49 protein-coding genes (1 of these 49 running past the window's edge) are annotated in these 57,671 nt (G+C 48.3%); 28 read left to right on the forward strand and 21 right to left on the reverse strand.

Annotated features, from left to right (window positions below; all coding sequences use genetic code 11):
- Window positions 1-307 precede the first annotated feature (307 nt).
- The 3 genes from OXH39_05305 to dgoD all read right to left on the reverse strand — a co-directional run bounded on the left by OXH39_05305 (window position 308) and on the right by dgoD (window position 3,134).
- On the reverse strand, window positions 308-1,120 hold the full coding sequence (locus tag OXH39_05305) for a sugar phosphate isomerase/epimerase (protein MCY3549858.1): 813 nt from the start codon (window positions 1,118-1,120) through the stop codon (window positions 308-310).
- 1 nt (window position 1,121) lies between these two features.
- Window positions 1,122-1,913, reverse strand: a complete 792-nt coding sequence (locus OXH39_05310) for a TIM barrel protein (GenBank protein MCY3549859.1) — start codon at window positions 1,911-1,913, stop codon at window positions 1,122-1,124.
- 117 nt (window positions 1,914-2,030) lie between these two features.
- The gene (dgoD, locus tag OXH39_05315) at window positions 2,031-3,134 is read right to left on the reverse strand and encodes a galactonate dehydratase (protein MCY3549860.1); all 1,104 of its coding nucleotides are present in this window, start codon (window positions 3,132-3,134) and stop codon (window positions 2,031-2,033) included.
- 425 nt (window positions 3,135-3,559) lie between these two features.
- On the opposite strand from dgoD, the gene OXH39_05320 reads away from it, so the two are divergent.
- The 7 genes from OXH39_05320 (at window position 3,560) to OXH39_05350 (ending at window position 12,622) form a co-directional block, all read left to right on the forward strand.
- The gene (locus tag OXH39_05320) at window positions 3,560-4,840 is read left to right on the forward strand and encodes a lectin-like protein (protein ID MCY3549861.1); all 1,281 of its coding nucleotides are present in this window, start codon (window positions 3,560-3,562) and stop codon (window positions 4,838-4,840) included.
- A gap of 28 nt (window positions 4,841-4,868) precedes the next feature.
- Window positions 4,869-6,164 (forward strand): lectin-like protein, encoded by a 1,296-nt coding sequence (locus tag OXH39_05325; GenBank protein ID MCY3549862.1) that lies wholly within the window; start codon window positions 4,869-4,871, stop codon window positions 6,162-6,164.
- 75 nt (window positions 6,165-6,239) lie between these two features.
- On the forward strand, window positions 6,240-7,499 hold the full coding sequence (locus OXH39_05330) for a lectin-like protein (GenBank protein MCY3549863.1): 1,260 nt from the start codon (window positions 6,240-6,242) through the stop codon (window positions 7,497-7,499).
- A gap of 18 nt (window positions 7,500-7,517) precedes the next feature.
- Window positions 7,518-8,942: a lectin-like protein gene (locus tag OXH39_05335; GenBank protein ID MCY3549864.1), complete on the forward strand. Its 1,425-nt coding sequence runs from the start codon at window positions 7,518-7,520 to the stop codon at window positions 8,940-8,942.
- A gap of 92 nt (window positions 8,943-9,034) precedes the next feature.
- Complete coding sequence (locus OXH39_05340; protein ID MCY3549865.1) at window positions 9,035-10,258, forward strand: lectin-like protein; 1,224 nt, start codon at window positions 9,035-9,037, stop codon at window positions 10,256-10,258.
- Between the two features lie 61 nt (window positions 10,259-10,319).
- Window positions 10,320-11,672, forward strand: a complete 1,353-nt coding sequence (locus OXH39_05345; GenBank protein MCY3549866.1) for a lectin-like protein — start codon at window positions 10,320-10,322, stop codon at window positions 11,670-11,672.
- 188 nt (window positions 11,673-11,860) lie between these two features.
- On the forward strand, window positions 11,861-12,622 hold the full coding sequence (locus OXH39_05350) for a carboxypeptidase-like regulatory domain-containing protein (GenBank protein ID MCY3549867.1): 762 nt from the start codon (window positions 11,861-11,863) through the stop codon (window positions 12,620-12,622).
- 31 nt (window positions 12,623-12,653) lie between these two features.
- Here the strand turns inward: OXH39_05350 and pyrB are convergent, their stop codons facing one another.
- The 4 genes from pyrB to OXH39_05370 form a co-directional block, all read right to left on the reverse strand.
- Window positions 12,654-13,748 (reverse strand): aspartate carbamoyltransferase, encoded by a 1,095-nt coding sequence (gene pyrB / locus OXH39_05355; protein ID MCY3549868.1) that lies wholly within the window; start codon window positions 13,746-13,748, stop codon window positions 12,654-12,656.
- Window positions 13,749-13,784: 36 nt separating this feature from the next.
- Complete coding sequence (locus tag OXH39_05360) at window positions 13,785-14,714, reverse strand: dihydroorotate dehydrogenase (GenBank protein ID MCY3549869.1); 930 nt, start codon at window positions 14,712-14,714, stop codon at window positions 13,785-13,787.
- Window positions 14,715-15,125: 411 nt separating this feature from the next.
- Entirely contained in the window at window positions 15,126-17,069 is a 1,944-nt protein-coding gene (locus tag OXH39_05365; GenBank protein MCY3549870.1) for a hypothetical protein, read from the reverse strand.
- A gap of 566 nt (window positions 17,070-17,635) precedes the next feature.
- A complete protein-coding gene (locus OXH39_05370; protein MCY3549871.1) occupies window positions 17,636-18,343 on the reverse strand; it encodes a M50 family metallopeptidase in 708 nt (235 codons plus the stop codon).
- 225 nt (window positions 18,344-18,568) lie between these two features.
- Between OXH39_05370 and aroC the strand changes: the two genes are divergently transcribed.
- The 9 genes from aroC (at window position 18,569) to OXH39_05415 (ending at window position 27,600) form a co-directional block, all read left to right on the forward strand.
- Window positions 18,569-19,654: a chorismate synthase gene (aroC, locus tag OXH39_05375; GenBank protein ID MCY3549872.1), complete on the forward strand. Its 1,086-nt coding sequence runs from the start codon at window positions 18,569-18,571 to the stop codon at window positions 19,652-19,654.
- Window positions 19,655-19,768: 114 nt separating this feature from the next.
- On the forward strand, window positions 19,769-20,245 hold the full coding sequence (locus OXH39_05380; GenBank protein MCY3549873.1) for a CHAD domain-containing protein: 477 nt from the start codon (window positions 19,769-19,771) through the stop codon (window positions 20,243-20,245).
- A gap of 120 nt (window positions 20,246-20,365) precedes the next feature.
- Window positions 20,366-20,863 carry a CHAD domain-containing protein gene (locus tag OXH39_05385; GenBank protein ID MCY3549874.1) on the forward strand — a complete coding sequence of 166 codons (498 nt, stop codon included), beginning with the start codon at window positions 20,366-20,368 and terminating at the stop codon, window positions 20,861-20,863.
- Window positions 20,864-20,916: 53 nt separating this feature from the next.
- Window positions 20,917-21,891: an ROK family protein gene (locus OXH39_05390; protein MCY3549875.1), complete on the forward strand. Its 975-nt coding sequence runs from the start codon at window positions 20,917-20,919 to the stop codon at window positions 21,889-21,891.
- 50 nt (window positions 21,892-21,941) lie between these two features.
- Window positions 21,942-23,627 carry a hypothetical protein gene (locus OXH39_05395; protein MCY3549876.1) on the forward strand — a complete coding sequence of 562 codons (1,686 nt, stop codon included), beginning with the start codon at window positions 21,942-21,944 and terminating at the stop codon, window positions 23,625-23,627.
- 105 nt (window positions 23,628-23,732) lie between these two features.
- The gene (locus OXH39_05400; GenBank protein ID MCY3549877.1) at window positions 23,733-24,914 is read left to right on the forward strand and encodes an AAA family ATPase; all 1,182 of its coding nucleotides are present in this window, start codon (window positions 23,733-23,735) and stop codon (window positions 24,912-24,914) included.
- Window positions 24,914-25,699 carry a DUF4435 domain-containing protein gene (locus OXH39_05405; protein ID MCY3549878.1) on the forward strand — a complete coding sequence of 262 codons (786 nt, stop codon included), beginning with the start codon at window positions 24,914-24,916 and terminating at the stop codon, window positions 25,697-25,699. The genes OXH39_05400 and OXH39_05405 overlap by 1 nt, the downstream gene beginning before the upstream one ends.
- A 23-nt stretch (window positions 25,700-25,722) precedes the next feature.
- Window positions 25,723-26,550, forward strand: a complete 828-nt coding sequence (locus tag OXH39_05410) for an NAD(P)-dependent oxidoreductase (GenBank protein MCY3549879.1) — start codon at window positions 25,723-25,725, stop codon at window positions 26,548-26,550.
- Between the two features lie 24 nt (window positions 26,551-26,574).
- Window positions 26,575-27,600 (forward strand): Ldh family oxidoreductase, encoded by a 1,026-nt coding sequence (locus OXH39_05415; protein ID MCY3549880.1) that lies wholly within the window; start codon window positions 26,575-26,577, stop codon window positions 27,598-27,600.
- A gap of 45 nt (window positions 27,601-27,645) precedes the next feature.
- Here OXH39_05415 and ugpC read toward each other — a convergent pair whose 3' ends face one another.
- The 3 genes from ugpC to OXH39_05430 all read right to left on the reverse strand — a co-directional run bounded on the left by ugpC (window position 27,646) and on the right by OXH39_05430 (window position 31,855).
- Window positions 27,646-28,740, reverse strand: coding sequence for a sn-glycerol-3-phosphate ABC transporter ATP-binding protein UgpC (ugpC, locus tag OXH39_05420; GenBank protein ID MCY3549881.1), 1,095 nt, complete (start codon window positions 28,738-28,740; stop codon window positions 27,646-27,648).
- Between the two features lie 89 nt (window positions 28,741-28,829).
- A complete protein-coding gene (locus tag OXH39_05425) occupies window positions 28,830-31,115 on the reverse strand; it encodes a redoxin domain-containing protein (GenBank protein ID MCY3549882.1) in 2,286 nt (761 codons plus the stop codon).
- Window positions 31,116-31,264: 149 nt separating this feature from the next.
- Entirely contained in the window at window positions 31,265-31,855 is a 591-nt protein-coding gene (locus OXH39_05430; protein MCY3549883.1) for a hypothetical protein, read from the reverse strand.
- A gap of 261 nt (window positions 31,856-32,116) precedes the next feature.
- Here OXH39_05430 and OXH39_05435 point away from each other — a divergent pair, with 261 nt between their 5' ends.
- Complete coding sequence (locus OXH39_05435) at window positions 32,117-33,013, forward strand: NAD(P)-dependent oxidoreductase (GenBank protein MCY3549884.1); 897 nt, start codon at window positions 32,117-32,119, stop codon at window positions 33,011-33,013.
- Between the two features lie 125 nt (window positions 33,014-33,138).
- Entirely contained in the window at window positions 33,139-33,990 is an 852-nt protein-coding gene (locus OXH39_05440) for a sugar phosphate isomerase/epimerase (protein MCY3549885.1), read from the forward strand.
- A gap of 83 nt (window positions 33,991-34,073) precedes the next feature.
- Here the strand turns inward: OXH39_05440 and OXH39_05445 are convergent, their stop codons facing one another.
- From OXH39_05445 to OXH39_05460, 4 genes are all read right to left on the reverse strand, one after another.
- Window positions 34,074-35,300 (reverse strand): hypothetical protein, encoded by a 1,227-nt coding sequence (locus OXH39_05445; protein ID MCY3549886.1) that lies wholly within the window; start codon window positions 35,298-35,300, stop codon window positions 34,074-34,076.
- Window positions 35,301-35,564: 264 nt separating this feature from the next.
- Window positions 35,565-36,257 carry a hypothetical protein gene (locus OXH39_05450; protein MCY3549887.1) on the reverse strand — a complete coding sequence of 231 codons (693 nt, stop codon included), beginning with the start codon at window positions 36,255-36,257 and terminating at the stop codon, window positions 35,565-35,567.
- Window positions 36,258-36,360: 103 nt separating this feature from the next.
- The gene (locus OXH39_05455; protein ID MCY3549888.1) at window positions 36,361-36,666 is read right to left on the reverse strand and encodes an MTH1187 family thiamine-binding protein; all 306 of its coding nucleotides are present in this window, start codon (window positions 36,664-36,666) and stop codon (window positions 36,361-36,363) included.
- Window positions 36,667-36,675: 9 nt separating this feature from the next.
- Window positions 36,676-37,614: an aldo/keto reductase gene (locus OXH39_05460; GenBank protein ID MCY3549889.1), complete on the reverse strand. Its 939-nt coding sequence runs from the start codon at window positions 37,612-37,614 to the stop codon at window positions 36,676-36,678.
- Window positions 37,615-37,844: 230 nt separating this feature from the next.
- Between OXH39_05460 and rfbB the strand changes: the two genes are divergently transcribed.
- From rfbB to OXH39_05495, 7 genes are all read left to right on the forward strand, one after another.
- Window positions 37,845-38,879 carry a dTDP-glucose 4,6-dehydratase gene (gene rfbB, locus OXH39_05465; GenBank protein MCY3549890.1) on the forward strand — a complete coding sequence of 345 codons (1,035 nt, stop codon included), beginning with the start codon at window positions 37,845-37,847 and terminating at the stop codon, window positions 38,877-38,879.
- A gap of 5 nt (window positions 38,880-38,884) precedes the next feature.
- Window positions 38,885-39,850, forward strand: coding sequence for a phytanoyl-CoA dioxygenase family protein (locus OXH39_05470; protein ID MCY3549891.1), 966 nt, complete (start codon window positions 38,885-38,887; stop codon window positions 39,848-39,850).
- A complete protein-coding gene (locus OXH39_05475) occupies window positions 39,851-41,230 on the forward strand; it encodes a DNA methyltransferase (GenBank protein ID MCY3549892.1) in 1,380 nt (459 codons plus the stop codon). It begins immediately after the preceding gene.
- Between the two features lie 23 nt (window positions 41,231-41,253).
- Window positions 41,254-42,300, forward strand: coding sequence for a zinc-binding alcohol dehydrogenase (locus tag OXH39_05480; protein ID MCY3549893.1), 1,047 nt, complete (start codon window positions 41,254-41,256; stop codon window positions 42,298-42,300).
- Between the two features lie 125 nt (window positions 42,301-42,425).
- Window positions 42,426-43,643, forward strand: a complete 1,218-nt coding sequence (locus OXH39_05485) for a GNAT family N-acetyltransferase (GenBank protein MCY3549894.1) — start codon at window positions 42,426-42,428, stop codon at window positions 43,641-43,643.
- Window positions 43,644-43,658: 15 nt separating this feature from the next.
- Window positions 43,659-44,042, forward strand: coding sequence for a cupin domain-containing protein (locus OXH39_05490; GenBank protein MCY3549895.1), 384 nt, complete (start codon window positions 43,659-43,661; stop codon window positions 44,040-44,042).
- Window positions 44,043-44,097: 55 nt separating this feature from the next.
- The gene (locus OXH39_05495) at window positions 44,098-45,024 is read left to right on the forward strand and encodes a site-specific DNA-methyltransferase (GenBank protein ID MCY3549896.1); all 927 of its coding nucleotides are present in this window, start codon (window positions 44,098-44,100) and stop codon (window positions 45,022-45,024) included.
- A gap of 112 nt (window positions 45,025-45,136) precedes the next feature.
- Here OXH39_05495 and OXH39_05500 read toward each other — a convergent pair whose 3' ends face one another.
- The 7 genes from OXH39_05500 to OXH39_05530 all read right to left on the reverse strand — a co-directional run bounded on the left by OXH39_05500 (window position 45,137) and on the right by OXH39_05530 (window position 53,903).
- Window positions 45,137-47,470: a glycoside hydrolase family 95 protein gene (locus tag OXH39_05500; GenBank protein ID MCY3549897.1), complete on the reverse strand. Its 2,334-nt coding sequence runs from the start codon at window positions 47,468-47,470 to the stop codon at window positions 45,137-45,139.
- Window positions 47,471-47,555: 85 nt separating this feature from the next.
- Window positions 47,556-48,494: an ankyrin repeat domain-containing protein gene (locus OXH39_05505; protein MCY3549898.1), complete on the reverse strand. Its 939-nt coding sequence runs from the start codon at window positions 48,492-48,494 to the stop codon at window positions 47,556-47,558.
- 127 nt (window positions 48,495-48,621) lie between these two features.
- Entirely contained in the window at window positions 48,622-49,902 is a 1,281-nt protein-coding gene (locus tag OXH39_05510) for a sulfatase-like hydrolase/transferase (protein MCY3549899.1), read from the reverse strand.
- Window positions 49,903-49,958: 56 nt separating this feature from the next.
- Entirely contained in the window at window positions 49,959-51,107 is a 1,149-nt protein-coding gene (locus OXH39_05515; protein ID MCY3549900.1) for a tetratricopeptide repeat protein, read from the reverse strand.
- A gap of 85 nt (window positions 51,108-51,192) precedes the next feature.
- Window positions 51,193-51,975, reverse strand: coding sequence for a LamG domain-containing protein (locus OXH39_05520; protein ID MCY3549901.1), 783 nt, complete (start codon window positions 51,973-51,975; stop codon window positions 51,193-51,195).
- Between the two features lie 67 nt (window positions 51,976-52,042).
- Complete coding sequence (locus OXH39_05525) at window positions 52,043-52,825, reverse strand: LamG domain-containing protein (GenBank protein MCY3549902.1); 783 nt, start codon at window positions 52,823-52,825, stop codon at window positions 52,043-52,045.
- Between the two features lie 79 nt (window positions 52,826-52,904).
- Window positions 52,905-53,903 (reverse strand): mannonate dehydratase, encoded by a 999-nt coding sequence (locus tag OXH39_05530; protein MCY3549903.1) that lies wholly within the window; start codon window positions 53,901-53,903, stop codon window positions 52,905-52,907.
- Window positions 53,904-54,091: 188 nt separating this feature from the next.
- On the opposite strand from OXH39_05530, the gene OXH39_05535 reads away from it, so the two are divergent.
- The 3 genes in view from OXH39_05535 to OXH39_05545 are tightly spaced (at most 13 nt apart) and all read left to right on the forward strand, a layout consistent with a single transcriptional unit that may run on beyond the window.
- Entirely contained in the window at window positions 54,092-55,648 is a 1,557-nt protein-coding gene (locus OXH39_05535; protein ID MCY3549904.1) for a glycoside hydrolase family 32 protein, read from the forward strand.
- Window positions 55,641-56,339 carry a hypothetical protein gene (locus OXH39_05540; protein ID MCY3549905.1) on the forward strand — a complete coding sequence of 233 codons (699 nt, stop codon included), beginning with the start codon at window positions 55,641-55,643 and terminating at the stop codon, window positions 56,337-56,339. The genes OXH39_05535 and OXH39_05540 overlap by 8 nt, the downstream gene beginning before the upstream one ends.
- Window positions 56,340-56,352: 13 nt before the next feature.
- On the forward strand, window positions 56,353-57,671 hold the 5' portion of the coding sequence (locus tag OXH39_05545) for a glycoside hydrolase family 32 protein (GenBank protein MCY3549906.1). 304 nt of this gene lie beyond the right edge of the window; only the first 1,319 of its 1,623 coding nucleotides appear in the window; its start codon is at window positions 56,353-56,355; its stop codon lies off the right edge, out of view.

Here is a 57,671-nt window from a genome sequence, read left to right on the forward strand (position 1 = left end):
CGTCCCTTAAATCGCTATGGGCAGTAACTATGCCTGATATAAGTTCTGAAGTTTCATTATTGATTTCAGGTTCAACAATAAACAGCCACTGGTCGGGATACTTTTCTACCATTTCATCGCGTGTCAGACGTTCACTTGTCTTTATAGACATTTCACTTCCCCCTTAATCATTACAAGTGTTGAAAGTAGCCTCAGCTGCAAATCAGATAAAAATGGTGGTTAAACCAAGAACTATATCAGGACTACTGTATCACAAAGTACAACAGAAATGCTACAAAAGCAAATGGCGATTAAACCAAAAACTATATCAGGACTGTAGTATAACCTGCATCTTTTCCAATCCGATGCGTGCGACTTCTGCGGGGTCTTCCTCCCAATAACTTGGATTGAACAATTCCAGCGAGATGACACCTGCATATCCTGCATCTTCCAGAATAGAGATCATCTGTCCGAGATCAAGGATACCGTCGCCCGGATACACCCTGTCTGCATCCGATTGCTCCGCACGCGCAGGTTCAGCAGGCGCGTCGTTGAAGTGGAAGACAGCAATTTTTTCGCCGGGGATACCCTTCATATCTTCTATCTCTCCGCCGCCACGATAGATATGGAACGGATCAAGCACAATCGTGCTATCTGGGTGATCTGCCACTTCCATCACTTCCCAAGCATGCTTGACTTGGTTGACACCATCGACGAAACCGAGGAACTCCATGGCGGGTTTAACACCGAATTCACGTCCGAGTTCGAGCAATTCGCGGTAGTTCTCGCCGCCTAATTGGAGATCAGCAACTTCGCGGGGTGGGCTGGAGATGATATAAGTTGATCCGATAGCAGCGGCTTGCGCCATGCGCCGTTTTGCTTCTTCAATCGCTTCCTGATGTTCAGGTCCTGTTGTGTTGAGCCAACCGTGTAAAGCGATAACGGTAGGCACCGAAAGCCCGTAATCATCGAGTGCTTTTTTGACATCAGCGAGCGAGCCGCCCTGTTCCTCGTGAGCCGTTAAGTCGTCGTTCCACAACTCGATCGCTGAATAGCCGGTTTCGGCAGCGATCCGAATCTTGTCCATTAACCCAGCAGGACGGATTGTGCTTGTATTTAAACCTAACTGAAATTGTGCCATTCTATTCTTTCCCCAATAAATCGTTAATGAAGCGGACATCTATACGAGCGAGATCGATGACAGAGTCCACAGGTTCTCCGCTGTATTCGCTATGGAAACTCACGGGACCTGAGAATTCGATTGTTTGTAGTGTGTTCACTGCCGTTTTCCAATCGACGAAACCTTTTCCCATTCGGACAACACTGCCACCACGTGCACCGGGGGAACGCGCCAAATCCTTAAACGCCATAACTGCGAGATGCGATTTGACGATATCGAGTGCCATGTTGATGGGTTCACCGACAATCGACAGATGCCCTGTATCAGCGAAAACGCCGACGTGTTGCGGATCGAACCCCTTTACAAGGTTCATCACTGCACATGAGTTCAACCCCATAGAGGTTCCAGAATGGTTATGGATACATGTCCGGGGTCCATAGTGATCGGAGAGTTTTGCGAACCCCTCCAATTGCTTACGGATGAAATCGACTTGTGCCCAGTAACCGCCGTCTTCTGCGTGCCAGTGCCAGTATCCGAGTTTGATATTTTCGACACCTGCTTCACCTGCAGCGGCGAAAACGCGGCGCGTCTCTTCCTGTGCTGGGTCAAGAAAATCACCCGGTGTTGTGACGAGTGGGATGGACAAGCCTTCAGCGGCGAACTGCTTTGCGGCAGCAGGTAGTGCGTCCGTCGCGTTTTCTGGGTTCACCGGATAACCCGGACGAACACACAGGTCAGCACCGCTGACCCCTACCGATTGTAAGGCAGTGATAATCTCTGGAATTTCTAAACCTTCCAGATGTTTGGTAAACATTATAAATTTCATAGTTTTATTAGTTTTCAGTTTTAGGTTTGCAGTATAAGAGGAGGCTTGAAATGTCAACACCCCTCTTTAACCGATGGCTGATAGCCGACAGCCGATAGCCATTTCTTACCAATCAACAACGGAGCCGTCGTCGGGATGGTATGACGTTGGATTCTGCCAATCGTGGTCGATCTTATCTTCGAGTGCGTCTTCATCCAGTTCTATGCCAAGTCCGGGACCGGTTGGGAGCTCAACGAACCCATCTTTAAAAACGAAGGGGTTCTTAAGATACCCTTCACCCAGCGTTGTATGTTCCTGCATCACGAAGTTTGGAATTGACGCATCTAATTGGATACACGCCGCTAAGGAGATGGGACCGAGAGGATTATGCGGTGCGATACCGCCGTAGTAGGCTTCTGCCATACCTGCAATGATACGCACTTCGTTGATGCCTCCGGCGTGACAAAGGTCGGGCTGGAGGATGGATGCCGCCTGTTTCTCTAAAATTTCACGGAACCCCCACTTCGTGAAGATGCGTTCGCCGGTTGCAATCGGGAGGTGCGTGCTCCGCGCGATTTCCGCAAGGACATCCACGTTTTGACACTGAATCGGCTCTTCAATGAACATCGGTTGGTAAGGTTCCAACGCTTTAATCAGAACTTTGGCAGTTTGCGGACTGACGGCACCGTGAAAATCGATTGCGAGGTCAACTTCTGTGCCTGCTGCTTCGCGCAACGCTGCGAAATGATCTACAGCTCTATCGATGAAAGCCTTGTTTTCGATGATACGTGCAGGTCTACCGCCTGCGGGACCTGTTTTGAATGCGGTAAACCCTTTATCGATCCACTCTTTGATCCCTTCTGGGTCGCCACCGCCTTTGTAGAGTCTGATGCGGTCACGTGTCGGTCCGCCGAAGAGTTGATAGACAGGCACGCCGAGCGACTTTCCGGCGAGGTCCCAGAGTGCTTGTTCCACACCGCTTAATGCGCTGGTCAGAATGGGACCGCCGCGATAAAACGCGTGGCGATACATCGCCTGCCAGTGATGGACAACGCGTCTTGGGTCTTCACCGATGAGGTAAGGCGCAAGTTCGTCAACGGCTTGTGCACACGTTTTTGCACGTCCCTCTAAAATCGGCTCACCGAGACCGACTAATCCTTCATCTGTGTGGATTTTAAGAAAAAGCCAACGCGGTTGTACCAGAAAAGTTTCCAGTTTTGTTATCTTCATCGAGACTCCTCAAATTAGATAGGGGCTTGCAAGCAGCATCCGGCTGCTTAAAACGGATTGTCTTGTGGACTTTAATGTTATGCTACCTTTTCCCGATAATTTTGTCAACAATTAATATCTAATATCGGTGGCGTATAGGTATTCAGTTTTCTTGTAGGAGCGACTTCCTGGTCGCGATATGCACTCATTATGTTTCGGTTTTATGCACCGGTTCTGCTCCAAAATTGCGTCTATAAATAAATGGTAAGGCGAGGATTTAAATTTGATCCTCTATCAGACCTATATTGTGGTAAACAAGTTCTTTTAAGATTACGTTAAGTGTTGTATAATTCTTGAACCTAAAGAATATCCCCAAGATTGACGTAATCCCCCAAACGTGGTATTATTTTTTGCAACTAACAAATTTCAAAGAGGAGGGCTTCACAATGACCCGTTCTTACTATACCTCTCTTGTGATTTTCGTGCTTCTGTTTACAACGTCCGTCCAGAGTGTCGCGACGACATTTTCAGGAAAAGTTGTAGATGAAACCGGGAAACCCGCTTCTGGGATCAAGTTAGCACTTCCCGCATTCAGAGTCACTACACCCCAAGACCAAGATGAGCCTGTGTTTATCCTTTCTCAACAGGACGAAACGAATGAGGTAGGTGATTTCCTTATTAGCGATATTAATTCTCCTTCAGTTCAATTGACATTACTTCCTGTCCATAATTCGGCGTATGAAATTCGCATTGTCGAAATTGAGGGTGTATCTTTCTATCTCGATGAACGCCAACGCTATTCTGGAAGGCTCACGTTTGCTATTGCACCGGGAGCGGATGTTAAAGGCGTAAAGGTAATTGTCCGTCCTCGGATGCGGATTCGTGGACGTGTTCTCACTGCAGACGGGACTCCGCTTCAAAATGTACGGGTTGGCATCTCAATAAGAAGTCGTGATGTGGATGGCAGCGGTAGAGGTGGGAGTGCAGGCACCAGAGAGCTTGACCACGATGGTTACTTTGTGGAGTATGTGAATGACCCTGCCTATTATACTGTTTATGTTAGATATGAGGGACAGTCCGCTGAATCTGAGAGGATATTGCTTGAAGACGGGCAACGCCATGATGACCTCGTTCTGACCCTGGACGGTGCACTGCCTCCCAAGCCGTTACCGGCAGTGGCTCGCATCCCTGACCCTGTGAGAGTACACTTTAAGGATGACGAGAAGATTGCCAGGGAACGCTTTAACGCCGCAGAGGAACGCAATCGACAAGGTGTATGGGCGATTAATCCTGAAAATCGGCATGCCTACAAAAGGATTTATTGTGAAACCCCTGAAGATGCGCGCGCCCAAGCTGCTGCCGAAGGGGCGCATCTCGTTGCCATCAACGATGAAGCAGAAGAGGAATGGCTCCTTGAAGTTTTTGGGAAAGAATACTTTTGGATCGGGCTGGCCGACGCTTCAAAAGAGGATACTCCGCACTGGGATAACGGCGAGCCGGTCACCTACACCAATTGGGCTTTTCCAGAGAAAATTGCTGGCGGTGAAAAGTCCGGTCAAGATGACGGGGGACATCAGAATTATACCGTCCTCGTCGGATTGACTGGGAAGTGGCAGGAGACACGTCAGGATAGTTCCCTCGCACGTATAACTGGACAAGCCATTCTGGAAAAAGAACGTTTCACCGTTGGATTACCGGAATTAGACGAGGATGTTGAAAAACGTTAAGTGCCCTAAAACGCAAAGAGGTGTTGACATGAACCGGACCTATACTACACCAAAGTTAATAGGAATTACACTGATACTTTTATCTGTCGTAACTGGTATTGAAGCAGGGGAAGAGCCACTGAGTGGGTTTTCGGGAGAAGTTGTTGATCTGGAGGGGAAGGGTGTTGCTAACTTTACATTCGCCATTCAACCTATGCGATTATACAGTGGTTCTCTGGTGCCAGATGCTGAATTTCTGCCGTGGCGAGCTGATACAACCGGTGCTTTCACTGTCAGTGACATCCAGCTAAGTCTGATTCAATTAAGCGCGCTTCCCGACATCCCTCTGGATGTGTTTGATCCGGAGAAAGGTAAGATTCCGTTGGAATTTAGGCATCGCAGAATTGAGTCGGATAAAAAAATCATCTCTATTCAAATAGGGGCGGTTACCCTCTATAATATGGGTGATCCGGACTTTTATGAGGGACTTACGTTCGCTCTCAAACCTGGTGAGAATATTAAAAACGTTAAGGTTATTGTCAAACCGAGGCTTCGGATTCGTGGGCGAGTTGTTTATGCCGACGGTGCGCCTCTCGCCAACGCCAAAGTAGACCTCGACATGGAACAGCGTCATGAGACCCGTCCGAATCATATCAGTAGCCGTGGATCCCACCTTGTTACGGATGCCGACGGGCACTTTATCCAATATGTAGATGAACCGGGGTTTTACACACTGTCTGTGGAATATAGGGACCTTTCCGCGGGAGCAGGTCCCTTTTTGCTCAAAGATGGCGTGCAGCGTGAAGAGATTGTCTTCACACTTGAAGGTAAGCCGAAAGTCGTCAAACCAGTCGAACTGCCCGCCGATAATGTTCCGGTTCCTGGGGACATTAAATTCCAAGAACCACCCACACCGCCAGCGAAAGGCGTGTGGGTAATTAATCCCGCGAATGGACACGCTTACAAAAGGATTCAGTGTGAAGACTGGCACGATGCCCAGCGCAGAGCAGTTGAGGAAGGGGCTCACCTTGTCTCAATCAACGACGAATCGGAACAACACTGGGTTCAGGTGATTTTCGGAGGTCAACCTTTTTGGATCGGACTTACCGATGCGGAAAAAGAGGGTGAGTGGCAGTGGGATAGCGGTGAACCCGTCACTTACACTAACTGGGTGGTCCATCCGATTCTCCGTGATAAGTCTCCGGATACTGAGAAAGATTACGTTGTGTTCACTTTTATCAGAGGAGAGTGGCAAGCTATCAGTCCCAAAAGCCTGTTATGGGCGGAAATAGCAAAACAGGCGGTCATCGAAAAGGACGGATTGGTTTCTACTATCAATGAATAGGTCCTAATACTGTTGAAAAAGGAAACCTTGCCTTGTAGGCGCGCATAGTGAGCTCAAACCAGAGAGGATAGAAAAATGACATGTCTGTATTTCGGAAGGAGAATCCTCACATTTTTTATTGGGATTGTCGCACTTTTCCTTTTAAGTGCGTCGGAGGGCGGTGCACAGAACGGTGCATTGACCACACTCTCCGGTCGCGTTATTGATGCAGCAGGACAGCCAATTGCTGGACTTACAGTGGTACTTGTCCCTGTTGAAGATGGCAACGGCGCATGGTTCCCAATTGAGGTGGAGGGACATGATTGGCCAGACGATCCGATGGCGTTCCAAGGGGAAACCGATGCGAAAGGACGTTTCGTTATTACGGATGCCATTGGTGGTCCCGTGTTGTTGGGGTTATTTCCCTATTATAAGCCGGAGGCGCAGATTTTAAAGGTCCAAATCGACGACATGTTTCTCTATCCACCTGGAGAGCCGTGGGGACGTGGTATCGTGTTTTCTGTGGAACCGGGTGAATACATTGAAAACGTTGAAATTACGGTACAGCAGTTTCTGCAACTCCGAGCGAAAGTTCTAAAGATGGACGGGAATCCACTCGCTAATGCCCAACGTATCAAGTTCAGGGTAAAACAGCTCGGTTTGGGTGAGAAGGAGGGCGATAGTAGTAGCATGTCGTGGAGCGTTGAGACAGATGACGAAGGAAACTTTGTACAATATATGACGAAATATATGAATAGTCCCGCATTTTACTTCATGTCTGTGACATATCAGGAGCATCAAGTGCAATTGGATCCGATTGTGGTTAAACCTGAGGATTTAATGCATGAGGCAGTTTTCACGTTTGAGATCCCACTACTCCCTGATATGCCTCGGAACGCTCCCCCTCGTTTCCATGCGGGTGCGTCAGCGCGAGTGGGTGGTGGACTGGACGCGAAAGGTGTATGGGTTGTCAATCCAGGGAATGGTCACGCCTACAAAAAAATCCGGTTTAGTGGTGTGGAAGATGCCATCGCGCAAGCCACCAAAGAAGGTGCTTACCTCATCACAATCAACGATGAAGCAGAACAAAACTGGATAGACTGGGTTTTTGTCACGCATCGCACCTTAATTGGACTCAACGATACCGAAAAAGAAGGGCGGTGGCAATGGCACAGCGAGGAACCCGTCACATATACGAATTGGGCAGAATTTGAACCGGATGATACTGATAAAGGTGATGAAGATTACGTCATTCTGATGGGTGGTAAATGGATGGACATCGGTCCTGGAGACATCCGATGGAGGTTTATTCAGACGGTGCTCCTTGAAAAAGAAGGAGCGTCTCTAAAGAAGTAAACCCTGAAGGAGAAAACCATGAAATTTTCAGATGCTAAAAGGCACGTTTTGCTATTACTGATGGTGATAGTCGCACTGTTCATTAGTTTCGTTTCACGCGCTTTTGATAAGGAAGATACGGGCACCGTTACCGGACGCGTTGTTGATTTGGATGGGAACCCAGTTGCCGAGTTACCGATATTTATTGCGCCACTTGACCTTGATCCAGATGGGCACATGTGGACAGTATTTTTACCGGATGAGCACGCGCAGTTGCGCCGCGCACACACAAATGCAGAAGGTCAGTTTTCCATAACCGGTGTTCCTTCGGGTCCCGTGTACATCGGTGCCCTTCCGGACGATATAGATAAACGCCTGCCCGAAGACTTTGAACAGATTGTAGATGAGTTCACGTCAAGGGATTGGACGAAGATCACAGAAGACGATATAGATGCATTCTATTCCAGTAACTTCGGTATGCACTTAGATGATTTTGAGCCGGATGTTGAAATTTTGTTCATTCGCGTCCAAGGATTCACCTTATACCCGCGCACTGATTACGATCAAATCGCGTTCGGTGTCAAACCCGGCGCGCTTATGAAGAATGTGGAAGTCACAGTGCAGCCGCGGATGCGAGTTCGCGGACGTGTCCTTTTCAAGGATGGAACACCGCTTACCAATACGCGCGTTGATCTCCGCGCTCGTTCTCGTGATGTGGATGGCTCCGGTTCGGGCGGTGCCGGTGCAAACTTGTGGGTAGACCCTGAAGGTTATTTTGTCATTTATATAGATGAGAAGAATGATCCTGCGTTCTACACGTTTTCGGCGGAATATCAAGACCTTTCTACAGAGGTTGAACCAATTCGTCTTGATCCAGGGGACCGATTCGATGGATTGACGTTGACGTTTGATAGCGAACCGATTCCACCGAAGCAACCGCCTGAAAAAACGGAAGCAGACGATCCTGAACCATCGCCGCCCGTACCAGAACCACCGTCGAGGCCGATGTCTCGTGATGTATGGGTTGTCAATCCCGAAAATGGGCACGCTTATAAACGGGTTCACTGCGAAACTCGCGACGACGCGATTGACCAAGCTACCGAAGAAAAGGCGCATCTCGTCGCGATTAATGACGCTGCGGAGCAGGCATGGTTGGAAGCGGTTTTTGGACACACATTCTATTGGATCGGACTCAGCCGCGTTCCTACAACAGGGACACTTTCTAAGCGGGCAAAAAAATGGTGGCAGTGGGATAACAGCGACCCTATCACCTATGCCAACTGGTTACCCAATGAGTTCTTTTCTGAATCTTTGGATGCCAATAAAAGAGACTATGCCATCATGACGCTCTCTGATGGGAAATGGTATGCGGTGAGTCCTGATAGTGTTATCTGGGATATGACAGAGATGGCGATCCTTGAAAAAACAGACGTGTTCGACGGTGCCTCTGCTAAAGAGAAATGATAGTTGTAAAAGGTATCCCTGTCCGAATAAACGTTTACATTAGCGCAATTTACTACCCTAATACATCTAATGTTACAAGAGGAGAATTTATAATGAATCTTCAAAGTTTTAAACAAAATTTTGGATTTCTTGTTGGGGTGATGATACTTTCCCTTCTGGTATCCCCGTCTGTTATTGCTCAGCAAGGCGCGACGATTTCTGGATACGTCGTTGACGAACTTGGAAATCCGGTTACCAATACTTCGGTAGCACTCCATCGGTATAAATTCATAGATGGTGATGCGGGCAGAGGGCACTTTGTACCTTTCTGGCAAAAGCCGGTCGGTTTAGATGGGCGTTTTTCCTTCATAAACATCGCACCAACGGAGTCCGTTAGTTTTGTCGTAGATGATGAACGGACGAAAGGGAAAATCCTTTCTATCCAAATGGGTGAACTCACCCTTTATCCGGGGGACCATCCGCTTTTTGGTAAAGTAAGGTTTTCCTTGGAAGCAGGGATGGAAATCGCAGACGTTGTCATCACGGTGAACACAAATATTCCTCCACAAGTCCGCGCACGAGTCGTCTCTGCCGACGGAACACCGCTTGTCAATGCGACTATACATGTTACAGTGCAACGTAAAAGTTTGGATGGAACGGGCTCTGGGGGTTCTGGTGGCACAAGACAGACCGATGCGGAAGGATATTTCGTAGAAGACCTTAGGGTGGATGATAATCCCAGATTCTATGCGCTTGGCGTTGAATATCATGGACTTTTCGCGAAAGCACCTCCTTTCATTTTGCATGAAGGGCAACCGCAAGTTCATCTGCTTTTGACACTCGCCGGTAATCCAGATCCGCTTGCACGTCCGCCGGTAGGCCCACCGTCCGCTGCATTAACGGCGTTTCTTAATCCACCAACGGTATGGATTGTGAACCCCGCGAATGGACACGCTTACAAAAAGATTCATTGTGCCAGTATAGCGGGTGCGACGGCCCAAGCCGCTGCAGAAAATGCGTATCTCGTTGCCATCAATGATGAAGCGGAAAATGAATGGTTGGATGGAATCTTTGAACGAGAACGTTTTTGGATTGGACTCAACGATGCCGCCGAAGAAGGACAGTTGGTTTGGGATAGCGGTGAACCTGTTACCTATACGAACTGGGGTGAACATGAACGAGAAGGGGACAATACTGAGATGAATGATTACGTTATCTGGGGATTTGGTGGTAGATGGGAAATGGTCGCACCTGGAAGTGGGCATGCAAATTTTGTCAAAAACGCAATTCTCGAAAGGGCAGATGTCCCTGTTGAAACACCATCTGAGGATAATTAGCGACAGCGTAATGTTGGATTTGTTTTCAAACCACATCTGCATTTTTAAAGGAGGACTTACAATGAATCACTTAAGTTTCACACGTATTGCATACCTTTTCGGAGTTGTAATAGTGCTCTCCCTCATTGCATCCGTTCCTTGTATCGCACAGAACGGGACAACACTCTCTGGTACCGTCGTTGATACAGAAGGGAAACCTATTGCTGGATTTGCCATCGGTCTTTTACAAGGTTCTCTGATATCCATGACTGATGAAAAGGGGGCTTTCACTTTCACCAATATCCCTTCCGGACCGGTTCAAATTGCAATTCCGACACAACCGTCAAAAGAAAATGAGAAGCCTATATTCAACTTTGAGGCGGATGATGAGCTTGTTTCAATCAAAATCAAGGGTATAACGCTTTATCAGGACATGCGTCCGCCTTTCGGCGGCATCACATTCGGAGTCAAATCGGGCAGTCATATTGAAGACATAACGGTTACCGTCCGTCCGCGGGTACGAATTCGGGCAAAAGTCGTTTTCAAAAATGGGAAACCCCTAACGAATACTTCTGTTGCCACGCGCGTCGAAGGCGATGGTGGTAGGTCGAGTGGAGGGGCTACTACGGACTCTGAAGGATATTTTGTGCATTATATGGATAACGACGATGTGCCAGCACACTACACGGTCACTGTAAAATATAAAGGACTCTCGGCGAAATCAGAGCAATTTTTGCTTGAAAAGGGGGCGCGCTATGACGATTTAGTCTTGACGCTTGATGGCGATGTACCGCCTGCTGCTCCACAAACGGAATCTCTGCCGAAAGTTTTAGATAAACTGACTGGTGGATCAACACCGTCTGAGAAACCGACACTCACCGAAACAAACCGCTCTGTACCAACTGACAAGGGACAAGTTAATATTCGAGAGGTGGAAGTAAAACCTCGTGTAACAAATACTGAACCTACTAACCCTGTTAGACAGATGCGACCGCCATGGGAGAAAGATGCGTGGGCTGTGAACCCCGCGAATGGACACGGCTATAAAAAGATTCGGTGCGACAGTCTGGACGAAGCACGAGATCGAGCCGCCGCGCAAGGTGCACACCTCGTCGCGATTAACGACGCAGCGGAACAGCAGTGGCTTTTGGGACTCTTCGGGAATCACCTCTATTGGATTGGACTCAGTGATGCTGAAAACGAAGGGGAATGGGTATGGCAGAACGGTGAGCCGCTCACCTATACGAATTGGGGACCCAAGCACAGTTTCCCGCGGAGTCCGCTTTCACCGGAAAAGAAGGACAGTGCTGTGATGACGTTTGCGAATGGACAGTGGCATGCCGTTGGTCCCGGTGATCTGCTCTGGAATACGACTCGACAGGCAATCCTTGAAAAAACAGACGTGTTTGACAGTTCCGCTGTCAAAGAAAAATAAAGGTTTTGAATCTACAATTGTTTGGTTCCGTGTTCACTTCTCCCCAGACAATTTTTTCCAATTAATTTGTCAGTCATTCCCACAAAGTCTACAGAGACATTCAGTTTTCCTGTGGCATTCAAAAGATGTAGAACTGCCACAAGGTTCTCTTGCTGACAACCCATAACTGAATAAGAAGGAAATGGCTTATGAGTCGTCGAAACCTTCTGCATAGAATAGTAGTAATCCCCCTTGTTATTTTCGTTTCTGCCTTGTTGGGTTGTGGTGAAACTATAGAAACTATAGAAATAGACAGGGCGAGTTTTTCGGGACGCGTTGTTGATGAAGCGGGGAATCCGGTTGCTGGACTTGCGTTAGTCGTTTTACCCTGTGAAGTTGATGATGAGACCGATATAGCGGTTTACGACGCGGAGACCAATGATACAGGTCATTTCTCTATCATGGGTATCTATCCCGGAAAAGCTCAATTCATGTTGGTTTCTGAATATCAGGAAAGTCTCCCTCTTGAGCCGGAATATCAACTTCTTTCCTTTAAAATCGGGATTTCTGCTTACCATCCGAAAGACTTGCCCCCTGATCCTTGCACTCAGAATACCTTTTTTATCGGGTCGGGTGCGCGAATCGAAAACGTAGAGGTAACAGTGCGACTCCGGATGCGGATTCGCGCGAAAGTCGTTTTGGAGGATGGTACACCCTTGGCAGACAAAAAAGTTAGCCTCAACATAAGAGCGTTCGATTCGCAAAGAAGTAGTGTTCTTGGAGGTATCCAGGGGTCTGTACAGACCGATGCTCAAGGATACTTTGTGCAGTATGTAGATAGGAGCGAGGCAATCGGCTATAGGGTGTCAGTTGAATATAAATGGCTTTGCGCAACATCGGAGATATTTATACTCGGAGTTGGGGAGCGACGCGAAAGCCTGATTTTGAAGTTGTCGGGGCCTCCACAGTAAAGATGATGATAACGCCACTAAAGCGTAGAAATTAGATTTGGTCGCCTGATGAAAGTAGGTTCCCACAATACGCGCAAGCGTCTAATGTGACATCATCATTGAACGTTTCACGCTCTGGCGTTAAGTAGGTCTCATAGTTCGTAACGCAATTTGCGTTTTTACACGTCCGTGTAGAAGTACCAATGTCTCGTTTCGGGGGTTGGGTCAAGATGAGTTGTTCCAATCCCATGAGGCTGGCGATAAGTGCCATCCGAACAGGTACTGCATTGGCGGATTGCTCGAAGTAAGCAGCACGTGGATCGTCGTCTAATTCGTAGGCAAGTTCATTGACGCGCGGGAGCGGATGCATAATCATCGCGTCTGGCTTCGCGTTTTTCATGACTTCTGCATTTAGCAGATAACTACCGCGCACAGCGGCTGGATCCATGTTTGCTGGCAGTCGTTCCTCCTGAAGCCGATTCACATAGATAACGTCCAGCCTTTCAATCACGTCTGTGATATTCTCTACTTCAAGCGGTATCTGTCCGTGGCACTGTTCCAGCTGCGCGAGTACCCACGGCGGCATCTGTAGTGGTTTCGGCGCGATGTGAACCAGTTGCCCACCGAATCTCGCAACCGCCAAAGCGAAAGAGTGTGCCGCCCGTCCAAACTGGAGATCGCCGCAGATACCGACGGTTAACCCTTCTACTTTTGACTTCCGCCGTATAATGGTATACAGATCCGCGAGTGCTTGTGTTGGGTGTGTATGGCTTCCATCACCGCCGTTGATGACGGGGATGTGTGCGTATTGTGCCATAACACGTGCTGCACCCGCCCAATTGTGCCGCACCACAATGATGTCGGCATAATTCGTCACCATCCGCGCAGTGTCGGCGAGGGTTTCGCCTTTAGCTGTGGAAGTTGCGCTTGGGTCAGCGAAGCCGAGAGTGCCGCCATTGAGCCGTTCCATCGCACTTTCAAACGAAAGCCGGGTCCGTGTACTCGGTTCATAGAAGAGCGTCGCGAGCAATTTGCTCCTGCTGATGCCTGCCCATGTCTCCAGTTGCGACTGCATGCCTCCTGCCAGTCGAAAAATCTGTTCAATCTCAAAATTCGACAAATCGTCGAGTGTTACCAGATGCCTCATTTTCTTCCTCTAAGCGTCCGTGTTTATCATGCGTTATTATGAATTAATCTGCAAACTACCAACCAATTCTTTCATTGACCTCATATTTGCGTGTTTGAGATAGGTGTGAATGCCTTTTACCACTTCTATTGATGCGTGTGGATTGACGAAGTTCGCTGTCCCGATTGCTACAGCAGATGCTCCGGCAATGAAGAATTCCACAGCATCTGTCGCGGTCATAATGCCACCCATTCCAACGATCGGAATTGAGACACTCTTGTAAACCTCCCAAACCAATCGTAATGCCACCGGCTTTATCGCGGGACCGGAGAGTCCACCTGTCACGTTCGCAAGTTCCGGTTTCCGTGTTTCGGCGTTAATCGCCATACCGAGGAGCGTGTTGATGGCGGAAAGCGCGTTCGCACCCGCATCCTCAACGGCACGCGCAATAATGCTAATATCTGTAACGTTTGGGGAGAGTTTCACCAAGAGTGGTAAGTCTGTCTTTGCGCGGACCTCTGTGACGAGTTGATGTGCCAACGTTGCATCAACGCCGAAACTCATACCGCCGCAATCTAAATTCGGACAGGAGATGTTGAGTTCCACCCCAGTGACACCGTCTGCTGTATTGAGTTTCTCAATCACCGTCAGGTATTCTTCGACTGTTTTGCCACAGACGTTGACAATTATCGGCACATCAAAATCACGGAGGTAGGGCAACTTCTCCGAAATAAAACCGTCTACGCCGACGTTTTGAAGTCCAATCGCATTGAGCATACCTGAGGGCGTTTCCATGATGCGTTGCATCGGATTGCCGGGCCACGGCACGCTTGTGATGCCTTTAACGACAACCGCCCCGAGTTGGTTCAGATCCACGAAATCCACGTATTCACTGCCGTAGCCGAAGGTGCCAGATGCCGTCATGACGGGATTGCGCATCTGTATCCCGCCGATATTCACACTGAGTGGTAAGTCTGTTGTGTCCATGTTATGTAAATGAGGGTAGTTTTGCTATTCTAACGAAGATAATTATTCAGAAAAAGCAACCCAAGCAATGAAATGCAAATTAAAACGATACGTACCCAAGATGGTAATATCGGTTGGGACCATTTTGAAGGTAATTTATCCTTAAAAAAGGTCGAAACGGCTAAAACAGAGAATAATATGAAGTTTATGAGTGCGTCGATGATGTCTGCCGAAAGAGCACTGCGTACTGTGAAGCCTATCCCACATATTCCAGCGATAATACCAACAATATGGTGCCTTTTCATGAGAGGGTTTCCGTATGACGTGTTTTGAGATGTGTTATAAAATTAAGCTTTCTGTTCTTCATGAAAAGTTTAGCACCAATATATCTCAGATGTCAAGCAATTTTCCGCATTCTTTTTGGTAAGAGGTTCACCAACTTAGGTAGACGACGCGGAAATCGAAAATCAGCCCCAGAATGCTAATTATGGATGCGACGATCACATCACCGATAACCAATCCTATGAAAAACGGAATTGAACGCCTATATAGCCGAACACCTCCAGTCGAGAGCAATATCCGTTTAATGATCCAGCTGATTAGGAGTGGAAACCACAGTCCGGTAAAGGTCCACCAACTTGAAACGACGTATCCAACGGGATGCAGGGGCCACTGGATAAATCGCCATCGTAGGAGCAGGAGGCTAACCGCGAACCCAAATCCACCAGCGGTATAGAGCATACCACTGATGCTCGTTTCGCTGGGGTTATAGAGCCATCCCGCAAGTCTATTGAAAGCAGCGCGGGCATACCACGAGCGCGCCTGCTCTAAACCGACTTGGTAGGAGAGATGCAAGTGTCCCCATGCTGCAGAGAGCGCACCTACGAAGATAGCAATCGCCAATACCCACAGCAGTTGAGTCGGATTGAAGCGGGTTTGGTGTGCGAGTTTCAATCCCTCCAATTGATGCGGCATCGGGTGTGCGCGATACGAGAGATGGTTCAGCCAGAAAAAGAGCGACATCACCGAAAGGTTCCGATTGCCGATGCGCCGGGTGCCAAGGGCATCTGTCAGGAGTAGATCTGGACCGGCATTGTAGAGGTCGTGCGCGGGCGGTCCCAGTTCGGCACGGATACGGGTGATTGTCACCGACATCGCGAAATAGAGCGCGAAAAATAAGACTGCAAACCATAGCGACATTCCCGCCTTCAGACAAAACGCCAGAATCAAGATGAATCCAATGAGCGCGCCGATTCCTGCTGTTCTATAACGTAATGCTTCACCTTCGTCGTTAGTAGTCGGCGCGCGATTGTTGAAAATCGTCTGCAGCACCACCTTAACATGTGAACGTCCCATCCACAGGGTCCAGAGAAATAGGGCTATCCAGACACCCCGAATTTGTGCCATTTCTCGTGGAAATCCAACAGCACCTCGCCAGCCGAACATCTCACCGACAATCCGCTCAAAGTGCCAAAACAGGTGAAAAAACCAGCAGGAGAATCCCAAATCGAGCGGGATTAGGAAACCGACCCCAATCGCAAACGGAAAGAAGCTGATGCGGAAACCCGGATTATTCATCGCACTCCACGGCTTTTCACCGAGTCGAAATCCGTGGTAAAGCGGAATTGTCGGGAAAACAGGATCGATTTGGTGTAAACTATAGAGAAGATTCAGGACAGCAGCGATGCATAAGCCGACGGTCATCATCCGTCTATTGAAAAACAGATGGGACGCAGTCCGCAGGTGATTTCCTGCATTTGTCGCCGCTCGTGTGATTTCGTAAGGGAGTTGTGCGATCGGGTAGGTGAGCCGTTCATGTTCCTGCCACTGCTTGCGTATAAGTACGTTAATACAGAGCATCGTCACCCCAATGACAAGGCAGAAACCCACCCATATCAGTGTTGGCAGCAACCACGCTTGTATGTTGGTCTGAAGGTAGAACGTAGATTCGCCTTTGTAGAAACCTTGCAATATCTCCTGTTTTCCAACGACAAGCCATTCCGGGAGATGTTGATGAAAGAGTTGTGCCCATTCGTTTTCGGTAGTTGCGTACCAAAAACCGTTGCCCATCAACGGCACCAGGACTTGTAGCATGTCGCGTCCGGCGAAAACGGAGGCTTGGCACAGCATCGCATAGATCGTTAGCAATTCGCTCTGCGTAAACGCCAATGTTGGGTGCAAGCGGCGTAGGACCACGCTGAGTCCGATAAGGACGAGCAGCGTGAACAGGACATTGAACAGCAATGCTAAACTCGTGGGGCGGTTGGAGTCCCAGATATAACTGAGATGTAGAACCCAGTAACTATTAAAAGGGATGAGGAAGATACCAATCAGCGTTGCACGTAGCGTAATAGGGCTTTTTGAAGGATGTTTCATACTTTTTAACTTTCCTTGCGGTTAAACAACGTGGGTTAGGACTTCAACGTGCTTTTACGAAGAGTCGCCCTCCATTTCATTTCGGGCTACGTGCTTTGGTGATTATTTATTTTAACTTCCTTGTGGTTCGTTTAGGTGGGTTTTCGAGGAACGGTTAAGCCAGATAGTGATGTGTAAGCTTAGGAGAGGATGTACGGATAAAATCTTTAAAAAAACCGGACAGTTCCTTAATTACGCTCAATGCACCCAAAAAACCTGCCTGCAATGAAGTGGAAGGCAGCTCAGGAGCCGGGAAATTAAAATGATGATAGCGGCGGTATTCGGTTTTATTGTTATAATTATGATAGGTGGTGGCGTGTTGCTTGCGCGTCTGGCAACAGTTGCCAAATCCAAACGTTCATGGATATGGGGGTTTTTCGTCCTCATCGTACTTATCTGTATTCCACTTTTTCTATTAGGTCTCTGCGTGTGGTTTCTCCACTTCAGTGGGATATCGTCGGGAAGCTTTAGCCCGTTTGGTTAATGTGGATTTCCTGAAACGACGAGGAAGTTAACTATCAGCGTGCCTATAAATTAGAGCCTTCCTCGGTGTTTTCCTCGGTAGATGTTTGTTGGGCAGTCGAGGTTTTCCCGGAGAGGTAGAGAAACCATATCGTGAGCGCGATTGCGATGAGAATCCACAAAGCACCCCAAACCTCAGTCGCAATGCCTGTCACTTCCGATAGCATCCGCGCATCCGAACGGAGGTTCGATCTGTCTAAGACATCGCTCTTGATGTCAAGGATCGCGTAAAGACAACTCGTCACACCGATAATACGTAACACCCAATCGTTGACAGCCTCTGGAAGATAAAAGCCGATGGCGATCAGCGCAACGCCAAAGCCGATACCGAACAGATAGGTAAATGTACTCTCGCCGAAGCCAATGGAGATAGCCACCATACCGAAGCCGATAAGGATACTAATTGCTTTATCAAAACGTGTTCTCGCTGCCAAAAGTAGGATGACACCGCCCCACAACAGACTGCCAAGATAGCCCGCTGTTAATGTCCAAAACCGAGAGCCACCTTGTGTGAGCGCGTGTCCGCCTTGTTGTGGGTTAATCTGAATTTCGAGAATGCGACCTCCCGTTGCGATTGCCGCAAGCCCGTGGCTTACCTCATGCATGAACACAACGAAAATTTTGAGCGGATACACGAACAGCGTGTTCCATAAAAACCCAATGGCTATGAAGATCAGGAGTAGTGCAATGTAACGTTTAAAGATTGATAGCATAGAATGATTGTCGGTTATCGGTTAAGACATATGGTGATTGCAATCGTTTTCACGTGCCACAGGTCTTAACTCTCGGTGGAAGGCAGAGCAGAAACCCCACATTTAGGAATCCTTTAAATTACTTGCGTTTTGCGAAAGAATCTGTTATATTATATCACAAAATGTCCAAAATATACAATTCTAAAAGTAAAGGTACGCACTTACAAAACGTGCCTATAGAACTAAATGAATACATTCGGTCACCTTTTTCGGATTACGACGTGGGGCGAGTCGCACGGCGGTGCTGTCGGTGTTGTGGTTGATGGATGTCCACCACAAATTGACTTGGACGAATCCGCGATACAATTTGAACTTGATCGACGGAGACCGGGCCAAAGCCATCTCACAACATCTCGTCAAGAGGGCGATGCTGTTGAAATACTTTCTGGTGTCTTTGAGGGTAAAACGCTTGGAACGCCTATCTCTATGTTGGTATGGAATAAGGACGCGCGTCCATCAGCCTACGAGCATCTAAAAGACCTTTACAGACCTTCACACGCCGATTTTACGTATCAACAGAAGTACGGTATCCGAAATTGGCAAGGTGGCGGTAGAGCGAGTGCACGGGAAACCATCGGGCGCGTCGCCGCAGGGGCAATCGCCAAGCAAGTTTTGCTTGAGATGTCCGGAACCGAAACACTTGCTTATGTCAAACAGATTCATACATTGGAAGCCAACGTTGATGCAGATACGGTGACGCTTGAAGAGATAGAAGCAAGTCCTGTCCGGTGTCCCGATCCGATTGTTGGTCCGAAGATGGCGGAACGTGTCGATCAAGCACGGCGTGACCTTGACTCTCTCGGTGGTATAATTGAATCGGTTGCTCGTAATGTTCCTGTGGGACTCGGTGAGCCGGTATTCGACAAACTCAAAGCGGATTTGGCGAAAGCGATGATGTCTCTTCCCGCAACGATGGGTTTCCAAATCGGTTCTGGCTTTGGCGGTATTACGATGACGGGCTCTGAGCATAACGATCCTTTTTATCTCCAAAAGGACGATGGGACGAAACGCATTCGGACGCGGACAAATAATTCCGGCGGCACACAGGGAGGCATTTCAAACGGCGAAAATATCCTGTTCCAAGTCGCTTTCAAGCCGACAGCGACAATTGGGAAGCCACAAGAGACCGTTGATGTGGACGGAAACGAGGTGACGTTAGAGGCGAGCGGACGACACGATCCGTGTGTGCTGGTGCGCGCGCCCGCGATTGTGGAGGCGATGGCGGCACTTGTCCTCACAGATCATCTGCTTCGTCATCGTTCCAAATCTTGATAGTTGAAGGTTGCCAAGATGTCGTGGGTATTTTCGCCTATTTTTTGTTGGCGAAAGTTCTGCTTTCCGAGTAAATTGATGATAAAGGAATCTTAAAGTAGGGGTGCTGAAAAAATGACGACAGCCTTGGAAATCGAAAAGATCTCGCCTGACGATACATTGGAAGTTTGTGCTCGGCAGGTGATTGTGAGTTATTTTCAAAAGATGATGTCCTACAAGGAGGGTGCCGAGGCCGGAACGGATATTGAATTTGTCCACGACATGCGCGTTACGTCGCGGCGTTTGCGCGCTGCCATGGACAATTTCGAGGACTGTTTTCCAGAGAAACCCTTCAAAAAATACTACAAAAAGATAAAAGCAATAACTCGAACCATGGGAGCCGTGCGCGATTTAGATGTTCTTATCGCTCGTTTTCAGAGAGAATTGGTTACCCTGACTGAAGCGGAACGGGCAGACATTCGCGGATTAATCGAACACCTACAGCAGGAACGGGAGGATGCTCGCAAACCGATGCTAACGCTCTTTGCGAAACTGGAAGCGACCGGTTTTGAGACCAAGTTTTTGGAATTCTTTGTAGGAGCGGATTTTTAATTCTATACGCTTGGATTGTGCTCTATGGCGTGTAGCTCGTAATGTAATGGAGAACGGGTATACGGAGAGGGACTTGAAAGTCTCTAACCCACCTCACCGAACCGCAAGGAAATTAAAAGAATGGCGAAGGCTCACACAATTATCGGTGTTAAGCCGCTGTGCAGCTATCGTGAAAATGCTCGGATTATTCTTCCACAAAAGGTTGAGGAGGTCTACACGTGGGAGCCGTTCATCCGTGATGAAGCGCGGCGCGAAGAACTCCACAACATGCGGATTTCGATTAAACGCCTCCGGTATACGATGGAAATTTTTCGTGCTGCTTATCGGTTACCGAAGACGTATGCTAAAGAGGTTTCAGTAACTTACAACGAACTCCTTAGGGTGATCGTTGATTTACAAGAGGTCCTCGGTGATATTCATGACTCTGATGTGGTTTTGGAAGTCTTAACCGATTATGCATACCAGTCGGGATGTGAAACTTCAGCACAAGGTGTTGCTACGCTTATTGATCGGACGAAGGAAGCCCGTAAAGCGGATTACAAAATATTTTTAGAAAAATGGAAGCAACTGTCCAGGATGAATTTCAAACAAAAGTTGCTGTCATTCTTGGCATCATAACGCCTAATTGTTAAAGTGCGCTCGTGGCAGATGCGCATGGGGAGACTATTATAATGAGCACGAATTTTATTGGTGTGGATATGGGTGGCACCAAGATTCTATCGGCTGTCATTGATGCCGAAGGGAACATCTTAAGTACGGCCAAAGTACCAACTAAAGCAAATAAAGGTCCGTCCATTGTAATTGATCGGATCGCGGAATCTATCCAAAGGGCTGTTGATAAGTCAGGCGTTGACACGGCATCGATTCAGGCTGTCGGGATTGGTGCGCCGGGACCACTTGACCCAGCCACAGGCGTTGTTATTTTCGCCCCCAACCTCCGTTGGAAGGATGTCCGACTCAAGGAGGAATTAGAAGCGCGCGTCAATATTCCGACATTTGTTGACAATGATGTGAACGTCGGGACGCTTGGTGAGCACGTGTTCGGTGCGGGGAAAGGTTTTCAGAATGTCGTTGGGATTTTTGTAGGGACTGGCATTGGTGGCGGGATTATCCTGCAGGGCGAACTTTTCCACGGTGCAAGTAAAACGGCTGGTGAAATCGGGCATATTATTGTCAAAGCGGGAGGACCAAGGTGTGGATGCGGCACTCGTGGCTGCTTGGAAGCAATCGCGAGCCGCACTGCGATGGCAAAACAGTTTCAGAAAGCGATTGTAAAAAAGAAAAAAAAGAGCGTGATCTCCGAACTCACTGGCGGTGATTTGGGAACTATTCGGAGTGGAGTTTTGGCGAAAGCAATTCGTTTAAATGATAAACTGACCCTGAAAGTTATCAAAAAGGCAACGAAATATCTCGGCATCGGTATTGGTTCTATTGTAAATTTCTTGAATCCAGAAATGATTGTGTTAGGCGGTGGGGTCGTTGAAGCCCTGGACGATACATTTTTGAACGATATCCGCGCTGCCGCGGAAAAATATTCACTGCCCAACACCCTGAATGGAGTCCAGATTGTACCGGCAAAACTGGGAGACAATTCCGGTATCCTTGGCGCAGCAGCACTGGCACGACAGCGGTCCGAAACCGGATAGGGTAACCCAGACACGGAGGTATCGTTACACAAGTCAAGGGGGATACATCCATGTTAGTAGATGATAACAGAGAAGAACATCGGATGATGATTTTCGGCAACGATAGTCGTCTCGTCCAAGATCAGTTAATCGTGGAAAGCAACGCAAAATCGGAGGGGATCCTTGCGCAGAAGGTTCACGCGGATTCCTATACCGTCACACTGTATGTGTTGCTAAAAGATTACGGTCTCACACCTGTCTTTCGCATCAAGCCGCGCATCCGTTTCCACCGCTCTAACTACGATAATCTCTCTTCAAGCGCACCCGTCCGGTACAACCTTGACGACATCATCCACTTCGCTGAATTGAAACGCGGTGTTGACTTGACGGAAAAGATTGACGATGTCAAACTCGCGGAAATCCTTGGGGACGCGCCTGCACTCAAGGATGTAACGGATGATCCAGCACTGCACCTCGTCTCACAACGAGATGTGTCGCTCCGAAATCCACCTTTCAAAACCAAAACTAAAGTTTTTGGAAAAAGCGAAGATGAAGGTGTAGAAGAGGGGGGCATTCGTATTGGAACGTTCCTTGATGCGCTGAATCAACCACAAAATACCGAGCAAATTTTCAAACGGTTTGCAAAAGGAAGTGAATTCGCACGCGATTTGCGGGAGGCTTTGGCACCCTACGAGGATTTTGAATTTCAATTCGGACTCTATTCTCGATATGAACGGCGGGATTGCGTCTTGGCGAATGGGGATGAGGAGACCAGTGGGAATTACCGGGCGACATTCGACCCTTGGACGGCACTCGGATATATCCGAACTGCTGCTGGTGATACGCAGCAGTTCCAAATTTTAATGCATGAACGCGGGACACGATGGGAACACAAGATTATGTTGGAACAGTTGGATGCTCCAACCCTTGATCGTCTCGCAACAGAGATTCCGAGACTTCGTTGTGAGTACCTAATTGGGCGCGTCTTATCCAAAAGCCAGACTGCCTTGACACGCTTAGCTGAACTTCGTCAATCCCAGCTAAATCTGACAACCGATTTACACACCGGATATACACTCCGACTTGAAATACCTGTTTCTCAAAAACGGTTTTCTGTCATAGAACACCGCCGGAAATTACGCCAGACATTTAATAACGGTGGTGGTGCTTATCGTCTCCATCCGCTGAACGGCGAATTTGTCGAGAAACATCATAACATGGCGAAGGGTGTCCGAGATGGGATCGTCTGGACCTTGGATTCCGTGGATCTATTTATAGGACAATCCGCTTTAGAGGAGAACGATGACGGGTTTCTTATCATCAAAACGCCGCATCAAAACAAGTTTGTCGTCCGGTCTGCCGAAGAGCTTCGCGAACGTCTCCCGACAAACGGATTTGAGAAGTGTTGGAATGAAGCAATTGATATGGGCGGCTATACTGTCCTCAACCAGATGAGTGGTAGAGTCTATATGGTGAGTTATGGACGAAGAAATATAGGCAGCATCCATGAGGGCAATATTACCAAAGAGGATGTCGCACACTATCTCTCAATTGAATACCTCGGTGTAGATTCTACACGTGTTGGGGTTTCACGTTTTGGGGTACCGGCTTATGTCCAGCAGGGCTTCTTTGACAGACTTTTCAGTAGACGATCTGTATCGCCGCTCTTCAGTCAGTTGATCCAAACCGAGGCACAGGTCCTTGCAGAAATAAAAACGCTTGCGCGGTACTGTAGAGAAAAGTTGAAGATTCTATAACAAAAATCTTCGGCATGGGTTGTTTAGAATGGACCAAAATGATTTAGATTGCCTTAAGTTTTCTGTAAATTGACCGTGTTTGAAATTGGAGGAAGGAGATGAGGTATGATACGAAGTCTTGAAGTTAAGGGACTTAATAATCGACTCAGTGGTAAATTTAAATTTCATGAGGATTTGAATATTTTTACTGGTCCAAATGGATCGTGTAAAACGACCCTGCTGAAGTTGATATGGTACTTCATAAGCGGTAATCTACAGCAAATTGTGCTTGAAATTCCGTTTCATGCCGTTTCAATTCAAACGGATCTGTTCGCTTTGGACATGGAACGGGTTGAACCTGACCAAGTTACGCTTGATTACAGTTTTGGTAAAGAGGAAGGAGTGTGCGAATTTATTGTCATTGATGCGGAGACTGGAAGGATCGCTCGCAAGGATGTGGGTTGGGTAAATGCACTTGAAAAACGGATCGCGCGAACGACCAAGCAAAGTCTATTCTTCCCAACCTTTAGAAGAATTGAGGGGGGTTTTTCGCGAGTTGCAACGGACACTGACGATTCAGCGATAAGATTTCGCGCTTCCGCGCCAGAAATGCTTCAAGATTCAATGTTGAGATTTTCCGATGAGGTGTCAATCAACGAACACAAGTTCATTGCTTCGATCTCAACAGAGGATCTTCGTGAACTACTCACGCGGCAATACGCTGATATTTATGAGGAAATCACCACACGCCAGGCACAGGTATTAGAAGAGATTTCAAAAGAGATACAAAACAATCCAGATAAGAACAAAGTTTCTGAAATTCCTCAAGATGCTTCCGCCCTTCTGGACGCTATCCAGAAAGTCAATAAGGAACGGGAACAATTGAGTAAGCCGTTTTCTGTGTTGTCTGAGTTATCTCGGAAGATTCTCCGATATGAAGCGATACGTGTTACTGGGCGGGTTGTTCGTGGGGAAACTACCGACGGGATTACTTTGGGAGAAGAAGACGATGGAATTACTGTTGGAAAAGCAAAAGATGCTGTTTCCTCTGATAAACTCTCTTCTGGTGAAAAGCAGATGCTTAGTTTTCTTTGTTACAACGCATTTAGCAAAGACACAACTATTTTTATTGATGAGCCCGAGTTAAGCCTGCATGTGGATTGGGAAGGGATCCTCTTGCCGACTCTGTTTCAACAAGCAACGACTAACCAGTTTTTTGTAGCAACACATTCGCCTTTCATCTACACCATGTATCCTGATAAAGAATTTATGTTAGATGATACTCGGGGATATCAAGGAGAGACTTAATGCCAACACCGAATCCAATGACAGTGGAGCAGTTAGTTGGTGTTCTGCGGAGGTCTCGCAAGCCGAGAATTGTTGTTGAGGGGGATGATGATGTAATTATCTATCGGGAATTAACCAAGCGAATTGAAATACTTGAAGTAGTCCCATTGCCTTGCGGAGGAAGGAAGAAATTACTTCAAGTTTATGAACGTAGAAGCGAATTTGCCCATGTTCCTGTTGCTTTTATCGCAGATCAGGATATGTGGTTGTTCTCAGGGATTGGGCCAGGTTACGAGGATGTTATTTGGACTAACGGATACAGTATTGAAAACGACTTGTATTTCGATGCTGAATTGGAACGTTTGTTAGATGATAACGAAACAGCAGAATATCAACAAATCTTGGATTCTATCAGTACATGGTTTGCATTTGCCGTTGAGGAGTATTTAGCAGGAAACGCTCCAAATCTCAATCTGCATTGTGATGAAATGGTTCCACCTGGTACAACTGAATTGGATGCCGACTTTTGCACACGCCACGGCTTTCACACTCCTAACGCGGAACGAGTGCGGCAAATCAGATCCGCATATCAACTTTTACTTAGAGGAAAACAACTTTTCCAGTTATTAGTTCGTTTTCTGAGCAAACCCACTCACGGTTTTGAGAAGGCAACCCTTAACGATTACGCTCTCTACAACTTAGCACTTAGAATGCCAGAAGAGCACCCGTTGCTGGATAGATTAATGGAAAAAGTAAAGCAAAAAATCGCAGCACAACGTCTACTTCCCGGTACACCATCAAAATAACATCAGAAGGAAACACTAAACAAATGTCAAACCCCAGAAAAGTCCTTATCACTGGTGCATCAGGCTATGTCGCCGGACGGATGCTCCCAGAATTTCGTCAACGTTACGAACTCGTACTGCTGGACGTGAAGACCACAAATCGACAGGGAGAGGAAGTCGAAGGGATTCAAATCGCTGAACTCACGGATCCTGATCGAGACGTATACCGCCACCATTTTGAAGGCGTTGATGCAGTCGTCCACTGTGCCTTTAAAGGTGGCAGTTTTGAGAACGAGCTTGCCAACGTTCAAATGGCATATAACCTCTACCAAACCTGCGTTGAAACCGATGTCCGGCGTGTCGTCGTTTGTAGTTCCAACCACGCCGCCGACTATTACGAGCGTCTTATCTGGGCAGATAAATGGGATGTGGTGACACCGGAAATGCGTCCGCTCTCCGATAACTTCTACGGGTGGGCAAAAGAGGCGTATGAGCATCTCGGTTTTGTCTTTGCCACTGGACATGTTGGCGGCACGAAGCTGCAGAACGTCCAGTTGCGTATCGGTGGACCGCGCGAGACAGATATGGCGAATTCTTCAGCAGACGATTTGAAAGCGATGCGCCGAGGACTCGGCGCGTATTTGAGCGTCCGGGATCAGGTCCAACTCTTCGTCAAAAGCATTGAGACGGAAAACATAGAGGACGAAAACGGAATCCCGTTCCAGATTTTCTACGGCATCAGCGACAACTCACATAAGTTCTGGAGCATCGCCAACGCTCGGAAAGTGATAGGCTATGCACCAGAGGACGACAGTCAAGTTCGCTTTGCTGATCGGTTGGCAGAATTATTGGAGCAGGCGAAAGACAAGTAATTCCCTCCTTTAAGGATTCCCACAATGCCGAACTTTACAGCGGAAGACCTCACCGAAATTTGCCTCAACGTCTTTCAAGAATTAAATATCCCGGCAGCCGAAGCAGAAATCGTGACCCGCTCCATGGTGGATGCCAATCGCGTCGGACACGATTCACACGGCGTTATCCACCTCCCGAAATATGTCCGTGAACTGGAGGAGGGATTAATCCAGCCCGGTGCTTCTATAGAGACACTGCACGAATCTGCATCCATCGCGGTGTTAGATGGGAATTGGGGGTTCGGTCCCGTAATAGCGACGCGCGCCGTTGCGTTGGCAATCCAGAAGGCGAGGCAGACAGATGTTAGTTCTGTCGCTGTTTCACGGTGCAATGAGGTGGGCAGGTTAGGCGGATATGCGTGCCTCGCTGCAGATGTGGAGATGATCGCACTGCTCATGGCGAACGATCATGGCGGCGGCACATGTGTCGCACCGCACGGTGGCGTTGAAGGCAGACTCTCTACTAATCCGATCGCGTGTGCAGTGCCGATTGAGGGGCAAGATCCCATTGTGTTGGATATGTCCACGAGTGTTGTTGCATCGGGGAAGATTCGGGTCAAACAGCATCGGGACGAAGCGGTGCCGCACGGATGGTTAATTGATGCGAAAGGCGAGTCAACCACTGATGCTGGCGACTTCTATGGTACGCCACCCGCCGCCATATTGCCGTTCGGTGGGATTGCTGCGCACAAAGGATTCGGGCTGAGTGTCATTGTTGATATTCTATCGGGTGCGCTTACAGGCGCGGGGTGTAGCAAGAGTGAGGATGCCCGCGTCGGCAATGGGTTGTTCGTACTGGTAATTAACGTTGCGAGTTTTAGGGAGTTTCCGGGGTTCAGTGCGGAGATAGAGCGTTTTATCGAGTATATTAAATCAGCGAAGCATGCTGCTGGCGTTGACGCGATTCGGATGCCGGGTGAACGCGGTTGGGAAGAGCAACGCAGACGGGAACGGGACGGTATTCCGGTAGACGCGGAAACATGGGCACAAATTCAAATATTATTACAGTAGTAGGCACACTCCGTCGTGCTGTCCACTATCCAGTCAACACCTTTATTATCCTACCGTCAATGACTTACCTGTTTCTGGGTGAAATAGGTGTGCCTTCTCCATGTTGAAGTTGACCGTTACTTGAGCGTTGTGTTGCGGCACATTGATGAGATCCGATTGCGCAACGAAGTTGTTCTTCTCTGTCCGCAGATATAAAAGCGCATGATTCCCGAGCGGCTCAACCAATTCCACCTGTGTACCAACGCTGTTCTCCTCGTTTTCACCCACGTGGATGTCCTCTGGACGGATACCGAGTGTCACCGAATCGCCTGAAACTTTGTTCAGTGCCGATTGGAGTTGCGCGTTCAATTCCACTTTGAAGTTTTCAAATTTGAGGGTTGGGGCACCACCGTTATTCACGATCTGCGTCTCTATGAAGTTCATGGGTGGCGTGCCGATGAAGCCCCCGACGAATTGATTCGCGGGTTTATGATAGAGCGTTCCCGGATCGGCAATCTGCTGGATTTTCCCCTCATTGAGCACTACGATCTGGTCTCCCATCGTCATCGCTTCGACTTGGTCGTGTGTGACGTAGACGATGGTGGCGTTGAGCCGGTCGTGCAGCCGACTGATTTCCATCCGCATCTGCACACGTAGTTTTGCATCGAGGTTGCTCAAGGGTTCATCGAACAGGAAGACCTTGGGGTGTCGAACGATTGCTCTGCCGACAGCGACGCGTTGACGTTCTCCACCGGAGAGGTGCTTCGGTTTGCGGTTCAAGAGATGTGAAATGCTCAGAATCTCCGCTGCCTCTTTAACGCGCTCGTCAATCTCCACCTTCGAGTATTTGCGAAGTTTCAACCCAAACGCCATGTTCTTATACACCGTCATGTGTGGATAAAGGGCGTAGTTTTGGAAGACCATGGCGATATCCCTGTCTTTAGGAGGGATGTCGTTAATGCGTTCCGCATCAATATAGATGTCCCCTTCCGTTATCTCTTCCAACCCGGCAATCATCCGCAAAATTGTCGATTTGCCGCAACCCGACGGACCGACAAGCACCGTAAACGACTCATCTGGAATCTGAAAATCCGCCTGTTCGACTGCAAGAACATCACCGTCGTAAATTTTGGTGACATCTTTCAAGGTAAGGTGTGCCATAATTCTGTGTTAATGAGGTGCTGCAAATAGGCGGGATTTCAAATCCCGCCAGCAAGGTATGAGGAACAGCGTTACGTCCGCATTTATTCTCAGGGACGAAATAGTGCTTCGTCAATTTCAGTGTTCAGCGTGATGTCGGTGATAAAAACTCGTCGGTATTCCCCGTTTTTTGTCGTACGATAATGCGGAATTTTAATGCCATCTACGTCCCGATAATCGTCAAGGAATGCTACCACGTTTTCCACGCCTCCTCCTATCTCAACGTCATAGCTAAACTGGATTACGTAATGGGTTTCTTCACTAATGAAGACTTTCAACTTCTTCCCAGAAGGCTGCGTAACGAGGAGAACGGATGTAGACTCACCCTTTACCTGTTCTGTTCCTATGTATTGAACGGGAACATTGTTTTTCGAGAGGGTTGCCAAAAGCCACATAGGTTCTCGGAAAAGACTATCCTTAAAGAAACTAACATAAAATTTAGTCTCTTCCGGTGGAACAGGTTTGACCTCTCCGGCTGCTATCACAAACACCGATTCTCCATCAAAGATTAGGTGGTTATCCTTCTGGGCGTGAATACCCCAATCACTGCGGACCCTATTGGCATCAAAGTATGTTTTCGCCGGTCCCTCGTCCTGCATGGTTCCATCCGGAAGGTGTTCAAAACTCTCAGATTCCATCACAATGCTTTTCACTGCTTCGAGTTTCTCAAGTCCGCCGTGCGCAGCGATAGCCTCGCTGATAATTTCTTTGACATTGGGTTCTACATTTTGCGCACCGTCAGGCGGATCGGAAGGTGTTCTTATTGGGGCATCGACAGGTTTCGAGAGATTTTCTTCCACCAATTCCGCAACGGCAGATTCGACATCAAAACCGCCGAGGCTCGCCTTTCGGATAATCCCTTCACTGTCAATTAAAAAAGCTGATGGGATTCCCCACACCCCGTATAGCGTCCTTAACTTCCGACTTTCATCCCAGTAGTGAATCCACCCAAGTCCTTCTTTTTCAATATATTCCTCAAGGGGTTGCTTTGACCTATCCAAGCTAATGCCGATGATTTGGAAATTCTGATCCTTGTATGCTTCATAGGTCAGCTTCACTTTCGGCATCTCGGCAATGCAGGGTCCGCACCATGTTGCCCAGAAGTCCAGCAGCACAACTTGCCCTCGGAAGTCTTTCAAAGAAAGTTCTTCACCTTTCAAATTCGTTACCTGAAAATCTGGGGCAGGTTTACCGACCCACTCACTTGGATTTGTCCTGGAAGGCTTAATTGATTCATCTTTTTGAGAAGTTGTTTCCTGTTTCAGGATTTTTGTTGCAGGTATCGACTGTGATTGAGAACTGTCTTCATCTGTTTTAGCAGGTTTCGCGAGATTTTCCTTCACCAAATCCTCGACGGCATGTTCAAGCGCGTGTCCACGGAGGTTTGTCTTGCGGATGGTCCCCTCACCGTCAATTAGGAAGGTGGACGGAATCCCCCGCACCTTATACATATTACTAACCTTGCCACTGTTGTCCCAATAGTGAACCCATCCGAGTTCCTTTTTTTCAATATATTCCTCAAGAGGTGTTATGGACCTGTCTAAACTAATACCGATAATCTCAAACTTCTGATCTTTATACTTTTCGTAAGTTCGCTTAACGTTCGGTATTTCTGCGATGCAGGGTCCACACCACGTTGCCCAGAAATCCAGAAGCACAACCTGTCCTCGGTATTTTTCCAACGAGAGTTCTTCGCCTTTCAGATCCGTTACCTGAAAGTCAAGTGCTGGTTTACCAATCCACTCACTGGAAGTCATTCCCGGTCCTGGGCTTGCCCCAGGCGGTTTCGGTAATTCACCCGTTCGATCGGCTTTATCCTGTTCAAGGAGTCGCTTCGCAAATTTCGCTTGCGATCGTTTACCATACTTCGGGTGATCTATCAATTTCTGGTAGGCACCGTCTGCTGCGTCGTGATTGCCAAGTTTATCGTACGCCAATCCTAAATCTAACAGGCAACGTTCAACATAACGAGCCTCTGGATAGTCTTTAACGACTTTTTCAAAGGCTTCAATGCCTTCTTCAACTTGCCCTAGCTGCACTAAGGCGTTACCGAGGAGATGATAAACCTCATCCACCCGTTTGTATTCTGGATGCGCTGCAACAAATTCTTCGGATTTCTCAACCAACCGCTCTAACTCTTCCTGTGTCTTCTGCTTTTTGAGATTTTTAGAAATTGCCTTGATTTCCTGATACTTGTAAGCTGCGTTTATCGAAGCCGCATCAACGAAGTTCGCACAAAAGCCTATTAGCACAAGGCTTATGAGTGCGCAAACGAGATGCGCACGGAAACCTCTATTTCCGCTTTGTTGTGAATGTCTTTCATTTCGGGAGTACATCGTCGACCTCCTCAGATTTGTCGGATCTCTTTGAATCTGTGTGCAACGTTTTATAGTAAAACTCAATGATAAGGTAATACCAGCTGTTTGTTCCGATACCCTTATTGCGCGGAAACATTGTCTGTCTCCTTCAGACAAATTAGCGTGTGTTAAACGGCGTTTCGGTAGGAATACGCCAATAACAATTTAATCTCTTCCGCCTGCACTTGTTGCAAGAAACGGGTTACATCCGAATCAGCGGCACCTTCGGCAGCTTGGCACCAATCGATAAATTGATAAGCATCCCACTCTTCTTGCGCCGCAAGAGTCTGTCCGATGTCTGCGAGCGCGTCCGATGGATTTTGTGTTCCCTCGAAAAGTTCGAGTGCGCGCTCACGAAGTGCTGGGAAAATTGGGTGTGGCCCAACTCTGCCGAACCAATACTTGGAGTTGCTGTAGTCCGGTTCACGACGATGCATAATGCCGTGCCAGTAGCTGCCCGTCTGGTTTCCTAACTCTTGCGAGATATTATGGGATTCGTCCAGTGCGTCGTTCCATAGGAGCAAGCCGCTTTTGATGGCTTCCGCAAACGTCGTATTTTTCAGCGATTCTCCCTCAAAAAGATCATCAAGGGATGCCGATTCTAAGGCATCCGTCAATTCACTGCTCCACGCTTTCTGTGGAACGAGTGTCGGGAGTGGGTTCCCTGCTTCTAATTTTTCGATAGCTTCAGCGATTGCTGATGTGTATGTTACATCCATGAGAAGACTCCTTAGCGTCCAAATCAATCTAATTTAAAATTAATTTACCATCTTTCTCCAAATAAATCAAGCATTTTCTCAAGCATTTTCAGATTCCGCGTCCGAATCGAGAAACCAATTGACATTTCTGGAGATTCATGGTAGACTCTACCGATATGTGTTGGCGATGTGTTGGCGCAGTTGCTGTGGTTGCCCTAAGGACAAAACAACCAGGGTATGTGCTACATACTGTTTTATTCAGAAGATGCTTTGAGGTAATTTATGGCAAAAGTTGGACTCATCGGGGTCGGCAATATGGGCATGGGGATGTCGAGGAATATCTTGAAAGCCGGACATGAACTGACGGTATACGATGTCCGCCCAGAGCCGTTAGAAACACTCGCACAAGAAGGGGCAAACGCCGCCGCATCGCCGCGTGAAGTGGGTGCCGCCGCGGATGCCGTCTTTATCATGGTACTGAATGTCGAACAAGTTAAAGCAGCATTACTCACAGAAGACGGGCTGCTGGCAGGCCTCAAACCAGGCTCTACAGTCATTTGTACAGCGACTATCGGACGCTCACAGGTGATGGAGGTTGCCGAACTGGTGACAGCGGAAGGAATCAATATCATTGACGCGCCTGTTAGTGGGGGCGCACCGGGCGCGGCTGCGGGCACACTCACAATGATGGTGTCGGCACTAACCGAGACGTTTGAAGCATCAAAACCGGTGCTTGAAGCAGTCGGACGGGACATCTACCATGTCGGGGAAGAAATTGGCATGGGACAAACCGTCAAATCCGCACTTGCAGTACTAATAGGGACCACATATGCAGGTATCTTTGAAGCGCTAACACTTGCAGTGAAGGCAGGTGTAACACCGGAAACACTTCGCGATGTCGTCAGTACAAGCGTCGTCGGGAATTTCCTCTTCACGGATACAACCCAAAACATCTTGGATCGGAACTTCAAGGGACAGAGCAATATCGGTACAATGTATAAAGACCTCACGTTAGCGAAAAATATGGCGAGTGAATGTGGTGTCCCTCTTTTCGCAGCGAGTGCTGCCTTTGAACTCTTTCAAGCGGGGAAGGCAGTAAATCCTGATGAGGATAACTGGACGATTATCAAAATCCTCGAAAACATCGCAGGCATTGAAATCAAAAAAACGGAAGAATGAAACCAAAAAACGGAAGAGTGGAAGGCTGGAAGCGGCAGTGGACACCCAATCCTCCAATCTTTCCAACATTGGAAGAGAGGAACTTCTGTTATTTGTTCAAACGCAAGAAATTGAAAGGGAATTGAATGTTCAAACTGGGGACAATCACGGATGGAATTAGTCGGGATTTCGAGTACGCACTCGACACAATGGTAGAAATCGGCTTAGAATACGTTGAATTGCAGTACCTTTGGGAGAAACAGGTCGGCGATCTGACAGATGCAGATATCGAGCGGGTCAAAGGATTAATCGATGATCGCGATTTAAAAGTATCGTGTATCTCACACCATAATCTCTCGGCACTTCCTGTGGACACAGCGGTTGACGCGCCTGCGTATCGTGACCACATTGAAACCTTGCAGCGGTGTATCGACGTTGCCCAAGCACTCGGCACAAATCTGGTACGGATTTTCAGTTTTCGGAAAGAGATGGTCCTTTTTGGGGCGGAGCCGATTATCTCCGAAGACGCATGGACAACGCTCCTGAATCGGTTGGAAGAACCCTTGCGAATCGCTGATACCGCAGGCATTACACTTGTCATTGAAACTGCAATCTCAGGGAATGTTACATCGGCATACCTTGCCAGAAAACTAATTGACGAGTTAGGCGTATCACATCTGAAAGTCCTCTGGGATCCGTGCAGCTCACTCTATTGTACTGAAGTCCCTTATCCGGACGGCTACGAAATGATCCGCGACTCTCTTGCACATGTCCATCTCAAAGACGGTGTCGTGAATCTCCCAGCGGCAACATTTGATTTCTGTGCGATGCGTCAAGGGCAGATGGACCCCTACTACAATGACATTGTGGACGCGTTGAAACAGGATGGATATGATGGTGCGATCTCTTTGGAGAGTGTCTATACACCAGAGGGTGGAACGCGCGAAGATGGATTTAGAGAGTCGTTACCTGTCTTTATGAAACTCATGGGACGATAGAGAGACGAAAAAGAAAAAAGGACGCAGTCAATATGTGATATACAGACTGCGTCCTTTTTTTATTTCTAAGGTACAAAGACCTATTATCTGGCTTTCAAACTTCCCCAAGTAGTGAAGAGTTTACCAGCAGGTTCGACAGAAACAAATCCACCGGTGTAAACTTCCCATATACCACCGACACCGGCGAATAAACTCCAACCGCCGCCACGTTCGCTGACCTTCACCAATAGGACATTTTTACCTGCGATCAAGTTAACTTTGAAATCATCTTGGAAGTCGCCAGCACCACGGTTGACTGGATTGTTATGGACAACCTCACCGTTGAACCAGACTTTGACAGAGTCATCACTACCGACTTTCGCTGGAACGCCTTCTTGAGCTTCAGGAGCGTCAAGGATGATCAATCCATAAACCGAATGGTCGTTGACATCGCCTTCACCCAAACCGAGATCGTTGACGAGATCGTTGACGTTGTTACCGCCGGTTTCAGAAATTTCACCGACTGTCCATTCTAAATCACCGACAGCATCGCCTGCACTGGCACCGTTTGCTGCGACCATATCTTCAGTGACCTCACCACCACTGGCTTCAGCGAGTGAATCCACATCGGTGGAAGCCGCGCCGCCTTGACCAGATGGAGTTGCAGCGATCATCCACAGCCATGGACCGGTAATTTTCCCGGCCACACCAATAACAGCGGGTCTTATGGCAGTTTCCACATCGGCATCAACACCGGCGAACATGCTCCAACCCCCACCACGCTCACTGACCTTCACGAGTAAGAGGTTATCACCTTGCTTTATATCAACCTGAAATGTGTCCTGAAAATCACCAGCACCACGATTGACCGCGTTCGTGTGAACCACTTCACCATTGAGCCAGACCTTGACAGAGTCATCACTGCCGACTCTCATATCTACGCCGCTCTGATCAGAAGCGGATACGAGCGTGATTAGTCCATAAGACGAATGGTCATTGACATCACCTTCACCCAAGCCAATCTCATTGACGAGATCGTTGACGTTGTTACCGCCGGTTGCAGAAATCTCACCTTCTGTCCATTCCAGATCACCGACTTTGTCACCTGCGTTAGCACCGTTTTCTGCGACCATCTGTTCAGTGACTTCACCACCGCTGGCTTCAGCGAGTGAATCCACATCAGTAGAAGCTGCACCGCCTTGGTTGGCTTCGGTTGGGGCAATCATCCAGAGCCATGGACCGGTAATTTTATCTTGGGCATTAGCGGTCATCGTCATGGCGAAAAGTACTATGAGACATGCCAACCCTATTGTGAATAGTTTCCTATACATGGAAATCCTCCAATCAATTTTTTACTTTATAAATCAAACAGAGTGAATTAGTGTTGCCCATTTTTGTGTGTCCGGTTGCGCCTGAATCAAGAGATCACGGCTGCAGTATCGTGTCGGTGTTTACAAAATAGGACAACTTCTTTAGAGTAGTATATAAAATATACCACAATTAAATCAAGCACAAAAAATTTTGTGCGGTTTTAACCGATAAAAACAATTCCGGATTAAGAACCTCGGAACGGTAATACCGGTTAAAACACCAACTTAGTAAGAACTTTTAACTTCTGACCACTTTGTCGCTAATTTGCCAGCGGGTTCAACGGGAAGTCCTTTGAACTTCAGGTTGTAGTCCAAATCCGCGTCAATACCGGCGAACATGCTCCAGCCGCCGCCGCGCTCACAGACTTTAACCATGAAAACGTTATCGCCTTTTTTCAAGTCCACATCAAATGTGTCCTGAAAATCACCAGCACCGCGATTGACAGCGTTCTTGTGAACCTCGTCGCCGTTCATCCAGACCTTAACCGAATCATCGCTACCGACGCGGGCTTCAACGCCTTTCTTCGTAACCTTTGATACAGCGTTGATCACGGCATAGGAGCAGTGGTCGTTGATATCGCCACCGGGACCCAACTTAATCTTTAGGAGCGTGTCGTTGATATTGTTACCACCGACTGCGGCAATTTCTCCCTCGGTCCATTCGTAATTTTCAGCAAATTTGACCTTCAGGACTTTATCGGTAATCCCTTCTTTGGCAACGTCTTCTTCGGTCAGTTTACCCTTTGTTGCGTCCTTGATACCGTCGTCATCTGTTACGGCGGCACCACCGCCACCAGCGGGACTCTCGGTGATCATCCACATCCAAGGACCTTCAATTTTGTCTAAGGCAGTGGCAAATTGTGCCGTAAGAAGAAATCCGATAGCACACACTGCCAAAAGTACGTATCTGCTTTTCATTTTTTAGTTTAACCTCCTTAATATTCAACTAACGTGATAGATTATCACAAGTTACCAAAAATGTCAAATTAAATTTTCAATTAAATTTGAAAACTGCTATCGTTTATTCTATCCTTAATTGATTTTTGACACTGCTAACCTTATCTTTCATTGTTTGGGTTCTGTCAATTCGAGTCCCAAACTTGAGTGTCGTTGTGATTCGGGGTGCCCCCATTTCATGGACGACCTCGTGGCACCGTCGAATTGCCGCAAACACAACGTCCCACTCACCTTCAATATTGGTACCATAAGCATGCAGCTTCGTTTCCAAACCTGCCTCTTTTAGCACCTTTTCGCACGCGGTAACGTATTTAGAAACCGATACACCGACACCCATCGGGACAACACAGAGATCCGCGATAACTTTCATGTAATTCCCTCAATTACCGCGTAATTGTTCCAAAACGTTAGGCGGCAGAGATGCCGCATCCGATGTCGCGACACCATCATCAACCTGTGCCGGTGTCATCATCCCTGGCACGACACAGGAGACTGCGGGGTGTGCCAAGATAAATTTGAGAGCGGCTTGTGGAAGGCTACGCGCTTTGTTTCCAATGATGGACTTCACCACTTCTACCCGTTCCAGATCGGCGAGGAACTTTTCACGGGACCATGTCTTGCGATAATCGTTCTGCGCAAAGACAGTATCCGGCCCGAGTTGTCCAGAGAGTAAACCTGAGGACAATGGTTGTCGGACGATAACAGCAACCCCCTTTTCAATGGCGGTTTCCATTACAGGAGCTGCCATCTCTTGTGCAAGGATATTGTAGGTAAGCATCAGCGAAGAGATATCGGTTTCTTCCATCGCCTTTAGGGCATCTGCCTCGCTGCCGAGACCCATCCCATAGAATCGGATTTTGCCTTCGGCTTTGAGGTTTTCCATCGTTCCAAACGCGTCGTCCCATTCGGGTGCCGGCGGTGGTCCATGGAATTGGTAGATGTCTATAACGTCCCTCTTTAACCGTGTGAGGCTGCCTTCAACTGCTGATCGGATATAGTCAGGTGAAACATTGAACGATGGATGTTCCCACCCTTGGCTAATCCACCCGTCAGAGTCCAATTCATAGCCGAGTTTTGTGGCGATAACGACCTTGTCGCCGAGTGCTGAAAAAGCCTCACCGAGTAGGCGTTCTGCGCGTCCGCCACCATATTGATCAGCCGTATCATAATAGGTAACACCGCTCTCGAAGGCGTATCGAAGGAGATCAACGGCATCGGTCTCACCGATGTTACCCCATTCGCGTCCACCGAGCTCCCATGTTCCCATACCGATTTCAGAGACGGTTAATCCTGTGCTCTCTAATTCGCGTTTGCGCACTGTTTTTCCCCTCACAAGATCGCAAGGCACGAATCCCCGCGTTTGGAAAATGCCACGGTTTGAATCTGTTCACTATCTTACGAAATTTACAATTATTTGTCAAGAAATATTTAATTTTTTTCCGTAGTTTTGATCTCTCCATCCGAAGACGAATTTGAATTGACAGGTGATATCTCTTTCTGATAAGATATGGTTATGCGTTTGACTCCGCGAAAGGGAACCCATCATTAATGAAATTACTGGTCACTGGTGGTGCGGGATTTATCGGAACCAACTTCATCCGATACTGGCTGCAACACCACTCAGATGATGCCATCGTTAACCTTGACCTCCTGACGTACGCTGGGGATCTCTCCAATCTAAAGGATATAGCGGCACACTACCCAGAACGGTACAAGTTTGCACAGGGGAGTATTCTGGATTCTACTGTTGTAGAAAGTGTTTTGAAAGGGGAGTGTCCGGATACGATCGTCAATTTCGCTGCGGAGTCACACAACAGTCGTGCAATTCTGCATCCACGGCGTTTCTTTGAGACGAACGTGATGGGTACACAGGTATTACTGGACGCGGCTCAAAAGTACGATATCCAACGGTTCCATCATATTTCTACATGTGAGGTTTACGGCGAACTCCATTTAGATTCGCCCAATAGGTTTAGTGAAGATGCACCCTATCGTCCACAGACACCTTATAACGCCTCTAAAGCGGCGGCAGATCATCTCGTGAACGCTTACTTTCATAGTTTCGGCGCGCCGGTAACGATTTCTAATTGTGCGAACAACTACGGGCCCTACCAGCACCCGGAGAAGTTGATTCCACTCTTCACAACGAATGCGATCCGAGATTTACCTTTAACGCTCTATCGGAGCAGTCATAACCGACGCGAGTGGCTGCATGTCGAGGACCATTGCGCGGCAATCGCAGCGGTGCTCAAGCACGGCAAAATCGGTGAGACTTATAACGTTGGGAGCGGTGTGGAAAAGAGTATTGAAGAAATTAGCGATTTCATCTTGGATGTTCTCAACAAGCCACAGACGTTGAAAACTTACGTTCCTGACAGACCGGGACACGACTGTCGGTATCTCTTAGACTCAGAAAAGATCGCCCGTGATGTCGGGTGGAAACCAGCTATCGCCTTTGAGGATGGCATGCACGAGACGATTCAGTGGTACGTCGAAAATCAGGAATGGTGGCAGACGATTCAACAGAAGGCAGGCAGCGAAGTGGTTCAAGAGGATAAATGGGAAACGTTCACACGGAGGTAGACCTGATGCAACTGACAACGGAACAGCTGGCAACATGGGAACGAGATGGAATAATCGTGGTGCCCAACGTATTTTCACCGGAAATAATTGCGCCCGCGTTAGAAGATATTGAACGGAATGCTTATGATGGATTAACTTACACCGAATATCAAGCGAAGTGGGGTCCGCAGCCAGACGCACTGAAAAGTGCATATCAAAAGAACAGTGATATGCAACGACTTGCGGGGCCTTTTGGAAAGGCAGTGCATTTCCCGACGGGCTTGGAAGCCGTGGATAAACTGATTGAAAACGAAGCATATTTAGCGATTGCAAAGCAGCTGTTAGATACCGAAGAAATTCGGCTCGGTTATGGGCAGATCTTCTTTCGCGAAGGTCTCACCGATAGTCGTCATAGTGAACATCCGTGGCAGGGTTACCACATTGACAATGCGACGAACTCACCCTTGCCACCACACCCTGATTGGCAACGCTACGGATATGTTCTGACCGCTATCTTTGTACACGATATTGAATTAGATGGCGCGCCGATGCTTGTCTGTCCGGGTTCACAAAACCAGTTGGATAAAATATGGGCGAAGTATCCGGGCAGAGCGGGCGGAATGGGTATTCCTGATCTGCGTGAGTTTAAAGGAGAACTCGCGGATCCGGTTCCGCTTACGGCGAAAGCGGGGAGTGTGTCGTTCCGCTCAAGTTACTTGGTTCACGCGGCACAACCGTTTGAGAATAAGCGTAGACAGCGTGGGTGGATGGGGTTCCACTTCCACCGTGCCGACAATGACGATTGGTGTAAAACAACGCGCCCAGTGCCCGGTTGGGGCAGCCCAAACTACATGAAATTTGTCGCGCAAACGACACCTGCTGTGCGACGTGTTTTAGGGTGGCCCGACCTTGGCGATGCCTACTATACGTCGGAAGCTCTTGCCCGTCTTGAACAGGCATATCCGGGGATTGATCTGGAGCCTTATCGGTAAATGAACATTAAGAACCGAACGATATTTGAGAATGACAATCTATTTGTGCTACGCGGTATGGACAGCGAGTCAGTAGATTTGATCTATCTGGATCCACCGTTTAATTCCAATCGGAGCTATGCCGCACCTATCGGAAGCCAGGCAGCAGGCGCGGCGTTTAAAGACACGTGGACCCTCTCGGATGTGGATAACGCATGGCACGGTGAGATCGCCGACCGCGAACCCGCCTTGTATCAAACTATCCATGTATCCGAGTTAATACATGGCAAATCTATGAAATCTTACCTGATTATGATGGCGGTGCGGTTGTTAGAGATGAAACGCATCTTGAAAAAGACAGGCGGTCTCTACCTACATTGCGATCCGACAGCCAGCCATTATCTGAAAGTGTTGATGGATAGCATCTTTGGAAAAAACAACTTCCGATCTGAGATCACATGGAAACGGGCAACTTCTACACAAAAAGGCTCCCAGCACCGCAGCACGCGGTGGGGCAATAATGCAGATATACTCTTGTATTATGCAGGATCATCATCGGCAGCATTGCGTCCAGAAAGAGAATTGACAGAAACCGAAATTTTAAAGAAATTCAAACACATTGACGAGAACGGCGAGCGATATTACAACGACTCCGCCCATATTTGGTCCTCGCCAAGTATGGGTCCTCGTCCAAATCTTTGCTATGAATGGCGTGGATTCGTCAATCCGCATCCATCTGGCTGGCGGTTGAGCAAAGAACGTTTGGAAGAGGAGTATGAAAAAGGAAATATCGTTATTCGGGCTGATGGGAAATTAGAACGGCGGAAATACCTCAAAGACTACAAAGGCGCGTCCTACGGTAATATCTGGGATGACGTACGCCCACCTGCAAAAGAGGAACGCACTGGCTACCCAACCCAGAAGCCCCTTGCCTTACTTGCACGTATCATCAAGGCGAGTAGCAACGAAGCAGATGTTGTCCTTGATCCGTTCTGTGGGTGTGCGACGACATGTGTTGCAGCAGAGCGACTTGCGAGGCAGTGGATCGGCATTGATATTTCAAAAAAGGCAGTTGACTTGGTGCGGATGCGCTTGGAGAAGGAGGTCGGGCTTTTGGGTGCCGTTATCCATCGCACCGATATCCCGAAACGCAGTGAAAAACTGCCGAATTATCAAACACATAAGCATACGTTGTATGGCAAACAAGAAGGTTTGTGTAATGGCTGCCAAACGCAGTTTCCGTTTCGCAACATGACAGTAGACCATATCGTACCCCGTAAGCACGGCGGCACTGACGCTCTTGATAACTTGCAGTTGCTGTGTGGTGCATGTAACTCAACCAAAGGCACAGGGACACAAGCAGGATTGCTGGCGAAACTACAAGAACAAGGGATTCTCTAATTCAAAAACGCGGAGAATTATTTATGAGTGAAACAAGAAAAGTTGTGATGATGAATGAGGCAGGACGTATCTGGACAGAGGAGCAGGAAACGCCTGCACCGAAACCCGGACAGTTGTTGATTGAAGTTCGCGCCTCGATGGTAAGTCCTGGGACGGAACTCGGTGGTGTCAAACGACGGCGCGAGACTCCAGGTTCCGAAGTGCGACAGCGGCCATTCGGATATACCAACGCCGGTGTCGTTGTCGGTAAGGAAGGCGATTGCGATGAATTTGAGATCGGCGATAGGGTGGCTGGTATGGGCGGTGGCTACGCACTCCACGCCACGTACGCTTGTGTACCGCACAACTTATGCGCGAAGGTTCCCGATGCTGTCGCTGATGAGGAAGCCGCTTCTATTCATCTTGCTGCAACGGCATTGCATGCCGTGCAACGCGGGCGTATCCGTATCGGTGAAAACGTTGTCGTCGCTGGACTGGGTATCGTTGGGCAATTTGCGTGCCAGATCGCCAAAACCGCGGGTGCTTACGTTATCGGTTTAGACCAGTTGCCGTTACGGATAGACATTGCTGAGAAAGCCGGTGTACACCGCGCGATAAACGTATCTGAAACGGACCCGATTCCCATCTCAACGGAATTCACCAACGGCTACGGCATGGATTGTGGGATTATCGCCTTCGGTGGGGATGCGACGAGCGCGTTTCAGCAGATCCGAGCGATGCTGAAGACTGCACCGGATACACACAAAGTTGGACGGATTGTTATCGTTGGGGGCGCGAACATTACACACGGTTTCGCAGCAGGACTCGGCAATGTGGACGTTATCAGTGCTGCACGTACCGGACCCGGCTACCACGACGAGGATTATGAACACGGCGCGGATTATCCACCGGTGTTCGTCCCGTGGCCCACACAACGCAACTTGGAATTATCACTGCGGTTGATGTCCGAAGGCAAAATTCAGGTGAATCCTTTGATTACGGATGTTGTACCGATTGACCAAGCCGCTGAGGCATGTGAGAAATTAATCCAAACGCCGAATGAGGCGTTGGGTGTCGTCTTCTCAATGTAATACCAAATCTGAAAAAATCGCATTTCAGAGATTTTGAAGCACTTATGAATGCCGCATATCCAAGGCGCAATGAATTGCGCCACTACGAACGGGTCTTTTGTTAAAGAAAGGTGATTATTCGGAATATGGAAATTAGGGGAGCGCGTGAATCAGAGTTAGAGCAGGTTGTTGAACTTTGCTGCATATCATTTAACCCCGATGGACATGAACGCTATTGGCAGTATGTCAGAGGAGATAGCAGCTATAGGCTTCCGCAGACCCGTGTCGTTGTGGTGAACGACACGGTTGTATCAACCTTGCGCGTCTGGGAACGGCGGATGCAGGTCGGTGCATCCCTCGTAACAATGGGTGGCATCGGTGGTGTCTGTACCCATCCGAATTACCGCGGTGTCGGCTACGCGTCTGCCCTTATGCGCGATACAATCGACTATCTGCGGACAACGGGGTGTGATCTCGGCGTGCTGTTTACGATTATTCCAGAGACATTTTACCAGCGATTGGGATGGACATCTTTGCCGCTACACGGCTTCAATATAACGTACAACACCTCAACGCGCGAGACAGATTCATCGGGGTGGCAGGTAACCGATTTTAACTCAGAAACGGATTTGGACGCGGTTGCAGCACTGTACGATCTCACCAACGCCGAACAGAGCGGAACTATTGCCCGGACACGCGCCTATTGGGATATGGCACCCTCACGCATCCGTGGCGTTCTTCCCACCGTCATTGCACATCAAAATGGACATATCGGTGGGTATCTCAACTATGAAATAGAAGGAAAGCGTGTTGAGGTGCGCGAAGTCGGATACGCACCCGATAATCCGCTGGTTTTGGATGCACTTGTATCCCATTTTTGGCAGACGTGTGAAGCACAAGGGGTTGAGGAAATAGGTGGTAGATTCCCTTCTCAGCATCCGTTTGCAGAACGCCTAATAGCAAGATGCAACGGTCGGGTAACCCCGACGGAATACACTGCGATGATGCTCTATGCTGTGCACTTGCCAGTGCTTTTGCGCCGCCTTGTCGTCGGGTGGGAATCGCGAATTGCGGATGCTGAAGAGATGTTTCCACCGCTTGCTGTCAAACTGCCAGTTTTCAATAATCAACAGATAGTACTGCGGCACAATGCGGATGGCACACTCCAAATCGTTCCTGAAGATGCCGACGCAGTTGACTTGGGAGTTGATCTATCTGAAGCAGATTTTTGGCAACTCCTGTTCGGCGAAATAGGGTGGGAGCAGGTAAGCCCTGACGCTTTGGTCTCTCCAGAAATCTCGGCGTTCTTAGAGATGCTGTTTCCCAAACGCGATGTCATCTTCTGGGCTCCAGACCAGTATTAAAAAAATGAGGAAAAAATGAATATATCATTTGAAAGATCGTACAGACCTGTAGATCTAAATACATCATTGACGAAGTCATTTCCACTTGTGTCAATGGCTGAAAAACTCATGGAAGAAGCCGCATTCGCTACGTCAGGTCGATCCTCGCTGACACTCGCCCGTGGGGATGAACTCACTGTTGTTCTGGTTGTTTTGAAAGCCGGAACTACGCTTGAGGAGCACTCGGCACCTGCCGCTGCTGCCGTCATTACGCTTAGCGGAAGCATCATATTTACAACAAGTGCTGATAAAATAACGCTGGAACAAGGTGACGGTGTTACCTTTACAGACGACATCCTTCATAGTGTCTATGCGAGCGAAGATAGTGCGTTCCTCATTGTGATTGGCGGAAACAGTTAGGTATCACACAACGGAACAGTGAAGACAGTACAGATATCCCGGGATGGTTAGAAAGATGGAAAGGACGAGTAAAAACAATTCTGAGTCTCGAAAAGGTGGCACACAAACGAGCGCATTCGGAACGTCCGGCAGAATCAATCACGATGCCAGTGGATTTTATGGGAGCAAGCTCTACGCCGATCAGGAGCCGCCGGAACCTGATGAGTGGATTGAAAACCCTATCTCTACTGAGAATCTTGATCGACTCTACTGTGCTTCCAGTGCACAGATGTCCGAAATCCCGGATGCAAGCGTCCACCTGATGGTTACATCCCCGCCTTACAATGCCAAAAAGGAATACGACGACGATCTATCGCTCGAAGAATATAGGGAACTCCTCTACGCGGTCTTTGCCGAAACCTACAAGAAATTGGTTACCGGCGGTAGGGCGTGTATTAATATCGCCAACTTAGGGAGGAAACCCTACATCCCACTGCATAGTTACATCATAGAGGATATGTTAGCGATAGGTTACTACATGCGGGGTGAAATCATCTGGGATAAAGCCTCAAGTGCAGGTAGCTCAACGGCGTGGGGGAGTTGGTTATCGGCGGCAAACCCGGTGTTGAGAGACGTTCATGAATATATCCTCGTCTTCTCTAAGGACTCGTTCTCCCGAAAACGCAACGGTAAAGAGAATTCTATTCGCAAAGAAGATTTCTTGGAGTGGACAAAAAGCGTTTGGGATTTTCCTGCCGTTTCAGCCAAACGTATCGGTCATCCCGCCCCATTTCCCGAAGAACTTCCACACCGGTTAATTCAACTCTATACCTTTGTTGATGATATTGTCTTGGATCCGTTCTGTGGCAGCGGCACAACGTGCTTAAGTGCCTTGAAATCGGGAAGGCACTATATCGGATACGACATTGAAGAGAAATATATAAAACTGGCAAACGAGCGGATCCAGCAATATACCGATCAGCCGCGTTTACCAGTTCTTTAACGATTGGACTTTTATTCTGCTCTCATCTGAAACCGGTAATGTGTCGAAATGAAGATTAAAAAATTAATCGGTTAATTTATTCGCGAAGTCCGTTGCGGTTAGGAGACCGCACCTACCGAGCCTGGGTGGAAGACGAAAGAACTAAAATTGCATACCTTTTCCCTGCTTCGGTTTTAAACCTCACAACCGAGTCCGATTGTTCTGTATCAACCGGTGCGCCATCACACGTTACCGAGACAGTGCCATCTGTCCGTAGCGTGCAGTCTCGCCCAAGCGAGGAATAAAGTTTCGCTTCGGTGAGTTGCCCATTTTCCCATGTCATCTCCACCTCAAAACCACCACGGGCACGTAATCCTTTGACGCTTCCAGTGCCCCACGCCTTTGGAAGTGCAGGCAGCAGGTGAACCTCTCCTGCATGGCTTTGAAGCAACATCTCCGCGATGCCGGAGGTGCCGCCGAAATTGCCATCGATCTGGAAGGGAGGGTGTGTATCGAAAAGGTTCGTCAAAGTGCATTTCGCCAGAAGTGCTTGGAGGTGGGTATATGCCTCCTCAGCATCCTCAAGTCGTGCCCAGAAGTTGACAAGCCACGCACGGCTCCATCCTGTATGTCCGCCGCCGTGCGCCAATCGATATTCTAACGATTTTCTTGCTGCTGCCGCCAACTCTGGTGTTCCACGCAGCGTAATCTGGCAGCTCGGATGGAGAGCATACATGTGAGACATGTGTCGGTGCCCCGGTTCCGGTTCGTCGTAGTCAAACACCCACTCCTGTAACCGTCCCGTTTTCTCGCTAATCTGAAGCGGTGCGAGTCGTTCCAGCGCGGAAACCAGCTCGGTGCGGAATTCAGCATCACCGCCGAGGACATCGATGCTGGCGATGCAGTTGGTGAAAAGTTCATGGATAATTTCGAGATCTATGGTGGCGGCATAAGTAAAGAGGGAACGCGTGCCGTCAGGTTTCAGGAAGCTGTTTTCTGGTGAGTGTGACGGATTCGTGACGAGTTTTCCAGCAAAAGGCGTGCCTTCCGGTGCTTCAATAAGGAAGTCGAGCATGAAACGGGCTGCGCCTTTCATGAGTGGATACCCTTGTTCAATAAGAAAGTCCTTATCACCGCCGAACAGGTAGTGTTCCCATACATGTTCACATAACCACGCAGCACCCACAGGTGAGATACCCCAAATACCGTCAGCGGGCGTTGTGAAACCCCAAATGTCGGAGAGGTGGTGAACGACCCAGCCATCAGCACCGTAATGGATTTTTGCTGTCCGGTTCCCCGGTTCAACGAGCGTGTCCATGTAATCGAACAGCGGTAGGTGGCACTCTGAGAGGTTACAGACTTCAGGAACCCAATAGTTCATCTGAAGGTTGATATTGGTATGGAAATCGCTGTTCCAAGGTGCGTTCATGTGCTCATTCCAGATGCCTTGCAAATTCGCAGGCAGACATCCCGGTCGCGAGCTTCCCATCATCAGGTAGCGTCCGTATTGAAAATAAAGTGTGATAAGTGCTGGATCTGACGCACCTGCTTTTACTGCGTCTAAGCGTTCGTCAGTAGGAAGGTTTGCCGCGTCGGTAGAACCGAGATCGATATCTACCCGTTGGAAGAGGGATTGATGCTCAGCAATATGGTCTGCTCGAATTGTAGCGTAAGACTTGGTCTCAATATCTGCAAGATAATTTTCACAAAGTGCGTGCGGGTTTCCACTCGCATCTGTCTGGTTTACGTAACTCGTCGCAGCGGCGAGCAAGAGTGTTACAGCGTTTGCACCTCGCACAGAAAGCCGATCGCCTTCCGATTGCTCTTCTCCACTCTCAAAATACATCTGTAGATAAGCCGAAAAGTGCATGCCGTTGTCGCCGCACTGCCCGTCAAGCCGAAGGATATTCGCAGCAATTGCTTCGACGGTGGCATCCTGTTCTCGTGTCATCGTCACGTCGAAAGTGAGTTGTCCTACCGTATCGGATTCAATTCTTATAACAATAAGATTGTCCACTGCCGTTACGAAAATTTCTCTGCTAAAATTGACAGTGCCGTGCCGATAGGTCGTCCGAGCGATGCCTGTATCTAAATCTAATTCTCGACGGTATTCAGTAGGGTCGCCATCATGCTCGAATTCCAAAAACAGATCGCCTAAGGATTGATAGGATTTGATACGCTCTGGTACGCCGAGCATCGTCTCGCCAGCAAGCTGAGTCGCTTCTTCGTTTTTATCGTCAAAGAGCAACTGCTGGACTTTCGGGAGTGCTTCTAAAGCCTTCGGGTTGTTGGTATCACGAGGACCACCGTCCCAAAGGGTTTCCTCGTTAAGTTGGATACGTTCTTGTTTAACACCACCAAACACCATAGCACCAAGCCGTCCGTTGCCGACAGGTAATGCATCTGTCCATGCTTGGGCTGGTTTCTGATACCATAAAACGAGATTATTTATATTTGTGTTCGTCATTCGCCCTCCATCATGTTAAAAAAATTCGACATTTACTTTTCCGCGCTCATGATGTAATACCCTTTACTATCTGGATGGAAGACAATCACCCTATCCATCCTCTTCGCTCTCGGTGACCGCATAGCACCTTCACTGTCTCATGTGCTTTTTTCTCTGCCGCAATATGCAAGGGGGTATGACCTTTATCATTCTTCGCACTGGTATCAGCACCATTTTTTAACAACACGACTGCTGTCTCGTATGCATTGTACTGTGCCGCGATATGTAAAGGCGTATTGCCCTTTTCGTCTTTCGTGTTAACATCAGCACCATTTTCTAACAGCACCACTGCTACTTCAGAAGTATCATCCTCCGCCGTAATGTGCAAGGGGGTATGACCTTTATTATTCTTCGCGTTGGCATCAGCACCCCTTCCGAGTAGGGCAGCCGTTGTTTCATAAGCGTTACGCCACGCTGCCCAATGCAGGAGGGTATAGCCAGATTTATTCCTCGGGTTGACTTCCGTTTTGTTTTCCAGTGCTGCCCCTTCCACCTCATAGACATTGTGCCATGCTGCCCAGTGGAGCGGCGTATCGCCATCTTCATTCTTCACGTTGACATCAGCACCATTTTCTAACAATACGACTGCTGTCTCATGCCCATTGTTCCATGCGCTCCAATGTAAAGGTGTAAAATCCTTGTCGTTCTTGGCATTGGCATCAGCACCGTTTTCTAATAGCACCACTGCTGCTTCAGAAGCATTGTGCCATGCCGCCCAGTGCAAGGCCGGATACCCATATTTGTCCTTCGCGTTGACATCAGCACCATTTTCTAATAACGCTGCTACTGCTTCAGAAGCATTGTCTCGCGCTGCGTCATGCAACGAGGTGTAGCCAAGTTTGACCACACGCGCAACTGATGAATTGGTACCCGATCCTAAAGTCCTTCCAACGACCTTATCGCGATCTTCAGGACGCGAATCGGGCGGTTTGTCAACTGTGGTTCCAAATTCCGACGTATCGGATACATCTTGTTGCTTACACACAATACCAACCTCCTTTTTTAGGGTAGGATTCTGTCATTTAACCATCGTGCTGACCAAGCACACCTAACAGAAAAGTCTATACGTTTTTTTCATTTGCTATAAGTGTAACATGTACCGCACAAAAATACTATAACCTTTGCCATGGCATACTGCCTGCTTGCTGGATTTCCGCCTGAAATATTTGACCCATTTCTCTGAAAAGGTCCTTTTGTGTCGAGGCACCGTTCGTCGTTTCCAACGGATCACTTGATAAGTCGTAGAGTTCTAACGGTTCAAAGGGGCTGTTATGTAACAACTTAATGTCCTCACGCCGGACCGCGTGTTGGGATTCCCCAAGAAACCTTTGACCGCCTTCTCTTCGCAGCCAGTAAAGGATGCGCTCAGAGAAATTCTGCTGTTCTCCTTGGAGGGTTTGCCAGATTGAACGTCCTTCAATATCGTCTGGAATCGGCGCGCCGGCGACCTCACACACCGTTGGGAAGAAATCCATGAGCAGCGCAACCTGATCGGTAATGTGTCCTTCAGGGATATGTCCGGGCCACATCGCGCATGTTGGAACTCGGATGCCGCCTTCGTACATTTCTCCCTTTTGCCCACGCAGCGGACCGTTGTGTGCTCCGACATCCATTGATCCGCCGTTGTCAGAGGTGTAGATAACGAGTGTATTGGACAACTGATCGGTTTCTGCAAGTGTATCAAGCACACGTCCAATGCCAGCATCCATGTGTTCAACGAGAGCGATGTATTTGGCGCGTTGTGGTGATATATCCGGCTCACGTTCCTGCACCCGCGCAATCCATTCGTCAGGCGGTTGGATCGGCGTATGCGGGGCGTTGTAGGCAAGATATAGGAAAAAAGGTTCGGACGATTGGGCTTGCGCACGAATGAAGTCCATACTCCATTCTGTAAAGAGATCTGTGGCGTGTCCTCTCGGATCAATGGTGTCAAAACCTTGCCGCATGTAATTTATATCGTGTCGGAGGTGTGTATAGTAGTCGTCCATCATATCGCCGAGGAAACCGTGAAAATGATCGAATCCGCGTTTGCACGGGTGGTTCTCCGGTTCAAGCCCGAGGTGCCATTTGCCAATGAGTGCAGTCCGATAATCCTTCTGTTTTAAAACTGAAGGGAGTGTAGCAGTGTCTTGTTGAAAGTACCCCCAACTGTTTTCTGGGTGCGTGCGGATTACCCCTGGCACGCCAACTCTGTCCGGGTAGCGTCCAGTCATAAGGGAGGCTCTGCTAGGGGAGCAGACAGAGGAATTCGCATAAAATTTAGTGAACAGCGTCCCTTCTGCAGCAATCCGATCAATATTTGGGGTTTGAATTGATGGACCACCGTGTACGGAAATATCACCATAACCGTGATCGTCCGCGAGAACGAGGAGGACGTTAGGCAATTTTGTCATAATTTCTCCGTCAGTATATTATATCGTGAAGTGTATAGTAATACAATGTTAATTTTTCAATTCACGAACTCGCACCATACAGCAGGAACCCCTACTGGCGAACCAATTGGCGAAGTTTGGAGTTCTAACGCATCTATGTTCTTCAAACTATCGGTTACTATCGATAGATTGGTGTGTGCCTCTTGCAGGTCTTCTGCTTCAATCGCCGCCTTGAATTCTGCGATTGCAGCATCGCGTTTGCCTTGTTGATAGTAGGCGATCCCCAGATTGTTGCGTGCTTCAGCCATCGCACCAGCTCTCCTATACGCAGCAATAGCCTCTTCAACTTTGCCTTGGTGGGAGTAGGTAATTCCGAGATTCGTGTTTGCTTCTGGGGAATCTGGGGCACTGTGGAGGACGCCTTTTAAAAGGACCTTTGCTTCATCAAACCTATTTTGACAGATGTAGACGAAGGCGAGATTGATTTGCACTTCCACTGAATCCGGTGCCATATCAAGTGCTTCTTTATGCAACGTTATCGCCTCATCGTGTTTTCCCTGCCAACTATAGACCAGTCCAAGATTTGTATGTGGCTCTTCACCGCCGTCGTTCTCAATTGAAGTCTTGAACGCATCAATAGCACGCTCAAGTTTTCCTTGAAAGAGATAGACAAGTCCGAGGTTGTTGTGGGATTCCGCGAGGGTGGGATCGGTTTCAAGTGCCTTTCGGTAAAGTGCAATTGCCTCATCAAACCGTCCTTGCCAACTATAAATCAGTCCAAGATTCAGTTTCGCTTCTCCGCCATCACCGAGTCGAATTGCCTTTTCTGAGGCAGTTATAGCAGCGTCCAGTTTTCCTTGTGAGATGTAGACGAACCCTAAGTTTGTGTATGCTTCAGCAGAATCTGGGTTGCACTGAAGGGCTGTCTCAAACGATTGAATTGCTTCTTCAAGTTGTCCTTGCCACGCATAAACGACACCGAGATTAATGTGAGGTGCTGAAAGATTTGGATCAAGGTGACGAGCTTTGAGGTGTAAGATGATCGCTGCATCCAGTTCGCCTTCCCAACAGCGCAAAGCACCCAAATTGGTGTGTGGTGCTGCCAGATCGGGTGCAAGGCGAATTGCTTTATTTAGGGCAACTTTTGCTTCCTCAAGCCTTCCGTGATCAATATCGTCATACGCCTGACGATTTAACTCTCGTGCACGCTCAATATGCTCAGTCATGCTGTCTTCCTTACAGCAACCATCCACAAAATGAATGCAGCCAGTCATTCGGGTAACACACCGGCTGCACTCGGTTTACCGTAGTCTATTGCTGGGATTTGATACCTGCCCATGTAGTTGCGAGTTTGCCAGAAGGCTCAACGGGCAGTAGTGTTGTGAGGCCCTTGTCCATCAAATCCTTTATATCCTCTGCTTCCAGTACGGAAGCGAAAATTGCGACCTCATAGAGCATACCATCAAGGGTCTCTGAAGTGTTGTTGGTCCAACCGCCGATGTTGACATCAGTGTCATTCTGGGGACCCGGTTTACCCATCCCACCAACGGAAGCGATTTCCTCACCGTTTTCGTAAATCTTGATGGTATCCTTTGCGTCGTAAGTTGCAGTCATGTACAACCAAACATCTTTCTTGACGTTTCCTTGATTCCAGGCACCTTTCCAACCGTCTCGCGCAAAGTATGCTTCCCAGCCGGTGCCGCTGGAGCTTGTCCTGAATGCGTAATTTGCCACTGTGCCATTCGCAGGTCTTTTGCCAAGGATATGTCCATAACCGTTCTCGGATTTGTTGACATATACCCATGAAGTGATTGACCACGCCTTTTCCAGATACATGCTGTCGGAGTCAGGAATGATAACCCGATCATTTTGTCCGTTTAAACTTAGGGCAGACCCATCCGGTCCTTTGACCCATTTTCCACCCTGAAGTTCACCGTGGTTCTTGTTTCCAGAAATATCGTTGATTTTATCGCCTTTACCTTCGTCAAGGAGCCAAATTCCTCTTGCGGTTTCAAAGTCGATCTTCGCATAAGTTTGGGCTGTGAAGGTCAGGCTAATGGCGATAATCGCTAAGCAAACTATAATGGATTTCATTAGTTACCTCCTAAGGGTTGAATTTACCATTAAGATGCATTTTGACCAAGCTGGCGTGCTTCATCTCTTATTGAGATTTAAGGCTTGCCCATGTAGTTGCGAGTTTGGCAGAAGGTTCAACGGCTGTGAGTAGAGACGGTAACCCGTCGTCCATCAGAGCGTTTATGTCTTCTTCTGCCAGCGCGACATCGAAAAGCGCGACCTCATAGAGCATACCGTCAAGAGTCTCTGAAGTGTTGTCGGTCCAACCACCGATGTTGACATCCGTATCATTCCGAGGTGCCGGTCCACCCATCCCGCTAACAGAACCGATTTCAGCTCCATTTTCATAAATCTTGATGGTATCTTCTCCATCATACGTTGCGGTCATGTACAACCAGACATCTTTCTTCACGCTTCCTTGATTCCAAGCCCCTTTCCAACCGCCTCGCGAATAGTATGCTTCCCAGCCGGTGCCATTGCCGCTTGTCCTGAAGGCGTAATTGGCCACCGTACCAGATGCGGGTCTTTTACCGAGAATATGTCCAAAACCGTTCTCGGTTGTGTTGACAAACACCCATGAAGTAATTGTCCACGCCGCTTCCAGATACATACTATCGGAGTCGGCAATGATAACTCGATCATTTTGTCCATTTAAACTTAGGGCAGGACCCCCCGGACCTTCGACCCATTCTCCGCCTTGAAGTTCACCGTGATTTTCGTTTCCAGACATATCGTTGATAAAATTGCCCTCGCCTTCGTCGAGTAGCCAAATTCCCCTGGCAGTTCCAAGGTCAATCTCCGCATAAGTTTGAGCTGTGAAGGTCAGACTGATAGTAACGATCGCTAAACAAGCTATAATGGATTTCATTTTACCTCCTGAAGGTTAATTTACCATTAAGTAAGATATGTTTTGACTAAATGTGTTAATCTAACTAAAACCAATCAACCTACTGTTCCGAATTTACCGCCTGAATCAAAGCGATGATATATCCGAACTGGAATGCCCACGCTTGGCGCACACGACCAGAAACACCCGGTGGCGATGGATCGTCTGGATGCCCCGGGGCGTGGTCAGGCATTAACATGTACGAGTATTCTACATCTCGGAGGATCTGCGCAACTCTGTGCATGTCGAGGTGTCCCTCGTCGGGCCAGACTTCTTGGAAATTGTGCAGTCCACCCCGAATATTACGAAAATGAATGTTAAAAAGTTTCTTACGTTCGCCGAAATACTGGATAATCTCATAGAATTCAGTACCCGGATCGTCTAAACCCTCCGACACTGTGCCACAGCAGAAGTTAAATCCGTGGTAGGGGCTATCCGCAATTTCAGCGTAACGTTTCATGCCATCAAAGACGGGATAGTTCCAGCGTTCGACACCTCTCAAGATAGGCGCGGGTGGATCGTTCGGATGACATGCCATCTGGATTTTGTTTTCTTCAGCGATTGGAATTATACGCTCAAGGAAATAAGCGATCCGATCAAACGCCTCTTCGCGACTTACCTCACCTGCTTCTGAAAGTGTTTCATTATCGTACTTGGAGAAATCGAAAGTACTGTAGCTTGAGCCGCCGCGTCCGAATGTGCTCTCGGTTCGTTGATTTTGCAGGATGCAAAAGTTATAGTTCAAACCTCTTAAACCTGCCGCCGCAGCATTCTCAATTATCTTACAAACTGCCTCAATATCTTTGTCGCGCTGCGGATCTTGCGCAAGCGTAATGCTCCTCGGCATTCCGATATGAATCATCTCAAGACTGACACCTGCTTCCGCTGCTTCTTCCTTATGTCGAATCAGCGTTTCGGTTTCAGTGTCTTCGGGCGTGGTATCCATGTGCGTTACACCGTGCCGCATGAGGAATGTCAACTCTTTGGGAGATGTCCCGATGCCTTGAACACCGACGTGCATCTCCGCTTTTTTGCGGGATTGCGTCTCAGGTCTATCCATCGTTTCGTTCTCCTTATGACAATTGAATGTGCTAAACTGTTCGGATTTAAGATGGTATCCGCGCATTATAGCACACTTAAAAAACTTAAGTCAATTCAAAAACAGAAAATTTCTGGACATTCGATCCACTTCATGTTATGCTAAAAACCACAGAATTTCACAGAGATTACGTAACATGAGGAGAAACGATGGCTACAGAAGATTATACTTCGCGTGTACCGCATCATACGTTCGCAGACACATTGGAAGAGCAGGAAGCACAGTTGGAAACGAACCCACTGATGCAACGACTCGACGCTTATCGAAAAACATATCAAGGCGATCCACACCGCCCGATTTATCACTATATCAACCCCGAAGCGATGCTCAATGATCCAAACGGTCTCTGCTTCTGGCAGGGACGATGGCATCTTTTTTATCAGGCGTATCCACCTGAAGATACGCGGCAGCACTGGGGACACGCAATCAGTGATGACTTGATCCATTGGCGCGACCTGCCTTATGCAATTTATCCGAACCCAGAAAGATGCTGTTTCTCCGGCGCAACGCTCGTCGAGGAAGATCGCGTGATTGCGATGTATCATGGCACCGTTGTTGGGAACATGGTAGCGGTGTCGAGCGATCCGTTGCTCCTGAATTGGGAGAAGGTCTCTGGTAAAGCGGTTATCCCAGCGCAACACGCCGACGGCACAACACCCGTTTATCGTGTCTTCGATCCGTGTATCTGGAAAAAAGGCGATATGTATTATTCGCTGTCGGGTGGGACACTCCCCCACGGACCCGGCGGTAAACCGATTCGTGCTAACTTCCTGCTCCGTTCAGCAGACCTCGCAAACTGGGTCTACCTGCACCCCTTCGTTGAAGATGATATGTTCACGTTGGTCGGCGATGATGGCGCGTGTCCCTATTTTTGGCCCATCGGTGATCGACATATACTGCTTTTCTTTAGCCACATGAGCGGCGGGCAATATCTGCTCGGTGATTACGATACTGAGCGCGATAAGTTTGTCGTAACAGCAGGTGCGAAAAACAATTTCGGAGCGGCATCCCCCGCGGGGGTCCACGCACCCTCAGCAACACCTGACGGCAACGGCGGTCTCATTGTTATCTATAATATGAATCCGGCAAAACCTACCAAAGGTTGGAACCAGATTATGACACTGCCGCGCCGCCTAACACTCCTCTCCAGAGATGAAATCGGCATCGAGCCAGCAGGTGATATTGAATCGTTGCGATATGAACATCGGCATGTCAATGCGATGACACTCCCAGCAAACGAAGAAGTCGTGTTGGAAGGCATAAATGGCAATGCAATGGAACTTGAACTCGAAATTGATCCGAAATCGGCACCCATGGTTGAATTGAACGTCCTCCGTTCACCGCAGAAAGAGGAGTTTACCCGCATTGCCTTCTTCAGAGAACGCGGCATGCGCAACCTGAATTCCGATGTTAACGTGCGCGATAGCCTGCTAACGATTGATTCATCCTATTCGTCAATTGCATCGGATGTCCTTTCACGCGCACCTGAAACCGGTGCGATCTCCATTTTACAGGACGAAACACTGAAGCTGCGTGTATTTATTGACAAGAGTGTTGTGGAGGTGTTCGCGAATGGGAAGCAGTGCGTCGCGATGCGTGTCTATCCGGACAAGGAAGAAAGCGTCGGCGTATCTTTGCGTTCACAAGGGCAAGCGTGTGAACTCAAATCCTTAGATGCTTGGCAGATGCAGAACATCTATGAGTAGGCGTTTGGAACCGAATAAATCAATAAAATACGCTGCGGATCTTTATAATGTCAAAGAGGTTACCCTCCACGGCACAGCAGACTTATCGTTCTGGGAGACAGTGCTGCACAAGGAAAACCTTTTTCCATACCACGAAGGAGATAAAGCAGTCCTCTTGCTCAGTGCGATAGAGGCAAAATGGAGAGGGTTCAGGTTTAAAGAGTTTGTTATCGCTGTTGGAATTTGCTTTGATGAAAATGGAATAAGCTTGGACGGATACTATCTGCCGCACGCATTTAATTCGTCCAAATTCTTGGTCTTCTCAGAGACGGTGTTCTTTCGTACCCCATATTTTCACGGTAACATCCGACTCGAAAACAAACTCCCTGCTTCCATCAAGTTGCAGGACAAGACAGAAGTTCTGCTTCACGCGAGAATGTCTATTCCGAGTATACCATCCATAGTTGAATACTTGGAATGGAAGGGCCCTATTTTTCTTCCGAATAACCGTGGTAAATTCTTCGCTGTGCTGGCGGGTGAAGCCGACATTTATCCGTTTTCACCGGAAACAGATCAGTTTGAACTTAAACCTTCAACGCGTCATAGTATTTTTCAACAACTTATTGACAGCAATTTTGTTGGTAGCGTATGGTGTTTGAGAAGAAATTCTCGCCACGCAAAATCGAAGACTTACAAAGAAATTTCTGAATAACGGGTAACCTGATATGGCAGATACATGGGAAGAACTTCGAGGTGAAACTTATCCTGATACGGAGGCGGAACAGTTCGCTGCCCTTGAGACGGATGAGACATTACGCGACTACAAGAAACGGAGAGAGGCGTGGGCATCGGATCCTTACCGTCCCATCTATCATATATCTTCCTTCTATGGCATGGGCGATGCAAACGGACTCTGCCAATGGCAGGGCAGGTATCATCTGTTTTATCAGTTCGGTCCGCCAGATGTTGATCGGGTTCATTGGGGACACTGCTATAGCGAAGATTTGGTGCATTGGCAAGATTTGCCGCCTGCACTGTATCCTGATACTGAACTACACTGCTTCAGCGGTCAGTGTCTCGTGGAAGATGAGCGAGTTGTCGCTATCTATCACGGCAAAATGTCGGGAAATAGTATCGCTACTGCAAGCGATCCGCTCCTACTCAACTGGAAGAAGCATCCGAATAATCCCGTCATGCCGAATGTCGAGACCAATGAATACGAGCAGCCCTATAACGTCTTTGATCCATGTATCTGGAAAGAGGAGGATGGATATTATTCTATTTCTGGTACATCAGCCAACGGCTGGATCCGTGAGCGGCGTAGATCTGCCTCACACCTCTTTTATTCAAAGGACCTGAACTACTGGAAATATCTCCATCCGCTGCTGATTGACGATGTGTTCTGCGATCTCGGTGAGGATGGCGCGGTGCCAAACTTCTTACCCATCGGGAATGATAAGCACATCCTGCTCCTCTTCAGTCATAAACGTTCGGCGCGCTATTACATCGGTGAATACGATCGCGGGACCCACAAATTTACGCCTGAATATCACGGTAGGATCAACCATGGCACCTTCGGTGGTGGGATGGTCTCCTGTCCTTCCGCAACGATAGATACAAGAGGTCGCTTCATTGCTATCTTAAACTGCTCCGATGGGAGACAGAGTGCGCAAGCCGCGTCGGGTCTGTGCATGACCCTCCCATGGCATCTCACGCTGAAAGCGGACAACGCGCTAGCGATAGAACCGGTTGAGGAGGTAAAAAGTCTGCGAAATACGCATACCCGCCTCACGGACATCGCTTTGTCAGCCAATGAGGAATGTATACTTGATGAGGTAAAAGGCAAAGCAATTGAGATTGACCTGACCTTAGAGATGGGAACTGCACGGGAAGCGGGGTTATATGTTTTCCGATCACCAAACGGGAATGAGCGGACAAAAATCTCTATCTACAACCACAGACACGGTAAAACGAACGATACGCTACAAATTGACACATCCTATTCCTCTTTACGTACAGACCTTGTCGGTAAACCCCCTGAGAT

This window comes from Candidatus Poribacteria bacterium (genome assembly GCA_026702755.1).
Taxonomy (GTDB): Bacteria; Poribacteria; WGA-4E; order WGA-4E; family WGA-3G; genus WGA-3G.

Coding starts and splice junctions, on each gene's coding strand:
- OXH39_05305 (MCY3549858.1), bottom strand. CDS start 1,120: ATGGCACAATTTCAGTTAGGTTTAAATACAAGCACAATCCGTCCTGCT.
- OXH39_05310 (MCY3549859.1), bottom strand. CDS start 1,913: ATGTTTACCAAACATCTGGAAGGTTTAGAAATTCCAGAGATTATCACT.
- dgoD (MCY3549860.1), bottom strand. CDS start 3,134: ATGAAGATAACAAAACTGGAAACTTTTCTGGTACAACCGCGTTGGCTT.
- OXH39_05320 (MCY3549861.1), top strand. CDS start 3,560: ATGACCCGTTCTTACTATACCTCTCTTGTGATTTTCGTGCTTCTGTTT.
- OXH39_05325 (MCY3549862.1), top strand. CDS start 4,869: ATGAACCGGACCTATACTACACCAAAGTTAATAGGAATTACACTGATA.
- OXH39_05330 (MCY3549863.1), top strand. CDS start 6,240: ATGACATGTCTGTATTTCGGAAGGAGAATCCTCACATTTTTTATTGGG.
- OXH39_05335 (MCY3549864.1), top strand. CDS start 7,518: ATGAAATTTTCAGATGCTAAAAGGCACGTTTTGCTATTACTGATGGTG.
- OXH39_05340 (MCY3549865.1), top strand. CDS start 9,035: ATGAATCTTCAAAGTTTTAAACAAAATTTTGGATTTCTTGTTGGGGTG.
- OXH39_05345 (MCY3549866.1), top strand. CDS start 10,320: ATGAATCACTTAAGTTTCACACGTATTGCATACCTTTTCGGAGTTGTA.
- OXH39_05350 (MCY3549867.1), top strand. CDS start 11,861: ATGAGTCGTCGAAACCTTCTGCATAGAATAGTAGTAATCCCCCTTGTT.
- pyrB (MCY3549868.1), bottom strand. CDS start 13,748: ATGAGGCATCTGGTAACACTCGACGATTTGTCGAATTTTGAGATTGAA.
- OXH39_05360 (MCY3549869.1), bottom strand. CDS start 14,714: ATGGACACAACAGACTTACCACTCAGTGTGAATATCGGCGGGATACAG.
- OXH39_05365 (MCY3549870.1), bottom strand. CDS start 17,069: ATGAAACATCCTTCAAAAAGCCCTATTACGCTACGTGCAACGCTGATT.
- OXH39_05370 (MCY3549871.1), bottom strand. CDS start 18,343: ATGCTATCAATCTTTAAACGTTACATTGCACTACTCCTGATCTTCATA.
- aroC (MCY3549872.1), top strand. CDS start 18,569: ATGAATACATTCGGTCACCTTTTTCGGATTACGACGTGGGGCGAGTCG.
- OXH39_05380 (MCY3549873.1), top strand. CDS start 19,769: ATGACGACAGCCTTGGAAATCGAAAAGATCTCGCCTGACGATACATTG.
- OXH39_05385 (MCY3549874.1), top strand. CDS start 20,366: ATGGCGAAGGCTCACACAATTATCGGTGTTAAGCCGCTGTGCAGCTAT.
- OXH39_05390 (MCY3549875.1), top strand. CDS start 20,917: ATGAGCACGAATTTTATTGGTGTGGATATGGGTGGCACCAAGATTCTA.
- OXH39_05395 (MCY3549876.1), top strand. CDS start 21,942: ATGTTAGTAGATGATAACAGAGAAGAACATCGGATGATGATTTTCGGC.
- OXH39_05400 (MCY3549877.1), top strand. CDS start 23,733: ATGATACGAAGTCTTGAAGTTAAGGGACTTAATAATCGACTCAGTGGT.
- OXH39_05405 (MCY3549878.1), top strand. CDS start 24,914: ATGCCAACACCGAATCCAATGACAGTGGAGCAGTTAGTTGGTGTTCTG.
- OXH39_05410 (MCY3549879.1), top strand. CDS start 25,723: ATGTCAAACCCCAGAAAAGTCCTTATCACTGGTGCATCAGGCTATGTC.
- OXH39_05415 (MCY3549880.1), top strand. CDS start 26,575: ATGCCGAACTTTACAGCGGAAGACCTCACCGAAATTTGCCTCAACGTC.
- ugpC (MCY3549881.1), bottom strand. CDS start 28,740: ATGGCACACCTTACCTTGAAAGATGTCACCAAAATTTACGACGGTGAT.
- OXH39_05425 (MCY3549882.1), bottom strand. CDS start 31,115: ATGTACTCCCGAAATGAAAGACATTCACAACAAAGCGGAAATAGAGGT.
- OXH39_05430 (MCY3549883.1), bottom strand. CDS start 31,855: ATGGATGTAACATACACATCAGCAATCGCTGAAGCTATCGAAAAATTA.
- OXH39_05435 (MCY3549884.1), top strand. CDS start 32,117: ATGGCAAAAGTTGGACTCATCGGGGTCGGCAATATGGGCATGGGGATG.
- OXH39_05440 (MCY3549885.1), top strand. CDS start 33,139: ATGTTCAAACTGGGGACAATCACGGATGGAATTAGTCGGGATTTCGAG.
- OXH39_05445 (MCY3549886.1), bottom strand. CDS start 35,300: ATGTATAGGAAACTATTCACAATAGGGTTGGCATGTCTCATAGTACTT.
- OXH39_05450 (MCY3549887.1), bottom strand. CDS start 36,257: ATGAAAAGCAGATACGTACTTTTGGCAGTGTGTGCTATCGGATTTCTT.
- OXH39_05455 (MCY3549888.1), bottom strand. CDS start 36,666: ATGAAAGTTATCGCGGATCTCTGTGTTGTCCCGATGGGTGTCGGTGTA.
- rfbB (MCY3549890.1), top strand. CDS start 37,845: ATGAAATTACTGGTCACTGGTGGTGCGGGATTTATCGGAACCAACTTC.
- OXH39_05470 (MCY3549891.1), top strand. CDS start 38,885: ATGCAACTGACAACGGAACAGCTGGCAACATGGGAACGAGATGGAATA.
- OXH39_05475 (MCY3549892.1), top strand. CDS start 39,851: ATGAACATTAAGAACCGAACGATATTTGAGAATGACAATCTATTTGTG.
- OXH39_05480 (MCY3549893.1), top strand. CDS start 41,254: ATGAGTGAAACAAGAAAAGTTGTGATGATGAATGAGGCAGGACGTATC.
- OXH39_05485 (MCY3549894.1), top strand. CDS start 42,426: ATGGAAATTAGGGGAGCGCGTGAATCAGAGTTAGAGCAGGTTGTTGAA.
- OXH39_05490 (MCY3549895.1), top strand. CDS start 43,659: ATGAATATATCATTTGAAAGATCGTACAGACCTGTAGATCTAAATACA.
- OXH39_05495 (MCY3549896.1), top strand. CDS start 44,098: ATGGAAAGGACGAGTAAAAACAATTCTGAGTCTCGAAAAGGTGGCACA.
- OXH39_05500 (MCY3549897.1), bottom strand. CDS start 47,470: ATGACGAACACAAATATAAATAATCTCGTTTTATGGTATCAGAAACCA.
- OXH39_05510 (MCY3549899.1), bottom strand. CDS start 49,902: ATGACAAAATTGCCTAACGTCCTCCTCGTTCTCGCGGACGATCACGGT.
- OXH39_05515 (MCY3549900.1), bottom strand. CDS start 51,107: ATGACTGAGCATATTGAGCGTGCACGAGAGTTAAATCGTCAGGCGTAT.
- OXH39_05520 (MCY3549901.1), bottom strand. CDS start 51,975: ATGAAATCCATTATAGTTTGCTTAGCGATTATCGCCATTAGCCTGACC.
- OXH39_05525 (MCY3549902.1), bottom strand. CDS start 52,825: ATGAAATCCATTATAGCTTGTTTAGCGATCGTTACTATCAGTCTGACC.
- OXH39_05530 (MCY3549903.1), bottom strand. CDS start 53,903: ATGGATAGACCTGAGACGCAATCCCGCAAAAAAGCGGAGATGCACGTC.
- OXH39_05535 (MCY3549904.1), top strand. CDS start 54,092: ATGGCTACAGAAGATTATACTTCGCGTGTACCGCATCATACGTTCGCA.
- OXH39_05540 (MCY3549905.1), top strand. CDS start 55,641: ATGAGTAGGCGTTTGGAACCGAATAAATCAATAAAATACGCTGCGGAT.